The organism is Kitasatospora sp. NPDC087314 (assembly GCF_044744365.1).
In the GTDB taxonomy this organism is placed as follows: domain Bacteria; phylum Actinomycetota; class Actinomycetes; order Streptomycetales; family Streptomycetaceae; genus Kitasatospora.
In genome coordinates, this window is the sequence record NZ_JBIUYE010000021.1 from 1 (window position 1) to 57,671 (window position 57,671).

A 57,671-nucleotide genomic window follows, 5' to 3' on the forward strand; every position below is an offset into this window, starting at 1 on the left:
GATGGTACTGCAGGGGGGACCCTGTGGGAGAGTAGGACGCCGCCGAACAATCATTCCAAAAAGACCCCCTCCCGTCCGGGAGGGGGTCTTTTTGCGTTACCCTCTGCCGACACACGAACCAGAGCTTGTCGGAGAGGCGCGATCCGTTGCAGAACCTGACCCTTACCTGGCAGTCCGCCGGGGGCGCCGCGGTCGCTCTCTACGGTGGCGCGTACGCCGCCTCCAGGGTCCGGAGGACGTCGCTGTCGGCACTGCTGCGGGAGGCCGGCACACTGCTGGCACTGTTCGCGCTCTGGCAGCTGGTGGGACACCTCTCGGTGATGAGCGCGGACCACGCGCTGGACCGGGCGAGCTGGATCCATCGCACCGAGTCGGAGATCGGACTGCCGGACGAGGCGTCCTGGCAGGCGGCGATCACGCCCTACCCGGTGCTGGTGAGGCTGGCGAACTACTACTACGCGGTGATGCACTTCGCGGTGATGCTGGCCGTGTTGCTCTGGGTGTTCCTACGGCACCGGGAGCGGTACGCGTGGGTGCGCAACACGGTGGTGATCACCACGGCGGTCTGCCTGCTGGTGCAGTTCATCCCGGTGGCGCCGCCCCGGATGCTGCCGCAGAACGGGTTCGTCGACGTGGCCGCGGAGTACGGACAGTCGGTGTACGGCGGCGCGGTGGGCGGGGTGGTGGTGGCCGACCAGCTGTCGGCGATGCCGTCGGTGCACGTCGCGTGGTGCGTGCTGGCGGCGGTCGCGGTGGTCAGGCTGTCGTCGAGCCGGCTGCGGTGGGCGATGGTGCTGCACCCGGTGCTGACCGTCGCGGTGGTCGTGGTGACCGCGAACCACTTCTGGTCGGACGGCATCGTGGCCGTCGTGATCCTGCTCCTCGCGTATGCCGTGCAGGCGGTGGTGGCACGCCGCCGGGGCCGGGCCTCCGTCGACACGGAGGTCCGACCCCGGCGCACTGCGACGGATCAGCCGCAGCAGGGGAATCCGGTGGAACAGGCGAATCGGCCGCAGCAGGTCACTTGACCGGGAGGGCGATCCGCCCCCAGGAGCCGTTGCTGAGCGCCGAGGTGGCCCAGTACCAGGCGGCGAGCCCGGAGACGGCCGCGACCCAGCCGGCGAACTTGGCGAGGCCGCTGTAGCCGCCGAAGGCGGCGATGGCGGACAGCAGCAGGGAGAGCGTCAGCAGACCGTAGACGGCGCGGCTGAACAGTCCCGCGCCCCAGCTGGCGGCGGTGAGGGTGAGGGCGAGCAGGGCCCACAGCAGCAGGAACAGGCCGGTCGCGTTCTTGCCCGCTCCGCCGGCCACCGACCAGGTCGCCCAGAAGGCGCCGAGGCTGGTGAAGGCGGTGCCGGTGAAACCCTCGCCGCCGCGGAGCTGCCAGAGGCCCGCGATGAAGAGGGTGACGCCGCCGACCAGATGGGCGAGGTGTGCCGCGTCCCCGACCCCGGTGCCGCTGAAGACGCCGGTGGAGAGCAGGCCGTAGGCGAGCAGTGTGAGGCCGAGTGCGAGGTAGCCGAGGTTACCCGCGTCGGCTCCGGTGGAGCGGGCGTTCGTTGCCCCGGTAGCTTCGTTGCTCACCGGAGGCTCCTTTCACTCTGGGCGCGCGCAGGGCGCAGTGAACGCAGTGGTGTGGTCCGATGAGGTGGATGCGCGCGACCGCGCCGAGGGCGCACGGCTGGAGCGTGCGCGGGCTGCGGTCAGAAGTGATGGGCCAGCGGGAGAGCCGCTGGTCGCGTCCCCGCCGAGGGATTCCCCGGTGAGATCGGTGTACCCGGCCCCACTCGCTTGTACCCTTGTGAATCGCACAATTTGTGACGCCGTCAGCTGTGGACCGCTCAGGGTTGGTCACGGCACGGGCCGTGGCCGATCAGGAACGACCCGGTCCGGTCCGCTCAGGCGTTGCGCTGGGTCGGCACTCGCAGGGTCAGGATGGCCATGTCGTCGGACGGCGGTTCCGGGGCGAAGCGCTCGACGGCCCGCTGCACCCGCAGCGCGACCGCGCCGGCGGTCAGGCCGGTGCAGCCGGTGAGCACCTCGGCGAGGCCGTCGTCGCCCAGCATCCGGCGGCCCTCGCGGCGTTCGGTGACGCCGTCGGTGACGCACAGCAGCACCTCGCCGGGGGAGAGCACCAGGCGCTCGGCGGTGAGGTCGAGGTCGTCCATGACCCCGAGCAGCGGTTGCGGGGTGGCGGCGCGGTCGACCTGGCCGTCGGTGCGCAGCCGCAGCGGCAGCGGGTGGCCGGCGCAGACCAGGGACAGCTCGGTGCTGCCGTCCGGGCGGGGCGTCAGTTCGCCGTAGAGCAGGGTGAGGAAGCGGCTGCGCGAACCCTCGTCCAGGATGGCCGCGTTGAGGCGGCTGAGCACCTGTGGCGCGTCCAGGCCCTCGCGGGCGAGCAGGCGCAGCGAGTGCCGGGCGAGGCCGGTGACCGAGGCGGCCTCGGGGCCGGTGCCGCAGACGTCGCCGATGGCGAAGCCGTAGGTGCCCTCGCGGATGGTGAACAGGTCGTAGAAGTCCCCGCCGACCTCGTTGCCCTCACCGGCGGCCTGGTAGTAGACGTCCACCTCGACGCCCGGGATCTCGGGCAGGTCCGGCGGCAGCAGGCTGCGCTGCAGGGCCTGGCTGGTGGCGGTGCGCTCGGAGTAGAGGCGGGAGTTGTCGAGGGCGAGGGCGGCCCGGCGGGAGAGGTCCTCGGCGAGTTCGAGGATCTCCTGGCGGAACCGGACACCGGCCGGGACGCCGAGCGCCAGCAGGCCGATGACCCGGTTGCGGGCGGTCAGCGGCAGGACGACGGTCTCGCCGAGCAGGCCGGCGAGTTCGGGGCTGTCGGTGAGGCCGCCGGCGGCGGCGGTCTCGGTGGGCGCCGACCAGAAGCGGACGCCGTGGGTCGGACCGGCCTCGGGGGCGGGGGTCTTGTCGAGCAGGTCGCGCAGCGGGTCGATCCGGTCCTCGTCCTCGTGCAGGACGAAGGCGAGGCCGGCCGAGGCGCCGTGGTCGCCCTGGGTGTACACGGCGCACCAGGAGGCGAGGGTGGGGACGGCCATCTGGGCCATCAGGGCGAGGGTCTGCTCGTGTTCGAGGGTGCCGGCGAGCAGGTCGGAGGCCTCGACGAGGAAGGACAGCGAGCCCCGGCGCAGCCGTTCGAGCTCGGTCAGCCGGGTGCTCTCGATCGCGAGGGCGACCCGGTCGGCGGCGAACTGCAGGCGCAGCGCGTCCTCGTTGTCGTAGCGGCCGGGGGCGGCGGTGGCGATGCCGAGCGAGCCGATCAGCCGGCCCTCGACCTTGAGCGGCACGGTGACCAGGGAGCGCATGCCGCTGCCGGTGAGCAGGGGCAGGCCGGTCGGTCGGGCGGCGAGGTCCTCGTGCACGGAGGGCAGCCGGGCGGAGTCGTAGCGGTTGCCGGTATCGACCGGGAAGCGGGTGTGCCGGCGGTGTCCGGAGGTGAGGCCGGTGGCGGCGCGGACCTCGAACTCGGTCTCGTCGTCGGTGGTGAGCAGCAGGTACGCGGCGTCGGCGTCGAGCAGGTCGCGGGCGCGCTCGACGGTGCGCTGGAGCAGGGTGTCGAGGTCGTCGGTGGCGACCGGGCCGGCCAGCAGGTCGAGCCGGGGGCCGACCGGGTCGGTGCGGTCGCCCGGCAGGGCCCGGGCGGGGGAGCGGAGCACCGCGCGGTCGGGTTCGAGGACGAGCAGGCAGAGGGTGGAGGGGACGCCCTCGGTGTCGCGGACGCGGACCTGGACGCCGTACACCTCGACCTCGTGGCCGTCCGCGCGCCGGACGCCGTAGCCGCCCTCCCAGCGGGCCAGCCGCAGGGTGTCGGCCAGTGCGAGGCCGCGGCCGGCCGACGGCGGCCAGACGGCGAGGTCGGCCCAGGGGCGGCCGAGGACGGTGGCGGCGGGGCGCTGGAAGAGCGCCTCGGCGTCCGGGTTCCAGGCCAGGACGTGGCCGTCCTCGTCGAGCTGGACGACGGCGACGTGGACCGGGCCGGGGCTGCTGGGCAGGTCGCTGCCGGGGGTCGCGGGGACGGCGTAGCGGGTGCCGGCCACGGGGGCGGGCAGCGCGAGCCGGAACCAGACGGTCTTGCGGCCGGCCGCGTACTCGACGCCCCAGCGTTCGGCGAGGGCGGAGCACATCAGCAGGCCGCGGCCACCTTCGCCGTCGGGGTCGGCGTAGCGGTCGGAGGCGGTGACGGGGCCGTCGCCGAGGGAGGGGAGGCCGCGCTCCGGGTGGTGGTCGGTGACCTCGATCCGGACGGTGCCCTCCTCACGCAGGCAGCACACCTCGGCGGCGGTGCCGGCGTGCACGACGGCGTTGGTGACCAGTTCGCTGACCAGGACGACGGCGTCGTCGACGACCTCGGGCAGCCCCCAGCCGAGCAGCGCGTCCCGGACGAAGCCCCGGGCGGCGGCTGCGGACCGGCCGTCGGGGTCGAAGGTGGCGGCTGCGCGCGCGGTGACCACGTTGCCACTTCTCCTCTGCTGCTCTTGCCCTGGCTGTCCCGGGGGTGCGGCGCCGACTCCCGGTGCGCGCCGTCGGGTGGCGGCGGCGCTGGGTCGGGTCGTGGCCCGGTGCAGCGCTCCACCCTACTTTCCGCTTGGTTCCCCGTGGGGGCGGGGCGTCGAAACAGGCACCAGAGGGTGATTCTGCCCACCTGTTTCGGACGGCCGGCTACCAACCGAGCGCAACCGGCCGTACACCCGGCGCCAGTGCTGCCAGACTGGGGGGTCCGCGACGGCCGGTCGGAGCAGTACGGTCGGTGCGGGTGCCGGTGTGCCGTGTGGGCGGCCGGTACGCAGCCCGACCGGGCCGGTGTCCCGGTGCGTGCCGTACCGGCACGGACGGTCACCGGACAGTTCACGATGTGGGAGGGGCCCGTTGAGTTCGGCCACCAAGGACGCAACCGGTACGACGCCGCCCGTTCCGCGCGGTGGGCGGTCCGGGACCGCGCCGCGGAACGCGGCCGGCCGACGAACGAGCCACAGCCGGGAGGCGGAGCCGGCCGAGCTGCGGAAGCTGCTGTCCGCGCTGACCGCGATGCGCGACGGCAACTTCCGCCGCCGGCTGACGGTTCCGGGCGACGGGCCGCTGGCGGAGATCGCCGCGGTGTTCAACGAGGTCGCCGAGCGCAACCAGCACCTCACCGGTGAACTGGCCCGGGTGCGGCGGGCGGTGGGCCGCGAGGGCCGGTTGAACGAGCGGCTGGAGACCGGCGCGGGCGAGGGCGCCTGGATGGCGGCCGTCGACAACTGCAACGCGCTGATCGACGATCTGGCCCGCCCGATGGCCGAGGTGGGCCGGGTGCTGACCTCGATCGCCGAGGGCGACCTGGACCAGAAGATGGAACTGCGCTCGCTGCACAGCAACGGGGTGAGCCACCCGCTGCGCGGCGAGTACCTGAAGATCGGCCGGACCGTCAACGGACTGGTGGACCAGCTCTCGGAGTTCACCGACGAGGTGACCCGGGTGGCCCGCGAGGTGGGCACCGAGGGCAAGTTGGGCGGTCAGGCCAAGGTCCGCAGCGTGTCGGGCAGTTGGAAGGACCTGGCGGACTCGGTCAACACCATGGCCGGCCGGCTGACCGCGCAGGTGCGCAACATCGCCCAGGTGACCACGGCGGTGGCCAAGGGCGACCTGTCCCGCAAGGTCACCGTCGAGGTGGCCGGCGAGATGCTGGAGCTGAAGAACACCGTCAACACGATGGTGGACCAGCTGAACGGGTTCGCCGCGCAGGTCACCGGCGTGGCCCGGGACGTGGGCACCGAGGGCCGTCTCGGCGGTCAGGCGCAGGTGCCGGGCGTGGCCGGGGTCTGGCGGGACCTGACCGACTCGGTGAACTTCATGGCCGACAACCTGACCGGCCAGGTCCGCAACATCGCCCAGGTGACCACGGCGGTGGCGCGCGGGGACCTCTCGCAGAAGATCGAGGTGGACGCGCGCGGCGAGATGCTGGAGCTGAAGAACACCATCAACACGATGGTCGACCAGCTCTCCGGCTTCGCCGAGCAGGTGACCAGGGTGGCCCGCCAGGTGGGTACCGAGGGGCGGCTCGGCGGTCAGGCCCAGGTGCCGGGCGCGGCCGGGGTCTGGCGTGATCTGACCGACAACGTCAACTTCATGGCGAACAACCTCACCGATCAGGTGCGCAACATCGCGCAGGTGACGACCGCGGTCGCCAAGGGTGACCTGTCGCAGAAGATCCAGGTGGACGCGCGCGGGGAGATCCTGGAGCTGAAGAACACCATCAACACGATGGTGGACCAGCTGGGCGCCTTCGCCGACGAGGTGACCAGGGTGGCCCGGGACGTCGGCACCGAGGGCATCCTCGGCGGCCAGGCGAGCGTGCCCGGGGTGTCCGGGACGTGGAAGGACCTGACCAACAGCGTCAACCTGATGGCCAACAACCTGACCAGTCAGGTCCGCAACATCGCCGAGGTGACCACCGCGGTGGCGCGCGGCGACGTGTCGAAGAAGATCACCGTCGACGCCCGGGGCGAGATCCTGGAGCTGGTGACGACCGTCAACACCATGGTCGACCAGCTGTCGGCGTTCGCCGACGAGGTCACCCGGGTGGCCCGCGAGGTGGGCACCGAGGGGATCCTGGGGGGCCAGGCGCGGGTGCGCGGCGTGTCGGGGATCTGGAAGGACCTGACCGACAACGTCAACTTCATGGCGTCCAACCTGACCGGACAGGTGCGTAACATCGCCGAGGTCGCCACCGCGGTGGCCCGCGGCGACCTGTCCAAGAAGATCACCATCGAGGCGCAGGGCGAGGTCGCGGCGCTCGCCGGGACCCTGAACACCATGGTCGATCAGCTCTCCTCCTTCGCGGTGGAGGTGACCAGGGTGGCCCGCGAGGTGGGCACCGACGGCACCCTGGGCGGCCAGGCGAGCGTGCCGGGCGTGGCCGGGATCTGGAAGGACCTGACCGACAACGTCAACCTGATGGCCAACAACCTCACCGGACAGGTGCGCAACATCGCGCTGGTGATCACGGCGGTGGCCCGCGGCGACCTGTCACAGAAGATCGACGTCGACGCGCGCGGCGAGATCCTCCAGCTCAAGACCAGCATCAACACCATGGTCGACCAGCTGTCGGCGTTCGCCGACGAGGTCACCCGGGTCGCCCGCGAGGTGGGCACCGACGGGCGGCTCGGCGGCCAGGCCCGGGTGCCCGGTGTGGACGGCACCTGGCAGGACCTGACCGAGTCGGTGAACGAGCTGGCCAACAACCTGACCCGGCAGGTGCGCGCGATCGCCCAGGTCGCCACCGCGGTGACCAGGGGCGACCTGAGCCTGCGGATCGACGTGGACGCCGCTGGGGAGCTCGACGAGCTCAAGGACAACATCAACCAGATGATCGCCAACCTGCGCGAGACCACCCGCACCAACCAGGAGCAGGACTGGCTCAAGACCAACCTGGCCCGGATCTCCGGCCTGCTCCAGGGCCGCCGGGACCTGGAGGCCGTCGCCTCGCTGATCATGACCGAGCTGACCCCGGTGGTCTCCGCCCAGCACGGCGCCTTCTTCCTCGCCCAGCCGGCCGGCCGCACCGCCGAGCTGATCACCGAGGACGACGACGAGAACGACACCGTGCTGCGGCTGATCGGCAGCTACGGCTACCAGCGGCGCGCGATGCCGACCACCTTCCGGCCCGGCGAGTCGCTGATCGGCCAGGCCGCGGTGGAGAAGCGGGCGATCATCCTCAAGGAGGCGCCGCCCGGGTACCTCAAGATCGCCTCCGGTCTCGGAGAGGCCTCGCCGGCCCACATCGTGGTGCTGCCGGTGCTGTTCGAGGGCCGGCTGCTGGGCGTGATCGAGCTGGCCACCTTCAGCTCCTTCACCACCGTCGCGCTGGACTTCCTCAACCAGATCGCCGACCTGATCGGCGTCACCGTCAACACCATCAGCGTCAACACCAAGACCGAGGGCCTGCTGCTGGAGTCCCAGCGGCTCACCGCCGAACTCTCGATGCGATCCGCCGAGTTGGAGGCGCGCCAGGAGGAACTGGAGCGAACCAACGAGGAGTTGCAGGAGAAGGCCGAGCAACTCGCCCAGCAGAACCGCGACATCGAGATCAAGAACAGCGAGATCGAGGAGGCTCGCCAGGTCCTGGAGGAGCGCGCCGAGCAGCTCGCCCTGGCCTCCCGGTACAAGAGCGAGTTCCTCGCCAACATGTCGCACGAGCTGCGCACCCCGCTCAACTCGCTGCTGATCCTGGCCAAGCTGCTCTCCGACAACAACGAGGGCAACCTCTCGCCCAAGCAGGTCGAGTTCGCCGACACCATCCACGGGGCCGGCTCCGACCTGCTCCAGCTGATCAACGACATCCTCGACCTCTCCAAGGTCGAGGCCGGCAAGATGGACGTCCGCCCGGCCCGGATCGCCCTGGTCCAGCTGGTCGACTACGTCGAGGCCACCTTCCAGCCCGTCGCGCTGGACAAGAACCTGGACTTCGCCGTCCGGGTCTCGCCCGCCCTGCCGGTCACCCTGCACACCGACGAGCAGCGGCTCCAGCAGGTGCTGCGCAACCTGATCTCCAACGCGGTCAAGTTCACCGACGCCGGTGCGGTCGACTTCTCGATCTCCCCGGCCGGCGCGGAGGTCCCGCAGCACGTGCGCGAGCGGTTGCTGGAGTCCGGCTCGATCAAGGGCCCGGACGAGGAGCTGATCGCCTTCGCGGTCTCCGACACCGGTATCGGCATCCCCGGCAACAAGCTCAGGGAGATCTTCGAGGCGTTCAAGCAGGCCGACGGCACCACCAGCCGCAAGTACGGCGGCACCGGCCTCGGCCTGTCGATCAGCCGCGAGATCGCCCGGCTGCTCGGCGGCGAGATCCACGCCGAGAGCGAGCTGGGCAAGGGCTCCACGTTCACGCTCTACCTGCCGCTGCGCACCGAGGCCCCGGGCGCGGCTCCGGCCGACCGCGCGGCCGGGTCGAACGCCCAGGCGCTGCGCGCCTCCGTCGGCGTGACCCCGGTCGGGGTGCCCGTGCCGGTCGGCGAGAACCCGGCCGACCACTGGGCCCAGGAGGTCCGCGAGCTGGCCGAGGAGCGCCGCCGGGGGGCGGTGGAGCGCCGCCGCACCGCGGCCCTGGACGTGGCCTCCGCCGGGGCCCGCCCGGTGGAGCCCGCACCGCCCCGTCCCGCCCGCCGTGACGTGCGCTTCGACGGCCAGCAGGTGCTGATCGTGGACGACGACGTCCGCAACGTGTTCGCCCTCACCAGCGTGCTGGAGCAGCACGGCCTGACCGTCCTGTACGCCGAGAACGGCCGCGAGGGCATCGAGATGCTGGAGCAGCACGAGAACGTGGCGCTGGTCCTGATGGACATCATGATGCCGGAGATGGACGGCTACGCGACCACCGAGGCGATCCGCCGGATGCCCCAGTTCGCCGGCCTGCCGATCATCGCGCTGACCGCCAAGGCGATGAAGGGCGACCGGGAGAAGTCCCTGGAGGCGGGTGCCACCGACCACATCACCAAGCCGGTGGAGACCGACCACCTGCTGACGGTGATGCGCGAGTGGCTGCGGGCGGACCGCGCGTAGCCGCCCGGGAGGGCGTGAACTCCGGGGCGGGCCCCGGAGTTCGCGCCCTCCGGTGAGCCGGTTTGCTGGCGGTCGGGCCCGGGAACCGGGTAGGGTCACCGATCGTTGCGAACAGTGACCGGATGGCGACACGCTGCTGAGCGTGCGCCGGAGCGCTGGCCGCGCGCCGCTCCGGATCGGGTCACGACGGAGCGATGTGCCGGGCGAGGGGGTGCGGCTAGCATGACCGGGGTAGCGGTGGGCAGTACGCGAGTGCCATCACCGGGCGGCAGTCAGGCGACAGGAGGGCGAGCCCTGATGCAGAAGGCGAAGATCCTCCTGGTCGACGACCGGCCGGAGAACCTGCTGGCGTTGGAGGCGATCCTCTCCGCGCTGGACCAGACGCTGGTGCGCGCCGCCTCCGGCGAGGAGGCGCTCAAGGCGCTGCTCACCGACGACTTCGCGGTGATCCTGCTGGACGTCCAGATGCCCGGGATGGACGGCTTCGAGACCGCCGCCCACATCAAGCGGCGCGAGCGCACCCGGGACATCCCGATCATCTTCCTGACGGCGATCAACCACGGTCCGCACCACACCTTCCGCGGCTACGCGGCCGGGGCCGTGGACTACATCTCCAAGCCCTTCGACCCGTGGGTGCTGCGCGCCAAGGTCTCGGTCTTCGTCGACCTGTACGTGAAGAACTGCCAGCTGAAGGAGCAGGCCGCGCTGCTGCGGCTGCAACTGGAGGCGGGCGGCGGCGAGCCGGCCCTCGGTGGGGCGCTGCTGGGCGAGCTGTCCGCGCGGCTGGCGGCGGTCGAGGAGCAGGCGGAGGCGCTCGGCAAGCAGCTGGACGGCGTCGAGGACGCCGGGGTGGCCGCCACCGCGGCGCACCTGGAGCGCAAGCTGGCGGGCCTGCGCCGGGCCCTGGACGCGCTCCGCCCGGGCACCGCGTAACCGGTCGGTTCGGTTCACTCCTTCGGGTGGTTTCCGGGGGTAGCCGGGTGAAGCCCGGTCAGCGTGACGGTGTGTCTGCGACACGGCCCGGTGCCCCGGCTCGGGCGCATGTCCACTGGTGGTCCGCCCCGGTAGGCTGCTGACCCATGGCCACTCGTACGCCCGGAAGCGCGGCACGCAACCCGAGTCCGGGACCGTCCAAGAAGGCCGCGGCGAAGGCCCCGGGCAAGCCGCCCGCGAAGAAGACGGCGGTCAAGAAGGCGGCCCCGGCGAAGAAGGCGGCGGCCAAACCGGCTCCGCCGCCCCCGCCGCCGCCCAAACCGATACTCTTCCGCGCCGTCAGGGCCGTCTGGCTCGGCCTGGCGAACAGCCTCGCCGCGATCTTCCGGGGCTTCGGCGACGGGGCCAAGAACCTCCATCCCGCCCACCGCAAGGACGGGGTGGGCCTGCTGCTGTTCGCGCTCGCGCTGGTGACCGCGGCCGGCACCTGGTTCAGCCCGCAGGGCTGGCTCGGTCAGGCGGCCATCGCCGTGGTGTCCGGCCTGTTCGGGCGGCTCGACGTGCTGGTGCCGTTCCTGCTGGCCGGGATAGCGATCCGGCTCTGGCGCCACCCGGAGCTGCCGGAGGCCAACGGCCGGATCGTGATCGGGCTGAGCGCGCTGCTGGTCGGCGTCCTCGGCCTGGTGCACATCGGCTGCGGCGCGCCCATGATGGGCAGCGGCGCCTCCCGGATAAGGGCGGCCGGCGGAATCATCGGCTGGGCCGCGTCCACCCCGATGATGGCCGCCGCCGGGCCGGCACTGGCCGTGCCGCTGCTCCTGCTGCTGGCCTTCTTCGGGCTGCTGGTGGTCACCGCCACCCCGGTCAACCGAATCCCCGAGCGGCTGCGCTCGGCCGGCGTACGACTCGGCGTGGTGGAGCCCGGGCCGGAGGACGAGCTGCGCGAGGGGCGTACGCCGGAGCGGGAGCTGTCCACCGAGCCGCCGGAGGACGCCGACCCGTCCGCGCTGCCGTTCACCGTGGACACCGACGGCGAGGACCCGCGCGACGAGGTGAGTGCCCGTCGGCGCCGCCGCCGGCGCAAGCCGGACCCCGCCGTCGGGCCGGACCAGGACGAGCCGGAGGCCGTCCGGGTGTCCCTGGACAAGGAGCCGCCGGACCCGTACGCCACCCGCAACCTCGCCGCCGGAGCCGCCGCCGACCTGGACGGGGCGCTGGTCTACGGCGTGCCCGCTTCCTCGGCGGTGGCGGACATGATGCACCAGGTGCAGGACCGCACCGCCCCGCCGGAGGAGGCCGCCGTCCCGGCCGCCCGCAGCGGAGGCCCGGAGGCGCCCGAGGAGCACGGCCCGGCGCCGGTGCGGATGGAGCAGCTCCAGCTCGTCGGCGACACCACCTACACGCTGCCCCCGCTCGACCTGCTGGAGCGCGGCGGCCCGGCCAAGGCCCGCAGCGCCCTCAACGACGAGGTGGTGGCCCAGCTCACCGGCACCTTCTCCGAGTTCAAGGTGGACGCCAGGGTCACCGGCTTCACCCGGGGGCCGACGGTCACCCGCTACGAGGTCGAGCTCGGCCCGGCCGTCAAGGTGGAGCGGATCACCGCGCTCGCCAAGAACATCGCGTACGCGGTGGCCAGCCCGGACGTGCGGATCATCAGCCCGATCCCGGGCAAGTCCGCGGTCGGCATCGAGATCCCCAACCGGGACCGCGAGATGGTCAACCTGGGCGACCTGCTGCGCTCGCGCACGGCCGCCGAGGACACCCACCCGATGGTCGTCGGCATGGGCAAGGACGTCGAGGGCCACACCGTGATGGCCAACCTCGCCAAGATGCCGCACATCCTGGTGGCCGGCGCCACCGGCGCGGGCAAGTCGTCCTGCATCAACTGCCTGATCACCTCGGTGCTCGCCCGGTCCACCCCGGACGAGGTGCGGATGGTGCTGGTCGACCCCAAGCGGGTCGAGCTGACCGCGTACGAGGGCATCCCGCACCTGATCACGCCGATCATCACCAACCCCAAGAAGGCCGCCGAGGCCCTCCAGTGGGTGGTGCGCGAGATGGACCTGCGCTACGACGACCTCGCGGCGTTCGGCTTCCGGCACGTGGACGACTTCAACGCGGCGGTGCGGGCCGGCAAGGTCACCCCGCCGCTCGGCAGCGAGCGCGAGCTGAAGCCGTACCCGTACCTGCTGGTGATCGTCGACGAGCTGGCCGACCTGATGATGGTCGCACCGCGCGACGTCGAGGACTCGGTGGTCCGGATCACCCAGCTGGCCCGCGCGGCCGGCATCCACCTGGTGCTGGCCACCCAGCGGCCCTCGGTGGACGTGGTCACCGGTCTGATCAAGGCCAACGTGCCGTCCCGGCTGGCCTTCGCGACCTCCGCGATGGCCGACTCCCGGGTCATCCTGGACCAGCCCGGTGCGGAGAAGCTGATCGGCAAGGGCGACGCGCTCTTCCTGCCGATGGGGGCCAGCAAGCCGATCCGCATGCAGGGCGCGTTCGTCACCGAGGCGGAGATCGCCGCGGTGGTGCAGCACTGCAAGGACCAGCTGGCCGCCGCCTACCGGGACGACGTGATGGTCGGAGGCGGGCCCAAGAAGGAGATCGACGAGGAGATCGGCGACGACCTGGACCTGCTGATCCAGGCGGCCGAGCTGGTGGTCTCCACCCAGTTCGGGTCGACCTCGATGCTCCAGCGCAAGCTCCGGGTCGGCTTCGCCAAGGCAGGGCGGCTGATGGACCTGATGGAGTCGCGCGGGATCGTCGGTCCCAGCGAGGGCTCCAAGGCCCGCGACGTCCTGGTGAAGCCGGATGAGCTGGACGGGGTGCTCGTCACCCTGCGAGGGTGACCGGCCGGGCCTCCGGCGGGTCCGTGTCCCGAACGAGGTGTCACCCGTTCGGTGGAGGGTAGGCGCGATGTCGGGAACCGAACGTCCGTACGCCGCGTCACAGGCCGGAAAGCGAACCCCGGGTTCCCCGTGCGGATCCGCCGACGAACAGTCAGCGGATTGCCGGGCCCCGGTCGGGGCGGGCGCGCGCATTCGGGCCTGTTCCGCTTGAGAAACGACCCGCCCGCGCCCCTAGACTGTTCCCCAGCAGGTGGCCATCCGCTCGAAAGGCGTGCCCCGTGACCATCGGCAAGTCCCGCGACCGCGAGAACGCCCCGTCGTCCGCCGAGACGTCCGACGAGGCGGTGCAGGCGGCCGATACCCCGAGCATCGGCCGGGTGCTGTCCACCGCCCGGATCGAGGCCGGGCTCACCGTGGACCAGGTGAGTACGGCGACCCGCGTCCGGGTGCCGATCGTCCATGCCGTCGAGGAGGACGACTTCGACCGCTGCGGCGGCGACTTCTACGCCCGCGGACACATCCGCGCGATCGCCCGCGCGGTCGGCGTGGACGGCGAGGCGCTGATCACCCGGTACGACGCCGCGCACGGTGGTTCGCCCGCCTCCAAGCGGCCGACCCAGCTGATCGACAGCGGCCCGATCAAGGTGCCCGGCCGGGGCCGGCCGAACTGGGCGGCGGCCATGGTCGCCGCGATCGTCGCGGTGGTCGCCCTGATCGGCTTCAACCTGGTCAGCGGCAAGGGCGACCACACCGGCACCGGCTCCGCCAGCGCGCCGCTGCCCAGCGGCTCCGGCACCGGCTCGGTCGCCCCCGCGCCCTCGCCCGCCGTGCAGCCGCCGGCGCCCGCGCCGAGCGCCGCCGCGATCGCGGCCGTCCCGGCCGACAAGGTCACCGTGAAGCTGGTCGCCGAGGGCACCAGCTGGGTATCCGCGGTGGACGGCGGCGGCAAGTCGCTGTTCCAGAACAACATCAGCGGCGGCCAGGACCAGACCTTCACCGACCCCAAGCAGATCAAACTGGTGATCGGCAACGGCGGGGCCGTGCACGCGTACGTCAACGGCAAGGACCTCGGCCTCCTGGGCAAGGACGGCCAGGTGGTGCACGTCACGTACACCCCCGGCGACCCGCAGGCGGGCTGACCACAGGGCCTCCCGAGGCCCTGGAGGCCGGGGCGGCGGCCTGGCGAAGGTCCGGTAATCCGAGGCGGGTGGCCTCCGGGGCGAACGGCACCGGAGGCCGCGCGTTAATCTTGGGCCTATGCCTGAACGCCGTACTGTCGCCCTTGTCACGCTCGGATGCGCCCGCAACGAGGTGGACTCCGAGGAACTCGCCGGGCGACTGGAAGCCGACGGCTGGTCGCTCGTCGACGACGCCGCCGAAGCGGACGTCGCCGTCGTCAACACCTGCGGCTTCGTCGAGGCCGCCAAGAAGGACTCCGTGGACGCCCTGCTGGAGGCCAACGACCTCAAGGGGCACGGCCGCACCCAGGCCGTCGTCGCGGTCGGCTGCATGGCCGAGCGGTACGGCAAGGAACTCGCCGACGCGCTGCCCGAGGCCGACGGCGTGCTCGGCTTCGACGACTACGCCGACATCTCCGACCGCCTGCAGACCATCCTCTCCGGCGGCCACCACGCCCCGCACCTGCCGCGCGACCGCCGCAAGCTGCTGCCGATCAGCCCGGCCGAGCGGCAGTCCGCCGCCGAGGCCGTCGCGCTGCCCGGCCACGGCGCCGCCGAGACCCCGGCCGAGCCGATCACCGACCTGCCCGAGGGCCTCGCCCCGGCCTCCGGCCCGCGCACCCTGCGCAAGCGGCTCGACGACAACCCGGTCGCCTCGGTCAAGCTCGCGTCCGGCTGCGACCGGCGGTGCTCCTTCTGCGCCATCCCGGCCTTCCGCGGCTCCTTCATCTCCCGCCGTCCCTCCGACGTGCTGCACGAGGCCCAGTGGCTGGCCGGGCAGGGCGTGCGCGAGGTCGTCCTGGTGAGCGAGAACAACACCTCGTACGGCAAGGACCTCGGCGACATCCGGCTGCTGGAGACGCTGCTCGGCGAGATCTCCGCGATCGAGGGCGTCGAGCGGGTCCGGGTCTCCTACCTCCAGCCCGCCGAGATGCGCCCCGGACTGATCGACGCGATGACCGGGACCGCGGACGTGGTGCCCTACTTCGACCTGTCCTTCCAGCACTCGGCGCCCGCGGTACTGCGCCGGATGCGCCGCTTCGGCTCCACCGACCAGTTCCTGGAGCTGCTGAAGACCATCCGGGACAAGGCCCCGCAGGCCGGCGCCCGGTCCAACTTCATCGTCGGCTTCCCCGGTGAGACCGAGGAGGACTTCGCCGAGCTGGAACGCTTCGTCACGCACGCCGGGCTGGACGCGATCGGCGTCTTCGGCTACTCCGACGAGGACGGCACCGAGGCCGCGACCTACGACGGCAAGCTGCCCGAGGACGTGATCGCCGACCGGCTGAGCCGGCTGAGCCGACTGGCCGAGGAGATGACCGCCCAGCGGGCCGAGCAGCGCGTCGGCACCGAGGTCGAGGTGCTGATCGAGTCGATCGAGGACGGCGTGGTCGAGGGCCGGGCGGCCCACCAGGCCCCGGAGACCGACGGCCTGACCACCCTCACCGGCGTCGAGAACCCCGAGATCGGCCAGTTCCACCGGGCCAAGGTGGTCGCCAGCGAGGGCGTCGACCTGATCGCCGAGGCGCTGGAGCAGGTCCGGGTCCGTCAGGCCCCGGGAGCCGGGGAATGACCAAGGGGCCAGGTGCCCCGGCCGCGGCCCACCCGGGCAGACCGGCGGCCGCGGTGCCGCCGGTACCGGCCGTCTGGAACATCGCCAACATGCTCACGATGCTCCGGCTGCTGCTGGTGCCGGTCTTCGTGACGCTGCTGTTCGCCGACGGCGGGCACGACCCCAAGTGGCGCTCGGTCGCCTGGGCCTCGTTCGCCATCGCGATGATCACCGATCTGTTCGACGGCGAGCTGGCCCGCCGCAAGGGTCTGGTCACCGACTTCGGGAAGATCGCCGACCCGATCGCCGACAAGGCGATCATGGGCTCGGCGCTGATCGGCCTCTCGCTGCTCGGCGACCTGCCCTGGTGGGTCACCGCGGTGATCCTGGCCCGCGAACTCGGCATCACCCTGATGCGCTTCTGGGTGATCCGCTACGGGGTCATCCCGGCCAGCCGCGGCGGCAAGATCAAGACGCTGACCCAGGGCATCGCGGTCGGCATGTACGTCCTGGAGCTGACCGGCTGGCTGGCCACCGCGCGGGCCGTGCTGATGGCCCTGGCGGTGCTGCTGACCGTCGGCACCGCGCTGGACTACGTCGGACAGGCGCTGCGACTGCGCCGTGAGGGACTGGCCGCGGAGCGCGCGGACCGGTGAGCGACGGGGGAGACCGGGTGACGGACTACGACCTGGCGGTGCGCACGCACGAGGCGCTGCGCGCCCGGGGCGGCACGCTGGCCGTCGCCGAGTCGCTGACCGGCGGGCTGCTCGCGGCCGCGCTGGTGGACGTCCCCGGGGCGTCCGCGACCTTCCGCGGCTCGGTCACCGCCTACGCCACCGAGCTGAAGGCCTCGGTGCTCGGCGTGGACGAGGGGCTGCTGGCGGTGTACGGGCCGGTCCACCCGCTGGTGGCCGGGCAGATGGCCGAGGGCGTGCGCCGACTGCTGGGGGCCACGTACGGGCTCGCGACGACCGGGGTGGCCGGGCCGGACCCGCAGGACGGACAGCCGGTGGGCACCGTACACCTGGCGGTCGCCGGTCCGGAGGGAACTCTGGTCAGTTCGCCCCGGCTGTCGGGCGGGCGTGCCAGAATCCGTCACGGGGCGGTGACCGCCGCTCTGGAGCTGCTCGTCGGGCGGCTCCCGGCCGGTACGCCCACGACCTGAACCCCGGGGGCCCCGCACCCGGGTGGCTCGTACCCCGTTGGAAGCACCGCGGAGGCGCGGTGGAGCCCCGGCCGCGGAGATCTCCACCGAACCGAGATCTGCCGATCTGGTACGCGGGTATGGCACAGCTGGAGGATCGTGTTACATCCAACGGCTTGGTTGGGCAGAAACCAGGTGGCGAACGAGTTGCGTGACGGTGGCCGGGCGGCCCGCGACGGGTACCACGAGGGGCCCGCGGACCCGGGAACGACACCGGAACGAGGAGGGGGACAGCCTTGCAGCCCAGAGTGAACACGACCAGGGTCCCCGCACGCGAAGCGGGCAAGGCGGTACGGTGGGGTCGTGACATCTCGATCCGCAGTCCGAGGAGGGAGGCACCGATGATCCTGCTCCGTCGCCTACTGGGCGATGTACTGCGTCGGCAGCGCCAGCGCCAGGGCCGCACACTCCGCGAGGTGTCGGCGGCCGCCAGGGTTTCGCTCGGTTACCTCTCCGAGGTCGAGCGGGGACAGAAGGAGGCCTCCTCGGAGCTGCTCTCCGCCATCTGCGACGCGCTGGACGTCCGGATGTCCGAGGTCATGCGCGAGGTCAGCGACGAACTCTCGCTCGCCGAACTTGCGGCGATGGCCACCCTCTCCGAAGGTGATCTGCTGAGGCCGGTACTCGAACCGGTTCCGCTGCCCGCCCCCGGCACCGACCGGGCGAACATGTCGCCCAAGGCCGCCGCGATGGACGTGGTCGCCGCCTGAACCCGGCCTCGACTCCCGGGCTCCTGGTGCCCGGGGCGAGCGAAGGAGGGCGGTCGTGCGAAGAGCCGCGACGGTGTGCACGGAGGCCCGAATACGGCTGCGGCGTTTGGAACCGTGGTCGGCCCGCCGGGTCCTGCTGGTCCTGTCGGCGGGGCTGTTCTGGTGGCTCCTGGTGGTCCGCGGACAGTTCGCGGACGGTGCGGTGCTGGGACTGCTCGTGGCCGGCGGCTGGGGGCTCGGCCTGATCCCGGTCCACGCCGACCGGAACGCGACCGGGCCGCAGCGGCGCCCGCACCCCGAGGCCGTGGTCCCGGTGGAGGCGCAGCCGCCGGTGGGTTGAGCCACCCGAACGGGTGATACGAGCGAACGAACGAAGGCCGTGGGGCGACAGCCGCCCCACGGCCTTCGGCGCTGTCCGGCGGAGTGCCCTCCGGTCGTGCCTCAGGGGCGCAGGCGCAGGCCGCGCGGAGTGGCGTGGAAGCCGGCCGCCTCCAGGGCGGCGCCCAGCTCCGAGCCGAGGGCCGGCTCGCCGTTGGCCCGCTCGACCGTGACGCTGCCGAGCCCGCCCGCGCGGACCGCGCCCGCCAGCGCGCCCGCCGCCAGCGCCCGGGTGGCCTCGTCCTCCGGCCAGGCCAGCAGCGACTTGCCGCCCCGCTCGACGTACAGCGCCAACTCGCCGTCCACCAGCACCACCAGGGCGCCCGCCTTGCGACCCGGGCGGTGCGCCCTGGCCTCCTTGGCGCCGGGGGCCGCCGGCGGCTCCGGCCACGGCAGTGCGGCGCCGTAGGCGTTGGCCGGATCGGCGGCGGCCAGCACCAGCACCTGCGGCGGCTCGGCGGCCGGGGCGGCCGACCACTCGGCGGCCCGGGCCCGCTCCAGCCGGCCGTTGACCGAGCGCAGCCGGTCCGCCGCGCCCTCCATGGCGAACTGGGCGCCGCCCAGGCCCTCGACGAAGTACCCCCGGCGGGCCCGGCCGCGTTCCTCCATCGCGGCGAGCACCCGGTACACCCCGGCGAAGCCGCCCGGCACCCGTTCGGCCGCCACCGCGCCCCGGGTGAGCAGGCCGTGCCGGTCCAGCAGGTTCTGCGCCCGGGTGGTGGCCTGGACCGTCGGGTCGGCGGTGAAGGCGGGCAGCAGCGACCAGCGCCCGGCCACCGTCGGCGGGCCGCTGCGCAGGGCGCCGCCGACCCGGCCGAAGGCGCGGCCGGCGCCGCCGTAGCGGCCGCGCGGGGTGGCCCGGGGCGCGCGGTGGGCGGTGGCGCCCGCCGTTCGGCCGGACCCGAGCAGGGCGCGCAGCGGGGCGAGGGTGTCGTTGGTGACGTACCCGGCCCAGGCGAGGTCCCAGAGTGCCTCGACGATCTCCGGCTCCGGGGTCTCCTCCGGCAGCTGTTGGACCAGTTGGCGGAAGAACAGGCCGTAGCCGCCGGCCAGCGCCGCCATCAGCGCGCTGTGCACGGGGGTGAGCGCGGGCGGGACGGGCTCGGGGCGCAGCAGGTGGGCGCTCTCGGCCAGGTGCAGGCTGAGCCAGCCGTCCTTGCCGGGCAGCGCGCCGGCTCCGCACCAGCCGATCTCGCCGGCTGCCATCAGCTCGTCCAGCAGGCCGGGGGAGTAGTCGGCGAGCCGGGCCGGGAGGATCAGCTTCTCCAGGGCGGAGGCGGGCAGGGCGGTGCCCTGGAGCTGCTCGACCACGCGGAGCAGGCCGTCCGGGCCGCGCAGCCGGTGGCCGGCCAGGTGCTGCCACTGCGGGAGGAAGGCGGCCAGGGCACGCGGCGGGACGGGTTCGACCTCGTGGCGCAGGGCGGCCAGCGAGCGGCGTCGCAGTCGGCGCAGGACCTCGGCGTCGCACCACTCGGCGGTGGCGGTGTGGCTCTCGACCGGCCTGAACTGGCCCTGGACCAGGCGGCCGGCGGCGGTGAGGCGGTGCAGGGTGCCGGTGACGACGGCGGTGCCGAGGCCGAACCGGGTGGCGGCCTCGGCGGCGGTGAACGGGCCGTGGGTGCGGGCGTAACGGGCGAGCAGGTCGCCCAGCGGGTCCTTGACCGGTTCGGTGAAGGCCTCGGGGACACCGACCGGCAGCGGGGTGCCGAGCGCGTCGCGCAGCCGTCCGGCGTCCTCGACGGCGGCCCAGCGCGGTTCGCCGGCGATCCGGACCTGGATCACCCGGCGGGTGGCCTCCAACTCCAGTGCCCAGAGCGGCTCGGCGGCGCGGGTGGCCAGCTCGGCCTCGGTGAGCGGGCCGAGCAGGCGCAGCGCATCGGCGACGCCCTCGGCGTCCTTGATCCGGCGCTCGGGGGTGAGGCGCTGGAGCTCGGCCTCCAACGCGGCGAGCACCTGCGGGTCGAGCAGTTCGCTCAGCTCGGCCTGGCCGAGGAGTTCGGAGAGCAGCCGGGAGTCCAGGGAGAGGGCGGCGGCGCGGCGTTCGGCGAGCGGGGAGTCGCCCTCGTAGAGGAACTGGGCGACGTAGCCGAACAGGAGGGACCGGGCGAAGGGCGAGGGCTCGGGGGTGGTGACCTCGACCAGGCGGACGGCGCGGGATTCGAGGTCGCCCATCAGCTCGACCAGGCCGGGCACGTCGAAGACGTCCTGCAGGCACTCTCGAACGGCCTCCAGGACGATCGGGAACGAGCCGTACTCGGAGGCTACTTCGAGCAGTTGGGCGGCGCGCTGGCGCTGCTGCCAGAGCGGGGTGCGGCGGCCGGGGCTGCGGCGTGGGAGCAGCAGGGCGCGGCCGGCGCACTCGCGGAAGCGGGAGGCGAACAGGGCGGAGCCGCCGACCTGGTCGGTGACCAGCTGCTCGATCTCGGCGGGGTCGAACAGGGCGGCGTCGGCGCCGACCGGGGCCTCGTCCGAACCCGCCTGCGGGGAAAGACCGGTGGGGCTTGCGAAGTCGAAGTCGGGGGCCAGCAGGTCGGCGTCGGGCAGGCGGAGCACGATGCCGTCGTCGGCGTGCATGACCTGGGGGTCGAGGCCGTGCTTCTCGCGCAGCCGGGCGCCGAGGGCGAGTGCCCAGGGGGCGTGCACCTGGGCGCCGAAGGGGGAGTGGATGACGATCCGCCAGTCGCCGAGCTCGTCCCGGAAGCGCTCGACCACGATGGTGCGGTCGTCCGGGAGGTGGCCGCAGGCGGCGCGCTGCTGGGCGAGGTAGTCGAGCAGGTTGGCGGCGGCCCAGTCGTCCAGGCCGGCCTGCCGGAGCCGGGAGGTGGCGTCCTCGGGTGCCAGGGCGCCCAGCTCGCGGGTGAACGCGCCGAGGGCGCGGCCGAGTTCGAGCGGGCGGCCGAGGGTGTCGCCCTTCCAGAACGGGAGCCGGCCGGGGACGCCGGGGGCGGGGGTGACGAGCACCTTGTCGTGGGTGATCTCCTCGATCCGCCAGGAGGAGGTGCCGAGGGTGAACACGTCGCCGACGCGGGACTCGTAGACCATCTCCTCGTCGAGTTCTCCGACCCGGCCGCCGCCCTTCTTCCCCGTCTTCGGATCGGACCCGGTCGCGCCGGCGATGAAGACGCCGAACAGGCCGCGGTCGGGGATGGTGCCGCCGGAGGTGACGGCGAGCCGCTGGGCGCCGGGGCGGCCGGTCACGGTGCCGGCCACCCGGTCCCAGACCACCCGGGGGCGCAGCTCGGCGAAGGCGTCCGAGGGGTAGCGGCCGGCCAGCATGTCGAGCACGGCCTCGAAGGCGGACTGCGGGAGGCTGGCGAAGGGCGCGGCGCGGCGGACCACGGTGAGCAGTTCGTCCACCGGCCAGCTGTCCAGCGCCGTCATCGCGACCAGCTGCTGGGCGAGCACGTCCAGCGGGTTGCGCGGCACGCGCAGCGCCTCGATCCGGCCGGCCCGCATCCGCTCGGTGACCACGGCGGACTGCACCAGGTCGCCGCGGTACTTGGGGAAGAAGACGCCGGTGGAGACGGCGCCGACCTGGTGGCCGGCCCGGCCGACCCGCTGCAGGCCGGAGGCGACCGAGGGCGGGGACTCGACCTGGACGACCAGTTCGACGGCGCCCATGTCGATGCCCAGCTCCAGGCTGGAGGTGGCGACCACGGCGGGCAGCCGGCCGGCCTTCAACTCCTCCTCGACCAGCGCCCGCTGCTCCTTGGAGACGGAGCCGTGGTGGGCCCGGGCGAGCACCGGGGGGACGCCCCTGGCCGCACCGGAGCCGCCCATCAGCTGGGCCGGGGCGTGCGCCTCGGGCGCGGCGGTGCCGGTGGCGCGCTCGTGGGCGATCTCGTTCAGCCGGTTGCACAGGCGCTCGGCGAGGCGGCGGGAGTTGGCGAAGACGATGGTCGAGCGGTGCGCCTGGACCAGGTCGACGATCCGCTCCTCGACGTGCGGCCAGATGGAGGCCTGCCGCTGCGGGTCGTTGTCGGCGGAGCCGCCGGTGGCCGGGGCAGCGGGCAGGTCGTCCAGGTCGGGGACGGGGACGACCACCGACAGGTCGAACTCCTTGGCGGCGGAGGGCTGGACGACGACGGCGCCGCGCTGCGGGCTGAGGTAGCGGGCCACCTCCTCGACCGGGCGAACGGTCGCGGACAGGCCGATCCGGCGGGCCGGGTGCTCCAGCAGTTCGTCCAGGCGCTCCAGGCTCAGCGCGAGGTGGGCGCCGCGCTTGGTGCCGGCGACCGCGTGCACCTCGTCCAGGATCACCGTGTCGACGCCGCGCAGGGCCTCCCGGGAGGCGGAGGTGAGCAACAGGAACAGCGACTCGGGGGTGGTGATCAGGATGTCCGGCGGGTGGGTGGCGAAGCGGCGGCGGTCGGCGGCCGGGGTGTCGCCGGAGCGGATGGCGACCTGGACCTCGGGCTCGGGCAGGCCGAGGCGGACGGCGGCCTGGCGCAGGCCGGTCAGCGGGGCGCGCAGGTTGCGCTCGACGTCCACCGCGAGGGCCTTGAGCGGCGAGACGTAGAGGACCCGGCAGCGGCGCTTGGGGTCGGCCGGGGGCGGGGTGCTGCTCAGCCGGTCGAGGGCGGAGAGGAAGGCGGCGAGCGTCTTGCCGGAGCCGGTGGGGGCGACCACGAGGACGTCGGTGTCCTGCCGGATGGCGTGCCAGGCCTGGGACTGGGCGGTGGTGGGGGCGGAGAAGGCGCCGGTGAACCAGGCCCGGGTGGTCGGGGCGAATCCGGCCAGGGGGTCTCCGGTGGGCGGGGTCGGGTACTGGGGCGCCATGCCCCCCATGGTGCCGGGTGGCACCGACAACCGGGGGCCGGGGGAGCGGTGGTGGCACGGGTGTAGTTGAAGGAGCACAAAGGGCTATCCGCTCATATGGTGATGATTCAGACCCGTGATCCATTCGTGACCCATCGGACCGACGAGCGGAGGCCGTGCGATGGCGCAGGTGAACCCGTCCGGCGGTCCCGCCTGCCCCGCCCGTCGGCGCCGCACCGGCGGGCCAGTCCGGGCGCTGCTCGCGATGCTGCTCACCGCGCTCGTGGCCGGCGGCGCCGTCCCGTACGTGGCCGGATCGAGCCGGTCCTACCTCAGCTACCTGGTCCTGGCCGAGCAGGAGGACACCGCCGGTGCCGCCCGGGCCGGCGCCGAGAGCCGGGCGGCGGGCGGGCAGGTGGTCCAGGAGTACCCGCAGATCGGGGCCGTCCTGGCGTACGCCACCGGCGGCTTCGCGGACAAGCTGCGGGCCCGGCCCGGGATCGCCGCCGTCGGCGCCACCCGGACCGTGCCGGTGGTCGGCCCGCCCCGGCTGCTGGACGGCGCCGGGGACTTCTCCGCCGGCACCGACCGGGCCGGCCGCAGCAGCGCCGACCGGATGGACGGCGGCACCGTCACCGTGCCCGATCCGGCCGAGGGCGACCCGTGGAACCTCGCCATGCTCGGCGCCGCCGGTGCCCGGGCCGACGACGCCTCCGCCGCGCGGCCCGGGCCCGCGGCCGGCGCCGCGCCGACCGCCGACGCGCTGCGCAAGGTGCTGGTCGCGGTGCTCGACTCCGGCGTCGACGACACCCACCCGGACCTGCGGGCCGCCGTCGACCCGAAGGCTTCCGCCTCCTGCGCCGACGGTCGGCCCGATGCCCGCTCCGGCGCCTGGCGGCCCGACCCCGGCGTCGGCGAGAGCGGTCACGGCACCCACGTCGCCGGGATCGTCGGCGCCGCCCGGGACGGCCACGGCGTCACCGGGGTCGCGCCCGGCGTGCGGATCGCCGCCGTCCGGCTGCTCGGGCCGCTCGGCCAGTACTTCGCCGAGAACATCGTCTGCGGCATGCTCTGGGCCGCCGACCACGGTGCCAAGGCGATCAACAACAGCTACTTCGCCGACCCGTGGAAGTACAACTGCCCGGAGGACCCGGACCAGGCCGCGCTGATCGCCGCCGTCGGTCGGGCGTCCGGCTACGCCCAGCGCAAGGGCGCCGTGGTGGTCGCCTCGGCCGGCAACGACGGGCAGGACCTCGGGGCCGCCCGGTCCGACGAGCGCAGTCCCAACGACCGGGTCTCCGGGCCGGCCCGCTCCCGCTACCTGGGCGCCGAGTGCATCCGGCTGCCCGGCGAACTGCCCGGCGTGGTCACGGTCACCGCCGTCAACCGGGACGGCCACCCGTCCGGCTACTCGAACTTCGGGCGCGGCCGGGTCTCGCTGGCCGCCCCCGGCGGAGACCCGGACGGCGGCGCGCAGGGCGCGATCGTCTCCGACTGGCCCGGCGGGCAGTACGCGGCGCTGGCCGGCACCTCGATGGCGGCGGCGCACGTCACCGGCGCGGTCGCGGTGGCCGCCGCGCTGCACCCGGACTACGGCTCCGGCCCGCTCGCCGCCCTGCTCGCCGGTACCGCGGCCGCCGCCTGCCCGCCCGGGCCGTACGCCTGCGGGGACCGGCAGTACTTCGGTGCGGGGCTGCTCGCGCTGCCGCACTGAGGCGGGTGGGGGAGCGGGTGCGGAAAACCGGGTGCGGAGGCCGGTCCGACGGGTGAGGATCGGGGCGTGACCACCTTCCTCACCACCGAGCGGCTGCTCCTGCGCCGCTTCACCGCGGCGGACGCCGACCACCTTGTCGAGCTGGACGGCGACCCCGAGGTGATGCGCTACCTCACCGGCGGGCGGCCGACCGCGCGGGAGACGGTCGAGGGCGAGCTGCTGCCGCGCTACCTCGCGCACTACCGGCAGTACGGCGACCTCGGCTGGTGGGCGGCCGAGGAGCGGGCCGGCGGGGCGTTCCTGGGCTGGTTCGAGTTCCGGCCGACCACGGACGGCGAGCGTTCCGAGGTCGAGCTGGGGTACCGGCTGCGCCGGGCCGCCTGGGGGCTCGGGTACGCGACCGAGGGCGCGCGGGCGCTGGTCCGCCGCGGCTTCACCGAGCTGGGCGTGCGGCGGGTGGTGGCGTACACGATGACGGTGAACGCGGGCTCGCGGCGGGTGATGGAGAAGACCGGGCTGTCCTACGTCCGCACCTTCCACGAGGACTACCCGGAGGCGATCCCCGGCAGCGAGCACGGCGAGGTCGAGTACGCGCTGACGGCCGGGCAGTGGCAGGCCGCGGGCGGCGCGGGGCGGTCCGGGATACTGGAGCCATGAGGCTGACCGAGTTCTGGCGACGGATGCACGCGCACTTCGGGGAGGCGTACGCGGAGTCCTTCGCCGCCGACCACGTGATGAGCGAACTCGGCGGGCGGACGGTGCGGCAGGCGCTGGAGGCCGGCTGGGAGGCCAAGGACGTCTGGCGGGTGGTCTGCGAGACCCAGGGCGTCTCCGGCGTGCTGCGCTGATTCCTGATCCCCGATCTCTCTGGGCCGAACGAGGTGCCCGGTGCTCGGGCGGGCCCGGGCCATGGGTGAGACTGTCCGAGTGACCAGCAGCACAGAAGCACAGAATTCGGACAGGTCGGCGCGGGTTGCCGACGAGGCCGCGGGCGCGCCGCCCGAACCGCGGCTGCCGGAGGGTGAGGGGCCGGGCAGCAGGCTCTGGGGCAGCGGGATGCCGCGCTGGCTGCCCCGGGCGATGGTGTTGGCCCTGGTGCTGGTCGGGCTCTTCCAGCTCGCCGACTGGGCCTTCCACCAGCTGATCGACCTCTTCGTGATGCTGCTGGTGGCCTTCTTCCTCTCGCTGGCGCTGGAGCCGGCCGTCGACCGGATGGCGGCGCGCGGGGTGCGCCGGGGGGTCGGCACCTTCCTGGTGTTCGTCGCGGTGGGGATCGCGGTGATCGGGTTCCTCGCGGCGCTCGGCACGCTGCTGGTCGATCAGGTGGCGAAGATCGCCGGGGACCTGCCGCACCTGGTCGACAATCTGATGAACTGGGTCAATCGGACCTTCCATCAGGACCTGTCGCTGGGTGAGCTGCAGAAGAAGCTGCTCAAGGACTCCGGTGCGATCGAGAACTACGCCCAGCAGGCCGCCGACAACGTCTGGGGCGTTTCCTCCACCGTGATCGGCGGGCTCTTCCAGGCCTTCACGGTCGGGCTGTTCACCTTCTACTTCACCGCCGAGGGCCCGCGGGTGCGCCGGACGGTCTGCTCGCTGCTGCCGCCCGCCAAGCAGGGCGAGGTGCTGCGGGCCTGGGAGATCGCGCTCGCCAAGACCGGCGGCTACCTGTACTCCCGGGCACTGCTCGCGGTGGCCTCGGCGGCCGGGCACTGGGTGATGTTCGCGCTGCTCGACCTGCCGTACTCGGCCGCGCTGGCGGTCTGGGTCGGCGTCATGTCGCAGTTCGTGCCGACCATCGGGACGTACCTGGCCGGCGCGCTGCCGGTGCTGGTGGCGCTCACCGTGCAGCCGGTGGACGCGCTCTGGGTGCTGGTCTTCGTGGTGGTCTACCAGCAGGTCGAGAACTACCTGCTGCACCCGAGGATCACCGCGAAGACGGTGGACGTGCACCCGGCGGTCGCGTTCGGGGCGGTGATCGCGGGCGCGGCGCTGCTCGGCGCGGTCGGCGCGCTGATCGCCATCCCGGCGGCGGCCACCCTGCAGGGCTTCGTCGGGACGTACGTGCGGCGGTACGAGGTGGCCACCGACCCGCGGATCGACCGGGGCGAGCAGCGGCGGGCCCGGCGGGAGCTGCGCCGGGAGGCGGCGCGGCGGCTGCGGCGGATGGTCGGCGGCGACGGGAAGTGACCCCGCCACCGTTCGGACGTGCGAGGCTTGAATCGAACAGATGTTCTTTGTACTCTCCGGCGAGGAGTTTTCCACAGGCGGAGCCGGGTCGGGCTCGTTTGTCAGTGGGACGCGCTAGCGTCGAGGACGATGAAGCGCACAGCACAGAACCCGAGGGTGGAAGCCATGGCAGGTACGGACCGCGAGAAGGCTCTTGAGACCGCGCTCGCCCAGATCGAGCGGCAGTTCGGCAAGGGCTCGGTGATGCGCCTGGGCGAGAAGGCCAACGAGCCGATCGACGTGATCCCCACCGGGTCCACCGCCCTGGACGTGGCGCTCGGGGTCGGCGGCATTCCGCGTGGCCGCGTGGTCGAGATCTACGGGCCGGAGTCCTCCGGCAAGACCACGCTGACCCTGCACCTGGCGGCCAACGCCCAGCGGGCCGGCGGTACGGTCGCCTTCGTCGACGCGGAGCACGCGCTCGACCCGGAGTACGCCAAGAAGCTCGGGGTGGACACCGACGCCCTGCTGGTCAGCCAGCCGGACACCGGTGAGCAGGCCCTGGAGATCACCGACATGCTGATCCGCTCCGGCGCGATCGACCTGGTGATCATCGACTCGGTCGCGGCGCTCGTCCCGCGCGCCGAGATCGAGGGCGAGATGGGCGATTCGCACGTCGGTCTGCAGGCCCGGCTGATGAGCCAGGCGCTGCGCAAGATCGCCGGTGCGCTGAACCAGTCGAACACCACCGCCGTCTTCATCAACCAGCTGCGCGAGAAGATCGGTGTGATGTTCGGCTCGCCGGAGACCACGACCGGTGGCCGGGCGCTGAAGTTCTACGCCTCGGTCCGGCTGGACATCCGCCGGATCGAGACCCTGAAGGACGGCACCGAGGCGGTCGGCAACCGCACCCGCGTCAAGGTGGTCAAGAACAAGGTCGCCGCGCCGTTCAAGCAGGCCGAGTTCGACATCCTCTACGGCGTCGGCATCAGCCGCGAGGGCGGCCTGATCGACATGGGCGTCGAGCACGGCTTCATCCGCAAGTCGGGCGCCTGGTACACCTACGAGGGCGACCAGCTCGGCCAGGGCAAGGAGAACGCCCGCAACTTCCTGCGGGACAACCCGCAGCTCGCCGACGAGATCGAGCGGAAGATCAAGGGCAAGCTCGGCATCGGCCCGAAGACCGACGAGCCGGCTGAGGGCGAGGCGGCGCCCGCCGCCGCCGACGGCGCCGCGAAGCCGATCACCGCGACCGCCGCCAAGACGGCCGCGGCGAAGAAGACGGCGGCGGCTGCCAAGGCCTGAGCCGTTGACGCAGCACGACGCAGTGGGTGGCCCGGCCGGCCCCGAGGACGACGACCACGGCCCGCCGGACTGGTTCGCCGCGGTGGCGGAGGAGCCGGAGCCGTCGGCCGCGAGGGCGCCCCGAGCGCGGTCGCAGTCCCGGAAGGAGCGGCGGCGGGAGCGGTCCTCCGCCGGATCGTGGGCATCCGGTTCGGAGCCGGAGTTCGACCGGGCGCCGGCCCGGGCGGTGCGCGGCGCGGCGCCCGGGCCGGCTCCGGCGGAGCCGACGGTCGATGAGCTCGGGCTGGTCTCCGCCTCGGAGCTGCCCGCAGGCCGCCGCCGGCGCCGCTCGGCGCTGGCGGCCGAGGAGTTCGACGCGACCGCAGCGGCGGTCGACGGTTCGGGCGGGGCCGAGGCGGCCGGTCACGGGGGTGTGGCCGCCCCGGCCCCGCACACCGGCGCCGGCGCGCGACGGGGCCGGCGCGCGGCAGGACGCTCCGGGGGGCGCTTCGCCGAACACACGTCGGGCGAGGCGGGCGAGGAGCAGGACGCCGGAGCCCGTACCTCGCGGAAGCGGGCCGGGGCCGAGGAGTCCGTCGATCCCGAAACCCGCGCCCGCGACATCTGCCTGCGGCTGCTCACCGGCGCCGCCAAGAGCCGCAAACAGCTCGCCGACGCCCTGCACAAGCGGGAGATCCCGGACGACGTCGCCGACGAGGTGCTCACTCGGCTCGAAGAGGTCGGGCTGATCGACGACGCGGCCTTCGCCGCGGCCTGGGTGGAGTCCCGGCACGCCGTCCGGGGCCTGTCCCGGCGGGCGCTGACCCAGGAACTGCGCACCAAGGGGGTGGCCGCCGACCTGGTCGAGCAGGCCGTCGCCCAGCTCGACCACGACGACGAGACCGCGGCCGCCCGGGCGCTGGTCGACCGCAAGCTGCGGGCCACCCGAGGGCTGGACCGGCAGGTCCGGACGCGGCGGCTGGTCGGCATGCTGGCCCGCCGGGGCTACTCCGAGGGGCTGGCGTTCCGGGTGGTGCGCAGCGCGTTGGAGGAGGAAGAGGCGGGCGAACTGTCAGGAACCGAGAGGGACTAGTGGCAGTTTCGTACGCTTCTTGGTCCAGTCCAGGTCGAGCCTTGACCGTTTCGTGACCCACACCTAGCCTCGCACTCAGTGCGGGGGCGCTTCCGGACGGCGGTCCACGCCGGGCGGCGGGCAGCGGTGACGGGGAGTGGGCGGCATGAGGATCTCGGCGGGCACCGAATCGGACGCCTCCCTGCTACCGCTCGCCGGATCGGCCGGCGCCGCCCTGCTGGTCCTCGCGGTACTGGCCGGGCTGCTGGTCAGGCGGCTCCGGGCCGCCCAGCGCAGCGCCGCCGCCGAGGCCGAGCGCGTCCGGGGCCGGGCCGAGCAGCAGACCTCCCGGCAGCGGGCCGAACTCGCCCGGCGCGAGGAACAGTTGACCGAGGAGCTGCGCCGGATCCGGGCCCGGGAGGACGAACTCGCCGTCCGCTCCGCGGAGCTGGAGCGCACCCGGGGCGAGGCCGAGGCGCTGGTGACCCGCCGGGCGGCGGTGCTGGAGCGGGCCGCCGGACTCTCCGCCGAGCAGGCCCGGGCCGAACTCCTGCGCGAGGCCGAGGCCTCGGCCCGGCGGGAGGCCGCCGTCACCGTCCGGGAGATCGAGCGCGAGGCCACGGAGGAGGGGGAGCGCCGGGCCCGGGGCATCCTCGCCGGGGCGATCCAGCGGTTGGCGGCGGTGCAGACCGCCGAGACGGCGGTCACCGTGTTCCGGCTGCCGAGCGAGGACATGAAGGGCCGGATCATCGGCCGCGAGGGCCGCAACATCCGTGCCTTCGAGGCGGTCACCGGCGTCAACCTGATCATCGACGACACTCCCGCGTCGGTGCAGCTCTCCTGCTTCGACCCGGTCCGCCGGGAGACCGCCCGGCTCACCCTGGCCCAGCTGGTCGAGGACGGCCGGATCCACCCGACCCGGATCGAGCACCTCCACGAGCGCAGCCGCGAGGAGGTCGAGCAGTGCTGCGTACGGGCCGGCGAGGACGCCCTGCTGGACGCCCGGGTCGGCGGGATGCACCCCGAACTCGTCCGCACCCTGGGCAGCCTTCGCTACCGGGTCTCGTACGGGCAGAACGTGCTCGGGCACCTGCTGGAGTCCGCGCACCTGGCCGGGATGATGGCCGCCGAACTCGGGGTGGACCCTGAGCAGGTCCGGCGGGCCGCGCTGCTGCACGACATCGGCAAGGCGCTCACCCACGAGGTCGAGGGCAGCCACGCGGCGGTCGGCGCGGACTTCGCCCGTCGGCACGGGGAGCCACCGGAGGTGGTGCACGCGATCGCCGCGCACCACGGCGAGGTGGAGCCGCGCAGCGTGGCGGCCGTGCTCACGCAGGCCGCGGACGCCTGCTCGGGCGGGCGGCCCGGGGCCCGCAAGGAGTCGCTGGAGGTGTACGTGCGGCGGCTGGCCCGGCTGGAGGAGATCGCCCGTGCGCACGAGGGCGTGGCCGAGGTGTACGCGATGCAGGCCGGGCGCGAGGTGCGGGTGATGGTGCGGCCGGAGGAGGTGGACGACCTGGGGGCGCAGTCGATCGCCCGGGAGGTCGCCCGGCAGGTCGCCGAGGAGCTGACCTACCCGGGCCAGATCCGGGTGACGGTGGTCCGGGAGAGCCGGGCGATCGCGGTGGCCGGCTGAGTGAGCGTCACGCGCTGGGCGAGTCCACCTGTTCCGGCGCAGGCGCAGGCGCGGCCGCGGGTTCGGGCTCCGGTTCGGGTCCGCCGGCGAGCGGGGCTGGCCCGCCCCGTGCCCGGTCGGCGAGCGCGAGCAGGTCCTCGGCGGCCGCGCCCTGGGTGACGCCGACCAGGTGCCCGTCCGGCCGGATCAGCAGCACGGTGTGCGGCCCGGCCTCCGGGTACTCCTCGGTGACCAGCACCTCGGCCGGCACCGGCAGCGCGGCGGCGACCTCGGCGAGCCGCGGCATCAGCCCGGCGCCCAGCCAGTGCTCGGCGGACCAGACGGCGGTGCCGGGGGCGACCAGCAGCAGCAGGAAGGTGGCACCGAGCCGGGCGTGCAGGTGGTCCGGGGTGCCGTCGGCGGCGAGCACCGGCAGGTCCGGGACGAGCACGCCGGGGGCGGTGGCGGGCAGCAGTTCGCTGAGCGAGGTGGCGCTGCGGGCGCCGCGCTGGACCGGCACCCGGCCGGGGACGCCCGAGGGCGCCGCCGGGTAGGCGGGCGCGCCGCCGAAGCGGCCGGTGCCGAGCTGGCCGTCGGCGAGCAGCGGCGCGTGCTTGCGGAAGCCCCCGACCAGCAGCGAGCGCCGGGTCTGCTGCCAGCCGCGCAGCGGGCGCAGCAGCGGCATGGCCTGGTCGACGGCGCGCAGCCGGGCGCCGACCGCGCCGCGCCGCTCGGCCTCGTAGCCGTCCAGCAGGGAGCCGCCGGGCTGCGGGCCGCCGGAGTGGAGGTGCCAGGCGAGGGCGAGCCGCCAGGCGAGATTGTCGGCGTCGCGCAGCCCGTCGGCGAGGTTCTGCATGCCGAGGGCGCCGTGCAGGTGGGCGGCGTCGCCGGCGAGGAAGCAGCGGCCGCTGCGGAACCGGGCGGCCAGGCGCTGCTGGGCGGTGTGGTCGGCGGCGGCGAGCAGTTCGAAGCGGGGGAGTTCGCCGCACCAGCCGGTGAGGGCGGTGGTGACCCGGGTGAGCAGGGTGTCGCCGGTGACGATGCCGGGCCAGGTGGCGTGCGGGTCGACCGGTTCGGTGGGGGCGGGCCGCCCGGGGGGCAGCCGCCAGTCGAGCCGCCAGACGCCGTCCGGCAGCGGGCGGGCGGAGGCCTCGCGGTCGCCGCGCCACGGGGGCTCGCGGTGCAGCCGGGCCTCGTGGAACGGCAGGTCGACCCGGACGGTGGCGATGGCGTTGCGGTCGACGGCGGGGCGGCCGGGGAAGCGGATCTTCAGGAGCTTGCGGACGGCGGACCTGGCGCCGTCGCAGCCGACCAGGTGGCTGCCGCGCCACCAGGTGCTGGAACCGTCCTGGGTGCCGTGGGTGCGGACGCTGACGCCGTCGCGGTCCTGTTCGAGCTCGCAGACCCGGCTCAGCGGGACCAGCTTGACCAGCGGGGTGCCGGTCAGGGCGTCCCGCAGGCCGCGCTGGAGGCGGTGCTGGGGGAGGTGGAAGGTGGGGGAGTCGGTGAGGTCGATCCGCAGCATCTCCTGGCGGCGGCGCCAGACGGTGAAGGAGTCCCACAGGGCGGCGTCCGAGACGGCCCGCGGGTAGCCGATCCGGGTGAGGAAGGAGGCGGTGTCGGCGCCGAGGACGACGCTGCGCGGGCCCTCGGGACAGAGCCCGGAGCCCTCGTCCAGGACGATGGTCGGCACCTCGTGCCGGGCCAGGGCGAGGGCCAGGGCCAGACCGACCGGTCCGGCCCCGACCACGATCACCGGGTCCATGCCGTGACCTCCGGGCACGAACCGGCCGATGGGCCGGCGTCAGTTACCGCTGCCGCATATGCCGCGTGGATGCTCCCGGGAGGTGTCACGAAGAGCAATGCAACAGTTCACCTGGGTGTGCGTCAAGCAGCAGATGAAGTGCGCCGGTTCGCGCCGCGACGGCCGCGTGCTTCGATCCACCGGGCGAGCGCGGTGAGGAGCAGGCACATGGCGACGTAGATCGGACCGATCACGAGGACCACGGGGATGTAGGGGAAGCCCGCGGCGTTGATCGGCTGACTGGCGATCGCCTTACCGACGAACAGCAGCTCGTGGTAGGTGATGACGAAGCCGAGCGAGGTGTCCTTCAGGGTGACGACCAGCTGGCCGATCATCGAGGGCAGCATCGAGCGGACCGCCTGCGGCACCAGGATGCCGGCCATCACCTGGGTCTTGCGCATGCCGAGCGCGTAGGCCGCCTCGCCCTGGCCGCGCGGGACGGCGTTGACGCCGCTGCGGATGATCTCGGCCTGCACCGAGCCGTTGTAGAGGGTGAGCCCGAGCACCAGCGCCCACATCGGCTCCTTGGCGAAGAACGCGTAGTAGAGCGCGACGATCAGGATCAGCAGCGGCATCGCCCGGAAGAACTGGACGAAGCCGACGCACGCCCAGCGGATCGGCCTGTGGTCCGAGAGCTGCCCGGCGGCGAGCAGGGCCCCGAGCGTGAGCGAGAACAGCGCCGCCAGCCCGAAGGCCTCCAGGGTGGAGACCAGGCCGTCCAGGATCCGCTGCTGGACGGTGTTGTACTGGAACACGTCCCACAGCTGCGGGTCGAACTGGCCGTTGTCGGAGAGCGCGGCGAAGACGTACCAGAGCAGTCCGGCGACACCGATCAGCGCCAGCACCCCGAACAGCCGGTACCGGGCGCGGGCCCGCGGGCCGGGGGCGTCGTAGAGGACGCTGGCCGTGGAGGTGCGGGTGAAGAGGCTGCTCATCGGGCCACCGCCAGTCGGGATTCCAGGACGCGGAACAGCGTGGCGACCGCGGCGCTGATCACCAGGTAGGCGCAGGCCACCCAGAAGAAGATCGCGAAGATCGCGTAGCCGCGCTCGGAGAAGGTCTGCTGCACGCTGTACAGCTCGCCGACGCTGAACGCGCCGGCGATCGCCGAGTTCCTCGGCAGCGCGATGAACACGCTGCTCAGCGGGGCCAGGACGGTCCGGGCGGCCTGCGGCAGGACGACCAGGGTGAGGGTCTGACCGAAGGTCATGCCGAGGCTGCGGGCCGCCTCGGCCTGGCCGAGCGGCACGGTGTTGATGCCCGAGCGGATCACCTCGCAGACGAACGAGGCGGTGTAGCCGCCGAGCGCCAGCACCCCGAAGACGAGGTGGCTGAAGTGCACGCCGAGCGGCGGCAGGCCGAACTCGACGGCGAAGAACAGCAGGGTCAGCGGGGTGTTGCGGAAGAGCGTCACCCAGGCGGTGCCGAAGGCACGCAGGACCGGCACCGGGGAGACCCGGAAGGCCGCCAGCAGGGTGCCCAGCAGCAGGGCGAGCAGGGCGCTGAGCGCGCTCAGCTCGATCGTCTGCAGGAAGCCGTCGCGGAACAACGAGAAGTTGTCGTCCTCGAACAGGAACCCCATCCGGCGGCCCTCCTCTCAGGGGTCGGGGACTCGGGAGTGGTCGGGAGCGGTCGGCCGGGAGCCGGCCGACCACGGGTGGATCAGTAGCGGTCGAGGGCCGGCGGGGTCGGCGCGGCGGAGCCGGACAGGCCCAGCGTCGCGTCGTAGGCCTTCTTCCAGTCGCCGTTGTCCTCGTGGGCCTTGAGGGCGTCGCTGATGGCGCCGCGCAGGGCCGCGTCGTCCTTGTTGAGGCCGACGCCGTAGTTCTCCTTGGTGAACGGCTTGCCGACGACCTTGAGCTTGCCGGCGAACTTGGAGGCGTAGCCCTTGAGGATCGCGTCATCGGTGGTGACCGCGTCGACCTCGCCGGCCATCAGCTTCTCGACGCAGGCCGAGTAGGTGTCGAACTGGGTGACCTTGGCGTTGTACTGCTGGATGTTCTTGATCGAGGTCGAGCCGGTGGCGGTGCAGACGTTCTTGCCGGTGACGCTCTCCGGGCCGGTGATCGAGGTGTTGTCGTTCTTCACCAGGAAGTCCTGGCCGGCGATGTAGTACGGGCCGGCGAAGGAGACCGACTTCTTGCGCTCGTCGTTGATGCTGTAGGTGCCGACGTAGAAGTCGATCTGGCCCTTGGCGATGGCCGGCTCGCGCTGCGAGGAGACCAGGGTCTGCCACTTGATCTGCTGCGGGGTGAAGCCGAGGTCGGCGGCGATCATCTTGGCGATCTCGATGTCGAAGCCGCTGCGGTCGCCGCTGGCGACGTCCTCGAAGCCCAGGAACGGCTGGTCGGCCTTGGCGCCGATGATCAGCTGGCCGCGCTTCTTGGCCTCGGCGAGGACCGCGGAGTCGATCTTGACGTCGGTCTTGACCGTGTAGGTCGGCAGCGCCGGGGCGTTGCTGCCGCTCGCGGCGGCGCCGGCGGCACCGGGGGAGCCGTCCTTGCCGCAGGCGGCGGTGGCGGTGAGCGCGACGGCACAGAGCGCGACGGCGAGGGTGCGACGAGTCCTCATGAGGGTGTTCTCCTGGGAGCTGGGCCACGGCGTCAACCGGGCTCTGGCGTCTGGAAGGTGCGTGCACGGGCGGGGCCGCCCGGCGCCCTTGCCGGCGGCGGCCCCGGGTCGTCCCGGAGCGTCAGTGGTGGAGGATCTTCGAGAGGAAGTCCTTGGCGCGGTCGGAGCGCGGCGCGGTGAAGAAGGCGTCCGGGGTGTTCTGCTCGACGATCCGGCCGTCGGCCATGAACAGCACGCGGTTGGCGGCGGAGCGCGCGAAGCCCATCTCGTGGGTGACCACGACCATCGTCATGCCGTCGGCGGCCAGCTGGCGCATGACCTCCAGCACCTCGTTGACCATCTCCGGGTCGAGGGCCGAGGTGGGCTCGTCGAAGAGCATCACCTTGGGCTTCATCGCCAGCGCCCGGGCGATCGCCACGCGCTGCTGCTGGCCGCCGGAGAGCTGGGCGGGGTACTTGTCCGCCTGCGCCCCGACACCGACCCGTTCCAGCAGCTCGCGGGCGGTCTTCTCGGCTTCCGGCCGGGCGACCTTGCGCACCTTGACCTGGCCGATGACCACGTTCTCCAGCACGGTCTTGTGCGCGAACAGGTTGAAGCTCTGGAACACCATGCCGACCTCGGCGCGCAGCCGGGCCAGCTCCCTGCCCTCGGCGGGCAGCGGGCGGCCGTCGAGGGTGATCGCGCCGGAGTCGATCGCCTCCAGCCGGTTGATCGTCCGGCAGAGCGTCGACTTGCCCGAGCCGGACGGCCCGATCAGGACCACGACCTCGCCCTGGACGATCTCCAGGTCGATGTCCTGCAGGACGTGCAACGCTCCGTAGTGCTTGTTCACGCCGCTCAGCACGACCAGGGGGGCGGCTGCAGGGGTGGAGTCCTCGACCGGATTCTCGGCCATCGCGCCTGCTCCCTCGTGTCGGCCCGTGAAAGTCTGAACTCCCTTGGGCGGCAATGGTGGTACGAAATCCGGGAGCCGCGACCGGCGGAGCCGCAGCCCCCGGTGGGCCGACCATAGGAGCGATGACGACGTGCCGTCAGCCGATCTGAGCGGAACTTGAGGATCACGAAACGGCCACACGCTGCTCGCGGACTGTTCGCCCGGTCGCCAACGGGGCATGTGACAGCGGGCGCTCGCGCCGGTGCACCCCGTCCCGGGGGAGCCCGCTGGGCGGCCGAGCCTGGCGTCCGGCCGCCCGCTGGCCCATACTGCGCAGGACCGGGACCCGACCGGGTGGGCCCCGGTGATCAGGTGGGGGAAGGAGGAGAACAGGATGCGACTGCTGCTCGTCGAGGACGACGAACGCGTGGCCGCCGCGCTGGTCGCGGTGCTGGGCCGGCACGGCTTCCAGGTCCGGCACGCCCGCAGCGGGCACGAGGCGCTGGACGCCCTGGTGCCGGACGGCAACGACCCGTACCGGGTGGTGCTGCTCGACCTCGGGCTGCCGGACCGCGACGGCTTCGAGGTGTGCAGCCGGATCAGGGCCGGCAGCGGCGTCCCGGTGATCATGGTCACCGCCCGCGCCGACATCCGCTCCCGGATCCACGGCCTCAACCTGGGCGCCGACGACTACGTCACCAAGCCCTACGACATGGGCGAGCTGCTCGCCCGCATCCACGCGGTAGCCCGCCGCGGCCTCGCCCCGGCCTCGGTGGCGGTGCCCGCGCCCGACGCCGTCCCGCAGCAGCGCGGCCCGCTGGAGTCCCGCGGCATCCGAATAGACCGGGAGCGCCGCCGGGTCAGCGTGGACGGCCGGGACGTGCCGCTCACCCGCAAGGAGTTCGACCTGCTCGCCCTGCTCGCGCAGAGCCCCGGGGTGGTCTACCGGCGCGAGCAGATCTTCAGCGAGGTCTGGCGCAGCGGCTGGGAGGGCAACGGGCGCACCCTGGAGGTGCACATCGGCTCGCTGCGCAACAAGCTCGCGCTGCCCGGGCTGGTCGAGGCCGTCCGCGGCGTCGGCTACCGCCTGATCCCCGAGTCCCCGGCGTCCGCCGCGGGCCCGGCCCCGTCCGCCCCCGCGGAGCACTGACCGCTCGTGCGTACCCGTCTGCTCGGGATCCTGATCGCCCTCATGCTCTGCGTCCTGGCCGCCCTCGGGCTGCCGCTCGCGGCGGCGGTCGCGGCGGCCGAGCAGAGCAGGGTGGTCGTCGACCGGCTCGACGACGCCGCCCGCTTCGCCCAGGACCTTCCCACCTCCGGCCCCTCGGTGGTGGAGTCCGCGCTCAAGGGCGACCCGGAGCCCGCCCCCGGCGACGCCAGCCGTCGGCACGCGATCGACGCCGAGGTCCGCCGCTACCACGACCTGTACGGCGTGCGGCTGGGCATCTTCCAGCGCGACGGCCTGCCGATCGCCGCCGCACCCGCCGACTGGCGGGTGCCCTCCGGCGGCTGGGGCGCGCAGGCCTTCCAGGAGGCGCTGGACGGGCGGCGCAGCCACAACCCGCCGCAGGTCTGGCCGTGGACCGGCGACCGCACCCTCACCGTGGCCACCCCGGTGGTGCGCGACGGCGACGTGGTCGCGGTGGTGCTCAGCGAGTCCCCGACCGGGGCGCTGCGCACCCGGATGCTGCACAGCTGGCTGGTGATCGGCGCGGGCGAGGCCGCCGCGATGATCGTCGCGGTGCTGCTGGCCGTCCGGCTCACCGAGTGGGTGCTGCGCCCGGTCCGCACCCTCGACCGGGCCACCCACGACATCGCCACCGGCCGGATGGCCGCCCGGGTCGCGCCCGGCGGCGGGCCGCCCGAGCTGCAGCGGCTGGCCCGCTCGTTCAACGAGATGGCCGACCACGTGGTGCTCGCCATGGACCAGCAGAAGGCCTTCGTCGCGGACGCCTCGCACCAGCTGCGCAACCCGCTGGCGGCCCTGCTGCTGCGGGTCGAGGTGCTCGGCCTGGAGCTGCCCGAGGGGCACGAGGAGGAGCTCGGCGGCGTCCGGGAGGAGGGCGCCCGGCTGGCCCGGGTGCTGGACGACCTGCTCGGCCTGGCCACCGCCGAGCACGCCCGCCCCGAACCCGAGCAGACCGACCTCGCCGCGCTCACCCTGGCCCGGGTGGACGCCTGGCGGCCGGTGGCCGAGCAGCGCGGGATCGAGCTGTGCTGGGAGGGCCCGGCGCTCGCCCTCGGCATGGCCGACCCGATCGGCTTCGGCTCCGCCCTGGACGCCGTGGTGGACAACGCGCTCAAGTTCGGCCCGGCCGGCAGCCGGGTGCGGCTGAAGGTCTCGGTGCGCCGGGACGAGGTCGCGGTGACCGTCACGGACGCCGGGCCCGGCCTGGCCGAGGACGAGCTGCCCCGCGCCGGGGACCGGTTCTGGCGCAGCCCGCGGCACCAGAACGTGGACGGCTCCGGGCTGGGCCTGTCGATCGCCCGCACCCTGCTGGCGGCCGGCGGCGGCTCGCTCGGCTTCGCCCCGGTCAAGCCGACCGGGCTCGCGGTGACGCTGGCGGTGCCGCGGTAGCGCCCTGCGGCGTCACCGGGCGGTGGTGGCCCCTACGGCTTCACCGAGCGGTAGTAGCGCGCCGCGCCCTCGTGCAGCGGGAGCGGGTCGGTGTAGACGGCGGTGCGCAGGTCGACCAGCTGGGCGGCGTGCACCTGGGAGCCGATCTGGTCGCGGCTGTCGATCACCGCCCGGGTCATGCCCTCGACCAGGCCCGGGTCCACGTCGTCCCGGGTGATCAGCAGGTTGGGCACGGCCACGGTGGCGACGGCGTCCTTGGGGTCGGCGTTCGGGTAGGTGCCCTTGGGCATGGTGGCCGCCCGGTAGGCGTCGGTGCCGCCGCCCTCCATCTTGTGGAGGGCCCCGGCCAGGTCCCCCAGCGGCACGATCCGGATCCGCACGTGGTCGGACAGGTCGGTGAGGGCGCTGGTCGGCAGGCCGCCGGACCAGAAGAAGGCGTCGAGCTTCTTCTCGCGCAGCTGGTCCGCGGCGTCGCCGACGCCCGCCGACACCGGGACGATGTCGTGGTCCGGGTCCAGGCCGGCCGCGGCCAGCAGCCGCCTGGTCACCAGGTTCACCCCGGACTGCGGCAGGCCCACGCCGACCCGTAGCCCCCTGAGGTCGGCCGTGCTGTGCACCGGGGAGGAGGCCGGGACGATCAGCTGGAGGTAGTCGTCGTACAGCCGCGCGATCGCCCGCAGCCGGTCCTTGCCGGGTCCCTGGTAGTCGGCGACGGCGTCGGCGGTGGCGATCGCGAAGTCGTCCTGGCCGCTGGTCACCCGGGCCAGGTTGTCGACCGAGCCCTCGGTGTTGTCCAGGGCCAGCCGTACCCCCGGCATCGCCTTGGCGACGTGGCCCTCCAGCAACTGGCCGTACCGGTCGTAGACGCCGCGCTGCACGCCGGTCGCGAAGCGCGTCTCGCCGCGCGGGTACCCGGGCGAGCGGCCCGCCGACAGCCACCAGCCGCCCAGCCCCGCGACCAGCAGCACCAGGACCAGGACCGCCCGCCACAACGGGCTGCGGGCCGCGGTGCGGACGGCGGCGCCGAGACGGGACGGGGTGGTGGGGGCCATGCAGGGATACTGCCAGGCCGCCCGGCGGAACGGGAGGGGTCGGCGGGAGGAACGGGCCGGGGCCCGGGGGTGAGCGCCCGCGCAACGGCGGGGGAAAAGCGCTTCGCGGCTGCCCGTACCCTGGTCTGGTGAGCGGTGAGAGCGGATTGAAGAGCTACAAGGTCGTCACGTACGGCTGCCAGATGAACGTCCACGACTCCGAGCGGCTGTCCGGCCTGCTGGAGGACGCGGGCTACGTCAAGGCCGGGCAGGACGGCGACCCGGACCTGGTCGTGTTCAACACCTGCGCGGTGCGGGAGAACGCCGACAACAAGCTGTACGGCAACCTCGGGCAGCTGGCGCCGGTCAAGACCCGCCACAAGGGCATGCAGATCGCCGTCGGCGGCTGCCTCGCGCAGAAGGACCGCGACACCATCGTCCGCAAGGCCCCCTGGGTCGACGTGGTGTTCGGCACCCACAACATCGGCCACCTGCCGGCGCTGCTGGAGCGGGCCGCGGTCGAGCGCAAGGCCCAGGTCGAGATCCTGGAGTCGCTGGAGACCTTCCCCTCCACGCTGCCGACCCGCCGCGAGTCCGCGTACGCCGCCTGGGTCGCCATCTCGGTCGGCTGCAACAACACCTGCACCTTCTGCATCGTCCCGGCGCTGCGCGGCAAGGAGGAGGACCGCCGCCCCGGCGACGTCCTCGCCGAGATCGAGGCGCTGGTGGACGAGGGCGTCATCGAGGTGACCCTGCTCGGCCAGAACGTCAACGCCTACGGCTCCGACCTGGGCGACCGCGAGGCCTTCTCCAAGCTGCTGCGCGCCGCCGGCCAGATCGAGGGCCTGGAGCGGATCCGCTTCACCTCGCCGCACCCGCGGGACTTCACCGACGACGTGATCGCCGCGATGGCCGAGACGCCGAACGTGATGCACCAGCTGCACATGCCGCTGCAGTCCGGCTCGGACACCGTCCTCAAGGCGATGCGCCGCTCCTACCGCCAGGAGCGCTTCCTCGGGATCATCGGCAAGGTCCGCGCGGCGATGCCGGACGCGGCCATCTCCACCGACATCATCGTGGGCTTCCCCGGCGAGACCGAGGAGGACTTCGAGCAGACGATGCACGTCGTCCGCGAGGCCCGCTTCACCAACGCCTTCACCTTCCAGTACTCCAAGCGCCCCGGCACCCCGGCCGCCGAGATGGCGGACCAGGTGCCGAAGGCCGTCGTGCAGGCCCGCTACGACCGGCTGATCGCCCTCCAGGAGGAGATCTCCTGGGAGGAGAACAAGAAGCAGGTCGGCCGGACCCTGGAGATCCTGGTCGCCGAGGGCGAGGGCAAGAAGGACGACAGGACCGACCGGCTCTCCGGCCGCGCCCCCGACAACCGGCTGGTCCACTTCACCAGGCCGGCCGAGCCGGTGCGCCCGGGCGACATGGTGACCGTGGGGATCACCTACGCCGCCCCGCACCACCTGCTCGCCGAGGGCCCGACGCTCGCGGTGCGCCGCACCCGGGCCGGCGACGCCTGGGAGAAGCGCCAGGCCAAGCCCGCGGCCAAGCCGGCCGGGGTGATGCTCGGCCTGCCGACCATCGGTGCCCCGGCCGCGCTGCCGCTCGTCGCCCCGGCGGGCGGCTGTTGCGGCGACTGACGGCCCGCTTCGAACGGCGGCCCGGCGGGATCTTCGAGTCCCGCCGGGCCGCCGTCGTTCGCGGTTAGAGTGATCCACATGCTGGTAGCCGCCGCCGTGTGCCCCTGTCCGCCGCTGCTCGTACCCGAGGTCGCCGCCGGGGCGGCCGCCGAGCTGGACGCGCTGCGGGCCGCCTGCGACGAGGCGCTGGCGGCGCTGGTCGCGGCCGACCCGCACCTGGTCGTGGTGGTCGGCGCCGGTCCGGCGGCCGAGGTGTGGACCGAGGGAGGGGCGGGCTCCTTCCAGCGCTACGGCGTGCCGCTGGTCGCCAAGCTGCCCGGCGGCCGGATCGAGGGGCCGGAGTTGGCGCCCTCGCTGACGGTCGGCGCCTGGCTGCTGGAGCGCGCCGGGGTGACCCTGCCGACGCACGCCTGCGCGGTGCCCGCCGACGCGCCCGCCGACCGGATGCTCGGGCTCGGCCAGGGCCTGGCCCAGCTGGCCGACCGGGTCGCCCTGCTGGTGGTGGGCGACGGCAGCGCCTGCCGCTCGGTGAAGGCGCCCGGCTACCTGGACGAGCGCGCCGAGGGCTTCGACGCCGTGCTGGCCGCCGCCCTGGGCTCCGCCGACCTGCCCGCCCTCGCCGCCCTGGACCCCGCCCTGGCCGCCGAGCTCAAGGCCGAGGGCCGGGCGCCCTGGCAGGTACTGGCCGGCGCCGCGGAGGGCGCCGGCCTCACCGCGCGGCTCGCCTACCAGGACGCCCCGTACGGGGTCGGGTACCTGGTGGCCTCCTGGAGCTGAGCACCGCGGGGGACGTCAGGACTGCGGCCCCTGGCCGTTGCCGCCGGCCGGCCCGTGGTCGCCCGGCTTCGGCTTGTGGGCGAAGTCGTCCACCGCGCCCTTCGCCTTGCTGGCACCGTGCTCGATCTTGTCGCTGTACTTGCCCTTGGTCGCCTTGTCGATCGCGCCACCGGCCTTGTCCACCACGTGCTCGATCTGCTCGCTGTGCTTGCCCGCGAGCTCACTGGCCTTGTCCTTGAGCTCCCCGGCCTTGCCCTTGAGGTTGTCCATCAGACCCATGGCGATCTCACCCTTTCTTCCCTGTCTCCTGCACAACGCTCGTCGCCGCCGAACCGTTCGCAAACCGGCTCCAACTGCGGAAATGTCCGGAAACAGTCATATCGTCGCGCAGTCGGGGCCGGCGGGCAGCCCGGTCTCCGGTGCGGCGGCGGTTTTGCGAGACTGGAGCGGTGAGCAGCTCCCGCACCGTCCAGCCCCGCGTCGTCTCGATCGTCGGCGCGACCGCCGCCGGCAAGTCCGATCTGGCCGTCGCCCTCGCCCGCAGCCTCGGCGGCGAGGTGATCAACACCGACTCGATGCAGCTGTACCGGGGCATGGACATCGGCACCGCCAAGCTCACCACGGCCGAACGCGGGGGAGTGCCGCACCACCTGCTGGACGTCTGGGACGTCACCGAGGCCGCCAGCGTCGCCGAGTACCAGCGGCTGGCCCGGGCCGAGATCGACCGGCTGCTCGCCGCCGGGCGCACGCCCGTCCTGGTCGGCGGCTCCGGGCTGTACGTCCGGGCGGCGATCGACGAGATGGAGTTCCCCGGTACCGACCCGGCGGTCCGGGCCCGGCTGGAGGCCGAACTGGAGCAGGACGGCCCGTACGCGCTGCACCGGCGGCTGGCCGAGCTGGACCCGGCGGCCGCCGAGGCGATCCTGACCGGCAACGGGCGGCGGATCGTCCGGGCGCTGGAGGTCATCGAGATCACCGGGCAGCCGTTCACCGCCAACCTGCCGAGCAACACCGCCGTCTACGACGCGGTGCAGATCGGCGTCGCGGTGCCGCGCCCCGAGCTGGACGAGCGGATCACGCTGCGGGTCGACCGGATGTGGCAGGCCGGACTGCTGGACGAGGTGCGCGCGCTGGAGCGGACCGGGCTGCGGGAGGGGCGGACGGCCTCCCGGGCGCTCGGCTACCAGCAGGTGCTGGACCACTTCGCCGGCGAGTGCACCGAGGACGAGGCGCGGGCCGAGACCGTCCGGGCCACCAAGCGCTTCGCCCGCCGCCAGGAGTCCTGGTTCCGTCGCGACGGCAGGATCCACTGGCTGTCCCGCCCGGTCGGCACCGACCCCGTCGAGCTGCTGGAACGCTCCCTCGAACTGATCGACCGTCAGGAGGTTCCGGCCGGGTAGACGGGTTCCGGCCAATCCGGCGGTGCACCTGCGCGCGCAGGTGGCCGTGCAGGACGAACCGGCGGTCACGGGCCGATCACGTGATGGCCACGGATCACCCGTCGACGCCGGTCAGGCCCGGAACGCCCGTCTGGACATGCCATCATCGAAGCCGTAGGGGTCGGCCGCGCGGGCCGACCGTGCCCGACCGCGAGTCCGCTCGTGTCGAACTGTCAGGGGAGGCCGCGTGTCGACGGGTACCGGCCCCGAATCGGGTCAGAGCGGGAGTGTCACCGCACCGGCCGACGAGTCGACGAGGGGCGACCTGCCCGTGCTGACCGACCTGGACGCGCCCACCTCGTACGCGGTCGCGCTGCCCGCCCTGGACACCCGCACCCCGGCGGGCGCGGTGCACGAGCGGGAGATCCGACCGCTGCGCCGGCTCCGCTGGTGGCAGACCCTGCCGATCGCCCTGCTGGGCACCCTCGGCTCGCTGATGTTCGCCTTCCCGCTCGCCTTCGGCTCGGCCGGGGCGCGCTCCACCATGGTCGGCATGCTCGGGCTGCTGTTCACCGCCGCCTCGGTCGGCTGGGGCGCGATGGCCGCGCGGCACGCCGGGTACAAGTGGCCGGGCCTGCCGCGCCGCGGCTCCGGGCAGCGGGCCGGCTGGAAGGCGATCGTGGCCTACACCCTGATCGCGCTGGCGGCCTGCGTGCTGGCCGTCTGGCGGGTCGCCTACCTGCGCTGATCCGCCCATCGGACCGGCCCGGTGGCGGGCGCACCGGTTCAGTACCATCGGGAGGGTGAGCGCATCCTCCCCGCAGCCGGTCGGCGTTCCCTTCTTCAAGGGGCACGGCACCCAGAACGACTTCGTCATCGTCCCGGACCCGGACGGCGAGCTGGCGATCGGCCCCGCGGCCGTTGCCGCGCTGTGCGACCGGCGGGCGGGGATCGGCGGGGACGGGCTGCTGCGCGTGGTGCGCTCCGCCGCCGACCCGGCCGCCGCGGACCAGGCCGACCGGGCCGAGTGGTTCATGGACTACCGCAACTCCGACGGCAGCATCGCCGAGATGTGCGGCAACGGCGTGCGGGTCTTCGCCCGCTACCTGGTCGAGGCCGGCCTGGCCGAGCCCGGCGAGCTGGCGATCGCCACCCGCGCCGGGGTGCGGACGGTGCGGGTCGCCGAGGACGCCGCGGACGGCACGCCCGGCGAGGTCACCGTCGACATGGGCCGGGCCCGGCTGCCCGGGCCGGACGGCGTCGAGGTCGCGGTCGGCGCGCGGCGCTGGCCCGCGCTGAACGTCAACATGGGCAACCCGCACGCGGTGGCCTTCGTGGCGAGCCTGGACGACGCCGGGGACCTGTACTCCGCGCCGCTCACCACCCCCGAAGGGGCCTACCCGGAGGGCGTGAACGTCGAGTTCGTGGTGGACCGCGGGCCGCGGCACGTCGCCATGCGGGTGTACGAGCGCGGCTCCGGCGAGACCCGCTCCTGCGGCACCGGCACCTGCGCCGTCGCGGTGGCCGCCATCCGCCGGGACGGCGTCGACCCGGCGGTCACCGGCGAGCCGGCCACCTACACCGTGGACGTGCCGGGCGGCCGACTGGTCATCACCGAGCACCCGGACGGCCGGATCGAGAAGACCGGCCCGGCGGTGATCGTGGCCGCCGGCGAGATCGACGCCCGTTGGTGGGCCGAGCTGACGGGCTGACGGCCCGGTTTGCCCATTTCGTACGGCGGCGAATCCGCCCGTTCGGGTGACGCCTGTCGCGGACGGGAAGCAAGGCAACGCGGAACGTGCTCTGCTCGGTAGCATGGACCACCGGGAAGGCGCCCCTCGGCGGGGTGGCGGCCGGTGATCGCTGCCGGAGGTGCGCCGATGACCATCGAAGCCGGGCAGCCCCTGACGGGGCAGCCGACGTCCGCACGGCAAGCCGGGGCCAGGCGGCCCCTGGGGGAACTCGGCCGGGCCGCGCTCGGCCGGGCCGGGCGGGCCGCCCTGCTGGCCACCGGCCGGCCGCCCGTCCCGGACGCCCTCGAACCGCTGGTCCGGGTCCACCGCGAACACCATCCGCAGGCCGACCTCGGCCTGCTCGCCCGGGCGTACCGGCTCGCCGAGGCCAGCCACCGCGGCCAGAAGCGCAAGAGCGGCGAGCCGTACATCACCCATCCGCTGGCCGTCACCATGATCCTGGCCCAACTCGGCGCCGGGACCACCACCTTGGTCGCCTCACTGCTCCACGACACCGTCGAGGACACCGAGTTGACGCTGGATCAGGTCGGCGCCGGGTTCGGGCCCGAAGTCGCCTATCTGGTCGACGGGGTGACGAAGTTGGAGAAGGTCGACTTCGGCGCCGCCGCCGAGGCCGAGACCTTCCGCAAGATGCTGGTCGCCACCGGGGACGACGTCCGGGTGATGGTGATCAAGCTCGCCGACCGGCTGCACAACATGCGCACCATCCGGCACATGAAGCCGGCCAGCCAGGTGCGGATCGCCAAGGTCACCCGGGACGTGCTGATCCCGCTGGCCGAACGGCTCGGCATCCAGGTCCTCAAGGCGGAGCTGGAGGACATCGTCTTCGCCACCCTGCACCCCGAGGAGTACGCCCGCACCCGGGCCCTGATGTCCGGCCACGAGAGCCGGCCGGACGCCCTGCTGGAACCCTTCGCCCGGCTGCTGGCCCGCCAGCTGGCCGAGACCGGGGTGGCCGCCGAGGTCACCGTCCGGCCCCGGCACTGCGTCTCGCTGCACCGGGTGCTGCTCAAGCGGGCCGCCGCGCCCGGGCGGGACGGGCAGCCGCAGGGGCCGCAGCCGGCCGACTTCGGGCGGCTGCTGGTGGTGGTCGAGGAGAACGCCGACTGCTACGCCGTGCTCGGCGAACTGCACACCTGCTGGACGCCGCTGCCCGGCGAGTTCAAGGACTTCGTCGCCGCTCCCAAGTTCAACCTGTACCAGTCGCTGCACACCGCCGTGGCGTTGACCGGCGGCACGGTCGTCGAGGTGCTGGTGCGCACCCGGCGGATGCACGAGGTCGCCGAGACCGGGGTGGTCGCGCTCGGCGACCCGGAGCCGGCCGGCGCCGTCCAGGACGCCGACGAGCTCGACCGCACCGACCCGGCCCGGCCGGGCTGGCTCAGCCGGCTGCTGGAGTGGCAGCAGGAGACCCCGGACCCGGACGCCTTCTGGTCCGCGCTCACCGCCGACCTGGCCGGCGACCGCGAGATCACCGTCGTGACGGAGTGCGGCGAAACGCTTCAGCTGAGGGCCGGCGCCACCTGCGTGGACGCCGCCTACCTGCTCGGCGAGGAGACCGGCCACCGCTGCATCGGCGCCCGGGTCAACGGCCGGCTCACCGCGCTCTCCACCGTCCTGCAGGACGGCGACCGGCTCGCCGTGCTCACCGAGACGCTGCCCACCGGGAGCGTGCACACCGAGGACGGGCCGCGCGCCGCCGAACCCTCCGGCCCCTCGCCCGAGTGGCTCGCGCACGCCCGGACCCCGGCCGCCCGGCTGGCCATCGAACGCTGGCTCGCCGACCATCCGGCGCGGCTGCCGGTGGTGCGCACCGGCCCCTCCAGCGGCCAGCCCGCCCCGCCCGCGCACCGGGCCGCCGAGCGCCGGTCGGCCCCGGTCGCGGTGGCCGGCCGGCCCGGGGCGCCCGTGCGGCTGGCCCGCTGCTGCACGCCCGTCCCGCCGGACGAGGTGGTCGGCTACCCGATCCGCGGCGGCGCCGTCGCCGTGCACCGCACCGGCTGTCCGGCCGGGGAGCGGATGCGCGCGGCCGGGCGCGCGGAGCTGGACGTCCGCTGGCAGCCGGAGGGCGCCCCGGCGGACGGCCACCGGGCGACCCTGCGGGCCGAGGCGCTCAACCGGCCCCGGCTGCTCGCCGACCTCACGGCGGCCATCTCCGCCGAGGGAGTCGGCATCGTCTCGGCCGAGGTCGAGCCGCCGCAGGAGCTGCGGGTCCGGCACACCTACACCGTCGAACTGCCCGAGCCGGCCGCGCTGCCCACGCTGATGCGGGCGATGCTCAGGGTCTCCGGGGTGTACGACGTGAGCCGGCCGCAGGCCCCCGAGGGCGGCGGTGCCCGGGAACCCGGGGGAAATGGGGATGACCGGCCGGCGCCGGGCGTGCGACCATCATGGGGAATTCACGGCCGGTCCACGGCGTTCTCAGGGCACAGGAGCCCCGGTGGCGCCCAAGGACCTGAGGGGTAGCTCACCTCGCCCGGACGGTAACCGGGGCGGCAGCTGGGCAGACTCCGGGTAGGACCGTACGTGCGGTCCCCACCGGCCACCCGCACCAGCGACCAAAGGACAGAATGACCTCCACGTCCGACACCCGCGACCACGCCGACGCCCCGCGCCGCCTCGACGGTCTGCGGGCGGAAGCCCTCATGGACGAGGATCTCGCGGCCATCGACGAGGACCTCGGCCACCACTACGACGGCGACCAGTACGACCGCAGCGAGCGTGCCGCCCTGCGCCGGGTCGCCGGCCTCTCCACCGAACTCGAGGACGTCACCGAGGTCGAGTACCGCCAGCTCCGCCTGGAGCGCGTGGTGCTCGTCGGCGTCTGGACCGACGGCACGCTGGAGGAGGCGGAGAACTCGATGGCCGAGCTCGCCGCGCTCGCCGAGACGGCCGGCTCCGAGGTGCTGGACGGTGTGATCCAGCGCCGCGACAAGCCCGACGCCGCCACCTACATCGGCTCCGGCAAGGCGAAGGAGCTGCGCGACATCGTCGCCGCGACCGGCGCCGACACCGTGGTCTGCGACGGTGAGCTCACCCCCGGCCAGCTGATCCAGCTGGAGGACGTGGTCAAGGTCAAGGTCGTCGACCGGACGGCCCTGATCCTGGACATCTTCGCCCAGCACGCCAAGTCCCGGGAGGGCAAGGCGCAGGTCTCGCTCGCCCAGATGCAGTACATGCTGCCCCGGCTGCGCGGCTGGGGTCAGTCGCTGTCCCGGCAGATGGGTGGTGGCGGCTCCGGCTCGTCCGGCGGCGGCATGGCCACCCGTGGTCCCGGTGAGACCAAGATCGAGACCGACCGGCGCCGGATCCGCGAGAAGATGGCGAAGCTCCGCAAGGAGATCGTCGAGATGAAGAAGGGCCGCGACACCAAGCGCCAGGAGCGCAAGCGCCACCAGGTGCCGTCGGTGGCCATCGCCGGGTACACCAACGCCGGCAAGTCCTCCCTGCTCAACCGGCTCACCGGTGCCGGCGTGCTGGTGGAGAACGCCCTGTTCGCCACCCTGGACCCGACCGTGCGCCGGGCCCAGACCCCGAGCGGGCGGGTCTACACCCTGGCCGACACCGTCGGCTTCGTCCGGCACCTGCCGCACCACCTGGTCGAGGCGTTCCGCTCGACCATGGAGGAGGTCGCCGACGCGGACCTCATCCTGCACGTGGTCGACGGCTCGCACCCCGAGCCGGAGACGCAGCTGGCCGCCGTCCGCGAGGTCATCGTCTCGGTCGACGCGCAGAACGTGCCGGAGATCGTGGTGATCAACAAGGCGGACGCCGCCGATCCGCACGTGCTGCAGCGCCTGCTGCGCCGCGAGCCGCACGCCATCGTGGTGTCGGCCCGCAGCGGCGCGGGCATCGAGGAGCTGTTGAAGCTCATCGACGACGAGCTGCCGCGCCCGGCGGTCGAGGTGCGGGCCCTGGTGCCCTACACCCAGGGCGGGCTGGTCTCCCGGGTGCACGCCGAGGGCGAGCTGCTCGCCACCGAGCACACCGGCGAGGGCACGCTGGTGCACGCCAAGGTGTCGGCCGAGCTGGCCGCCGAGCTGGAGCGCTACGCGGTGGCGCTGCAGGGCTGAGGCGCCGAGCCGACGAGGGGCCCCCGGACGCGAGTCCGGGGGCCCCTCGCGGGTGCGGCTGTGGGTCTTCGCGGGCCGGGGCTACTTCACGTTCTTGGCGAAGTAGTCGAAGGCCTGCTTCGCCTGGTCCTGCAGCGAGGGGCCGGCCAGGTGCGCGGACGGGTTGCGGTTGCCGATCGCGGTGACGCTGATCAGGTTGGGCTTGCCGTCCTTGGTGATGAACCAGCCGCCGCCGCTGGAGCCGCCGGTCATGCTGCAGCCGAGCACGTACATCGGCGGGCGGGTCCGGTCGAAGGAGATCCTGGCCGGCGGGACCGGGGAGTCGCAGCGGTCGAGCTCCAGGCCGTCGAACGGCCGCTCGGCCGGGTATCCGTAGGAGGCGGCCGAGGTGATCTGGTCGCGCGGGGCGTTGAACCAGACCGGCACCGATCCACCCACCGCCTCCTCCAGCGAGGTGCCGGAGTCGCCCTCGCCGCGCACCCGGATGATCCCGTAGTCGTACTGGTGGTGGGCGCCGACGCCGCTCTCCTTGAGCCAGGTCGGCGACACCAGCGCACGCACCGCCGTCCACCGGCCGTACGGGGCGGCCTGCTGCTCGGTGAACGGCCGGCCGCGGACCGCCTGGCCGTCCCGGTTGAAGCCGGGTACGAAGACGATGTTCTTCAGCCAGTTGCCGCCCTTGCCGTCGTGCAGGCAGTGCGCGGCGGTGTAGACGAGGTTGCTGCGGCCCGGGTTGACCGGGTCGGATACCACCGTGCCGGAACAGGCCGCGTCGCCCTGGGGCGTGGTGACGAAGAGTCGGCCGACCACGGCGCCGGCCGGGCCGTACGGGTGCGGCTGCGGGGTGGCCGCGACGGCGGCCGGCGGGGTGGCCGGCCGGTCGTCGCCCGGCGCGGCGGTGAGCGGGTACTCCGGGGTGGGCCGGCCCTTGGCGGCCGCCATCCGGGCGGTCGACCAGAAGCCCGGGGCCACCTCGTTGGCGAAGCCGCTGTCGGCGACGAACCGGCCCCAGTCCTCCAGCTTCCAGCCCGCCAGGTCGCCCAGGCTGGTGGGGGCCGACCTGGGGAGGGTCGGCGGCGGGGCGGCCGCGGCGGCGCCGGAGTCGTCCGGCCCGCAGGCGGTCGCGGCGAGGGCGAGCACGACGAGCACCGCGGCGCCGACCGGTGCGGGTCGGCGCCGCGGTGCGCGGCCGGTGTGCTTCGGCATGGTGCATCGTCCCCCGGGGGCGGCCTCCGCCGCCCGTACGGCTAGGGCTTTGTCTGACAGGTCTCAGGGCTACGGCTTCTTGGAGATCCAGTCCAGCGCCTGCTTGGCGACCTCCTCCAGGTACGGGCCGCTCAGCGAGGTGTGGTCCTGGGTGCCGATGGAGGTGTTGCTGACCAGGGCGGTCTTCCCGTCCGGCATGGTGGCGAACCAGCCGCCGCCGCTGGCGCCCTGGGTCATGGTGCAGCCGATGGTGAGCATCGACGGGCGCTTCGGGTCGAACGACAGCCGGGTCGGCCTGCCGCCCTCGCACTTGTACAACTCCTGGCCGTCGAACGGCTTGGAGAGCGGGTAGCCGACCGCCGCGACGGACACCTTGTCGCGCGGCGCGTCGAACCAGACCGGGACGGCCGAACCGACCGTCTCCTCCAGCGACTTGCCGGTGTCGTTCTGGTTGTGCACCCGCATGACGGCGAAGTCGTACTGGTTCGCGGCGTCACCGCTGCCGCCGCCCTCGACCATCCACTGCGGCGAGGTGGTGACCAGGTCGGCCCACCAGGTGCCCAGCGGGGCCAGTTCGGACAGCGGGGCCTTCTTGCCACCGCTGGAGGCACCCGAGTTGTTGTAGGCGGGCACGAAGACCAGGTCCTTGTAGAAGTCGCCGCCCTTGCCCGAGTGCACGCAGTGGCCCGCCGTCCAGACCAGGTTGCTCTTGCCCGGGTGCTGCGGGTCGGTGATCACCGTCGCGGAGCAGTTGCCCCGGCCGCCCTGGGCACTGAAGAACACCTTCCCGGACGGCTGCTTGGTGTACGGGCGGGGCACCGGCACCGCCTTGACCGCCGGCGGATCGGGGTCGGTCACGCCGTCGTCGGTGGCCGGTTTGGCGGTGGGCGGGGCCGGCTCGGCGGGCTTGGAATCGCCCATCTTGTCCGGGTTCCAGAAGTCCTTCACCACGGGGTTGTTGAAGACGTGCTTGGACGCCCAGGAGTCCCAGTCCTCGAACTTCCACTTCTTCAGGTCGTCCCAGCTCTTCGGCAGGCCCTCCAGCAGGCTGGTCGGGATGCCCGACGGGAGGGTGATCCCGCCGATCACGCCGCCGCTGCCCGCGGCGGTGCTGGTCGGGTTCGCGGAGGCGGGCGGCGGCGCGGCGGTGCCGCCACCGCCCGCCGGGCCGTCCGGCCCGCAGGCGCTCGCCGCGAGCAGCGTCCCCGTGACGAGGGCGACGGCCATGGCTGACCGGTGGATCGATGGCATCTGTGCGCTTCCCCCTGGGCTCGATCGGGTTGTCGTGCGGCGGCTCGCCGCTGTGGAGTCTTCCACCGGTCACCAGGACGGCGACGGCCGCCCCCCGGGTTCCGGCCCTGACCGGAGGTCACCGATCCGTGACGTGGCCGCAGTCGGCTCGTCGGCCCAGCAGGACGGTCCGCCCCGGTGGAGGACAATCCCCGATCTTCACCTGGACGAGTGAGCCGACCTTGTGATCACCCGTCGGGGATAGGTAACCCTTACCTGACGCGATGGTGCGAGCGCCCGCCGAATCCCCTCCACCACCCGTGCGCGTCCGCACCCCCACGCGCCCCAAGGAGCAGCCTTGAGCACCGCCCTCACCGGAGCCCCGCCCGACCCGCTGCTGCACGCGGACCGGTCGGCCGAGCCCGACCCGCTGCTGCACCCGGACCCCGCCGTCGCCGCCGAACAGGCCGCGCTGGAAGCCCTGCTGCGCTGCTGGACGCGCGAGACCGGCGCCCGTCCCGGCCCCGACGGCCGGCTGCGGATCGCCGTCCTCGGCGGCGCCGCCCGGCTCTCCGCCCCCGTCCGCTACTGGTCGCCCGCCGGCTGGCACCGGTTCGGCCCCGCCGTCCTCTCGGCCGGCGAGGGCACCGCCGACGCCCCCGTGGACGCCGTCACCACGGCCGCGCTGCTCGCCGCCGCGGCCGCCGACCGCCCCGACCCCGGGCAGGTCGCCGACCTCGCCGCCCGGGTCGCCGACTCGGTCGTCCGCACCGCCGACATCCTCGCCCACCGCCGCACCGCCGCCCCCTCCGGCGGCCCGGAGCGCTCGCACTTCCTCGCCGCCGAGCAGTCCCTGCTGCTCGGCCACCCGCTGCACCCCACCCCGAAGAGCCGCGACGGCCTCGGCCCGGCCCAGAGCGCCGCCTACTCGCCCGAACTGCACGGCTCCTTCCAACTCCACTGGTACGCGGTGCACCGTGACCTGCTCGCCGCCGGCTCCGCCCTCACCGAGAGCGCCGACCGGATCACCGCCGGCCTGCTCGGCGGCCACGCGGCCCTGCCGCCCGGCACCGCCGCCCTGCCCCTGCACCCCTGGCAGGCCCGCGAACTCGCCCACCGCCCGGCCGTCGCCGCCCTGCTCGCCGACGGGCTGCTGCACGACCTCGGCCCGGCCGGCGAACCCTGGCACCCCACCTCCTCGGTGCGCACCGTCTACCGGCCCGGCACCCCGTGGATGCTCAAGCTCTCGCTCGGCCTGCGGATCACCAACTCCCGCCGGGAGAACCTGCGCAAGGAACTCCACCGCGGCCTGGAGGTGCACCGGTTGCTGGAGAGCGGCCTGGCCGCCGAGTGGCGGGCCGCCCACCCCGGCTTCGACATCGTGCGCGACCCGGCCTGGATCGGCGTCGACCACCCCGGCCTCGGCGACCCGGGGGGCCTGGACACCGTGCTGCGCGCCCAGCCCTTCGCCCCCGCCGACCGCGCGCTGTGCGTCGCCGGGTTCGTCGCCGAACAGCCGCTCGGCACCGGCGACGCCGTCCCGTCCCGGCTCGGCGACACCCTGCGGGCGCTCGCCGCGCGCTGCGGCCGCCCGCTCCGGACCGTCGCCGCCGAATGGTTCCTGCGCTACCTGGACGCCGTCGTGCTGCCCGTCCTGTGGCTGGACGGCCGGGCCGGCATCGCCCTGGAGGCCCACCAGCAGAACAGCCTCGTCCTGCTCGACGCCGACGGCTGGCCCAGCGGTGGCCGCTACCGCGACAACCAGGGCTACTACTACCGGGAGGGCGCCGCCGACCGGCTCACCGCGCGGCTGCCCGGGCTCGGCGCGCACAGCGACACCTTCCTGCCGGACGAGGTGATCGACCACCACTTCGCGTACTACCTCGGCATCAACCACGTCCTCGGCCTGGTCGGCGCCTTCGGCAGCCAGGGGCTCGCCGACGAGGCCGTCCTGCTGGCCGGGCTGCGCCGGTTCCTGGCCGGCCCGCGGGCCGCCGCCACCGGCTCGGCGCTGCCCGCGCTGCTGCTCGACGCGCCCACCCTGCCCTGCAAGGCCAACCTGCTCACCCGGATCAACGGCCTGGACGAACTGGTCGGCCCGGTCGCCACCCAGTCCGTCTACGTGGACATCCCCAACCCGCTGGCGGGCGCATGAGCATGCTCGACGACCTGCCGGGGTGGGGCGCGATCCCCACCCCGGTCGGCGAGTTCCGGCTCCGCCCGGTCCGGCTGCCCGCCGACCTGGACCTGCTCGCCGGGTGGATGAACGACCCCGAGATCGCCGCGTTCTGGGAGCTCGCCGGTCCGCCCGACGTCACCGAACGGCACCTCCGGGCCCAACTGGACGGCGACGGCCGCAGCGTGCCCTGCCTCGGCCTGCTCGACGGGGCCCCGATGAGCTACTGGGAGGTCTACCGCGCCGACCTCGACCCGCTCGCCCGGCACTACCCGGCCCGCCCGCACGACACCGGCGTCCACCTGCTGCTCGGCCCCGCCGAGAGCCGCGGCCGGGGCCTCGGTGCCGTCCTGCTGGCCGCCCTCGCCGAGCGGATCCTGCGGCGACGCCCGTGCTGCGAGCGGGTCGTCGCCGAACCGGACGTCCGCAACCGGCGCTCCGTCCGGGCCTTCGAACGGGCCGGATTCCGGTCGGACGCCGAACTCGACCTGCCCGACAAGCGCGCCGCCCTGATGATCCGCGCCCGGCTCCCCCTCCCCGCCTAGGACACCCTCGTGGACACCCCCGCACCCCAGCCGCCGTACGACCTGCTCGGCGTCGGCATCGGCCCCTTCAACCTCTCGCTCGCCGCGCTCGCCGACCCCGTCCCCGGCCTGCGCACGCTCTTCTGCGACCAGCGTCCGGAGTTCCGCTGGCACCCCGGCATGCTGGTGGACGGGGCCCGGATGCAGGTGCCGTTCCTGGCCGACCTGGTCTCCCTCGTCGACCCGACCAACCCGTGGTCCTTCCTCAACTACCTGCGCGAGCAGGACCGGCTCTTCCCGTTCTACTTCGCCGAGCGCTTCCACCTGCCCCGCCGCGAGTACGACCACTACTGCCGCTGGGCCGCCGAACGGCTCGACAGCTGCCGCTTCGGCACCGAGGTCACCGCCCTGCACTGGGTCGCCGGCCCGGGAGGGGGCGGCCTGTTCCGGGCCGAGCTGACCGACACCGCGACCGGGCGCCGGACCGAGGTGCACGCCCGCAACCTCGCCCTCGGCGTCGGCACCCGGCCCGTCCTGCCCGAGGCCTTCACCGCCCTCGACGGCCACCCGCACGCCTTCCACTCCGCCGACTACCTGGACCGCCGCGACGACCTCGCCGGCGCCCGCGACATCACCGTGATCGGCAGCGGGCAGTCCGGTGCCGAGGTCTTCCTCGACCTGCTCCGGCGCCACGAGGGCGACGGCGTCCGGCTGCGCTGGCTCACCCGGACCAGGGCGCTCGCACCCATGGAGTACTCCAAGCTCGGCCTGGAGCACTTCACCCCCGACTACACCCGCTACTTCCACAGCCTGCCCGAACCCGTCCGGGACGCCCTGGTCAGCGCCCAGTGGCAGCTGCACAAGGCCGCCAGCGCCGAGACCCTCGCCGAGATCCACGACCACCTCTACGAGCGCACCATCGGCGCCCCGATCGACACCGCCCCGGTCGAGATCACCCCCGGCACCGCCGTCACCGAGGCCCGTCCCGGCCCCTGCGGCGGCCTCGAACTGCGCTGCCGGCACGCCGACTCCGGCTCCGAACGCCTCCTGCGCACCGACGCCGTGGTGCTCGCCACCGGCTACCGGGCCGCCCGCCCGGCCGCGCTCGAACCGCTGGCCCGGCTGATCGACTGGGACCGGGACGGGCGCTACCGGGTCGACCTCGACCACCGGGTCGCCACCCGGCCCGAACTCACCGGCGGCCTCTACGTCCAGAACGCCGAACTGCACACCCACGGCGTCGGCACCCCCGACCTGGGCCTCGGCGCCCACCGGGCCGCCGTGATCCTCAACGCCGTCACCGGCCGGACCGTCCAGCGGCTACCCACCCGCACCGCCTGGACCGGCTTCGCGCCGCCCGGGGCCGTCCCCGTCGTCGGGCGCACGCCCGCCGCCGAGCGTCCCCCCACGGAGCACGCCCCCACCGAGAGCACCCCCGTCGTCCCCCGCCCCCAGGAGCTGACCCGTGCCGCAACCGCCGGCCGCTGAACCGCCGTTGTACCTGCCCCCGCACCTGACCGCCGGGCACTGGCGGCGGGCCGGCCGAGCCCTGCTGGCCAAGATGCTCGGCGAGTTCGCCTACGAGGAACTGCTCACCCCCGTCCGCGGTGCCGCCGACGGCGAGTACCTGCTCTGGCTGCCCGAGGCCGAATACCGCTTCACCGCCCGCCGCGGCGCCTACGGAAGCTGGCAGGTCGACCCGGCGTCGGTCCGCTGCTCCGACCCGGACGGCCTCGACCCGCTGCGCTTCCTCCCGCACGCCCGGCACGCCCTCGGACTGCGCGGCGAGACCACCGGCCACCTGATCCGCGAACTCACCGCCACCCTGACCGCCGACGCGCACCAGCTCGCCACCGCGCTCACCGCCGCCGAACTCGCCGACCTCGACCACCCCGCCCTGGAGGGCCGCCAGAACGGCCACCCCTGGATCGTCCCCAACAAGGGCCGGATCGGCTTCTCCGCCGCCGACGCCGCCCGCTGGACCCCGGAGGCCCGCACCCCGCGCCCGCTGCCCTGGATCGCCGTCCACCGCCGGCTCGCCGAGTACCGCGGCGTACCCGGCCTGGAGCGGCCCGAGCAGCTGTACGCCCGCGAACTCGACGACCCGGACGCGCTGCGCGCCGCCCTCGGCCCGGCCGCCGACGACTACCTGCTGCTGCCCGTCCACCCCTGGCAGTGGGACGAGACGGTCGTCCCGCTGTTCGCGCCCTGGATCGCCTCCGGCGAGATCGTCCCGCTGCCCTCCGACGGCGACCCACGGCTGCCCCAGCAGTCCATCCGCTCCTTCTTCAACACCGCCCACCCCGAGCGCTGCACCGTCAAACTGCCGCTGTCCATCCTCAACACCCTGGTCTGGCGCGGCCTGCCCACCGAACGCACCCTCGCCGCGCCCGCCGTCACCGCCTGGATCCACGGCCTGCGCGACGCCGACCCGTACCTGCGCGAGGAGTGTCGGGTGATCCTGCTCGGCGAGATCGCCTCCGTCACCGTCGACCACCCGCTCTACCGCGAGCTGCCCGAGGCGCCGTACCAGTACAAGGAACTCCTCGGCGCGATCTGGCGCGAACCGCTCGGCCCCTTCCTGACCGGCGGCGAACGCGCCCGCACGCTGGCCGCCCTGCTGCAGACCGGCTCCGACGGCCGGGCCCTCGCCGCCGAACTGATCGCCCGCTCCGGCCTCACCGCCGCCGCGTGGACCGGCCGGCTGTTCGGCGCCATGCTGCCGCCGCTGCTGCACTTCCTCTACCGGTACGGGCTGGTCTTCTCCCCGCACGGCGAGAACGCCATCGTCGTCTTCGACGAGCACGACGTCCCCGCCCGGCTCGCGGTCAAGGACTTCGTCGACGACGTCAACCTCAGCGACCAGGACCTGCCCGAACTGCGCGGCCTGCCCGCCGAGGTCGACGACGTGCTGCTGCGGGACGGCCCGCAGGAGCTCTGCCAGTTCATCCACTCCGGGCTGTTCATCGGCGTCTTCCGCTTCCTCGCCCCGCTGCTGGAGGCGCAGACCGGGCTGCCCGAGGCCGAGTTCTGGGCCCTGCTGCGCGCCGAGGTCCGCCGTTACCAGGACCGCTTCCCCG

The 57,671-nt window shown here is 73.7% G+C and carries 42 protein-coding genes (1 of these 42 running past the window's edge); 30 read left to right on the plus strand and 12 right to left on the minus strand.

Annotated features, from left to right (window positions below; genetic code table 11):
• Positions 1-146: 146 nt before the first annotated feature.
• A complete protein-coding gene (locus ACIO5E_RS35315) occupies positions 147-1,028 on the plus strand; it encodes a phosphatase PAP2 family protein (protein WP_400675963.1) in 882 nt (293 codons plus the stop codon).
• Here the strand turns inward: ACIO5E_RS35315 and ACIO5E_RS35320 are convergent.
• Both ACIO5E_RS35320 and ACIO5E_RS35325 read right to left on the minus strand, forming a co-directional pair.
• Entirely contained in the window at positions 1,021-1,584 is a 564-nt protein-coding gene (locus tag ACIO5E_RS35320) for an acetate uptake transporter (RefSeq protein ID WP_400675965.1), read from the minus strand. The two genes, ACIO5E_RS35315 and ACIO5E_RS35320, sit on opposite strands and share 8 nt — an antisense overlap.
• 314 nt (positions 1,585-1,898) lie before the next feature.
• Entirely contained in the window at positions 1,899-4,460 is a 2,562-nt protein-coding gene (locus ACIO5E_RS35325; RefSeq protein ID WP_400675967.1) for a SpoIIE family protein phosphatase, read from the minus strand.
• Positions 4,461-5,034: 574 nt separating this feature from the next.
• Here ACIO5E_RS35325 and ACIO5E_RS35330 point away from each other — a divergent pair.
• The 9 genes from ACIO5E_RS35330 (at position 5,035) to ACIO5E_RS35370 (ending at position 18,315) form a co-directional block, all read left to right on the plus strand.
• Complete coding sequence (locus tag ACIO5E_RS35330) at positions 5,035-9,546, plus strand: HAMP domain-containing protein (RefSeq protein WP_400676124.1); 4,512 nt, start codon at positions 5,035-5,037, stop codon at positions 9,544-9,546.
• A 294-nt stretch (positions 9,547-9,840) separates the two neighbouring features.
• A complete protein-coding gene (locus tag ACIO5E_RS35335; protein WP_400676126.1) occupies positions 9,841-10,479 on the plus strand; it encodes a response regulator in 639 nt (212 codons plus the stop codon).
• Positions 10,480-10,625: 146 nt separating this feature from the next.
• Positions 10,626-13,331: a DNA translocase FtsK gene (locus ACIO5E_RS35340; protein ID WP_400675969.1), complete on the plus strand. Its 2,706-nt coding sequence runs from the start codon at positions 10,626-10,628 to the stop codon at positions 13,329-13,331.
• A gap of 278 nt (positions 13,332-13,609) precedes the next feature.
• Positions 13,610-14,470, plus strand: a complete 861-nt coding sequence (locus tag ACIO5E_RS35345; RefSeq protein WP_400675971.1) for a helix-turn-helix domain-containing protein — start codon at positions 13,610-13,612, stop codon at positions 14,468-14,470.
• 118 nt (positions 14,471-14,588) lie between these two features.
• Positions 14,589-16,082, plus strand: coding sequence for a 30S ribosomal protein S12 methylthiotransferase RimO (rimO, locus tag ACIO5E_RS35350; protein WP_400675973.1), 1,494 nt, complete (start codon positions 14,589-14,591; stop codon positions 16,080-16,082).
• On the plus strand, positions 16,079-16,717 hold the full coding sequence (pgsA, locus tag ACIO5E_RS35355; RefSeq protein WP_400675975.1) for a CDP-diacylglycerol--glycerol-3-phosphate 3-phosphatidyltransferase: 639 nt from the start codon (positions 16,079-16,081) through the stop codon (positions 16,715-16,717). The genes rimO and pgsA overlap by 4 nt, the downstream gene beginning before the upstream one ends.
• Positions 16,718-16,749: 32 nt before the next feature.
• Entirely contained in the window at positions 16,750-17,226 is a 477-nt protein-coding gene (locus tag ACIO5E_RS35360) for a CinA family protein (protein WP_400676128.1), read from the plus strand.
• A gap of 380 nt (positions 17,227-17,606) precedes the next feature.
• Complete coding sequence (locus tag ACIO5E_RS35365) at positions 17,607-17,975, plus strand: helix-turn-helix domain-containing protein (RefSeq protein ID WP_049660741.1); 369 nt, start codon at positions 17,607-17,609, stop codon at positions 17,973-17,975.
• A gap of 55 nt (positions 17,976-18,030) precedes the next feature.
• Complete coding sequence (locus ACIO5E_RS35370; protein ID WP_280685723.1) at positions 18,031-18,315, plus strand: hypothetical protein; 285 nt, start codon at positions 18,031-18,033, stop codon at positions 18,313-18,315.
• A 101-nt stretch (positions 18,316-18,416) separates the two neighbouring features.
• Here the strand turns inward: ACIO5E_RS35370 and ACIO5E_RS35375 are convergent, their stop codons facing one another.
• Positions 18,417-23,132: an ATP-dependent helicase gene (locus ACIO5E_RS35375; protein ID WP_400675979.1), complete on the minus strand. Its 4,716-nt coding sequence runs from the start codon at positions 23,130-23,132 to the stop codon at positions 18,417-18,419.
• A 160-nt stretch (positions 23,133-23,292) separates the two neighbouring features.
• On the opposite strand from ACIO5E_RS35375, the gene ACIO5E_RS35380 reads away from it, so the two are divergent.
• From ACIO5E_RS35380 to rny, 7 genes are all read left to right on the plus strand, one after another.
• Entirely contained in the window at positions 23,293-24,825 is a 1,533-nt protein-coding gene (locus tag ACIO5E_RS35380; RefSeq protein WP_400675981.1) for a S8 family serine peptidase, read from the plus strand.
• A 66-nt stretch (positions 24,826-24,891) separates the two neighbouring features.
• Positions 24,892-25,482, plus strand: a complete 591-nt coding sequence (locus ACIO5E_RS35385; RefSeq protein ID WP_400675983.1) for a GNAT family N-acetyltransferase — start codon at positions 24,892-24,894, stop codon at positions 25,480-25,482.
• Positions 25,479-25,673, plus strand: a complete 195-nt coding sequence (locus ACIO5E_RS35390) for a DUF3046 domain-containing protein (protein WP_280685727.1) — start codon at positions 25,479-25,481, stop codon at positions 25,671-25,673. Before ACIO5E_RS35385 ends, ACIO5E_RS35390 begins: the two co-directional genes overlap by 4 nt.
• A 79-nt stretch (positions 25,674-25,752) precedes the next feature.
• Positions 25,753-27,015: an AI-2E family transporter gene (locus ACIO5E_RS35395; RefSeq protein ID WP_400675985.1), complete on the plus strand. Its 1,263-nt coding sequence runs from the start codon at positions 25,753-25,755 to the stop codon at positions 27,013-27,015.
• A 165-nt stretch (positions 27,016-27,180) separates the two neighbouring features.
• On the plus strand, positions 27,181-28,299 hold the full coding sequence (recA, locus tag ACIO5E_RS35400) for a recombinase RecA (RefSeq protein WP_280685728.1): 1,119 nt from the start codon (positions 27,181-27,183) through the stop codon (positions 28,297-28,299).
• Positions 28,300-28,303: 4 nt separating this feature from the next.
• The gene (recX, locus tag ACIO5E_RS35405; RefSeq protein ID WP_400675987.1) at positions 28,304-29,371 is read left to right on the plus strand and encodes a recombination regulator RecX; all 1,068 of its coding nucleotides are present in this window, start codon (positions 28,304-28,306) and stop codon (positions 29,369-29,371) included.
• Between the two features lie 145 nt (positions 29,372-29,516).
• Entirely contained in the window at positions 29,517-30,986 is a 1,470-nt protein-coding gene (rny, locus tag ACIO5E_RS35410; RefSeq protein ID WP_400675989.1) for a ribonuclease Y, read from the plus strand.
• 7 nt (positions 30,987-30,993) lie between these two features.
• On the opposite strand, the gene ACIO5E_RS35415 is transcribed toward rny, so the two are convergent.
• From ACIO5E_RS35415 to ACIO5E_RS35435, 5 genes are all read right to left on the minus strand, one after another.
• Complete coding sequence (locus tag ACIO5E_RS35415; RefSeq protein WP_400675991.1) at positions 30,994-32,730, minus strand: FAD-dependent monooxygenase; 1,737 nt, start codon at positions 32,728-32,730, stop codon at positions 30,994-30,996.
• 122 nt (positions 32,731-32,852) lie between these two features.
• A complete protein-coding gene (locus ACIO5E_RS35420; protein ID WP_400675993.1) occupies positions 32,853-33,704 on the minus strand; it encodes an amino acid ABC transporter permease in 852 nt (283 codons plus the stop codon).
• Positions 33,701-34,351, minus strand: coding sequence for an amino acid ABC transporter permease (locus tag ACIO5E_RS35425; protein WP_280685732.1), 651 nt, complete (start codon positions 34,349-34,351; stop codon positions 33,701-33,703). Before ACIO5E_RS35425 ends, ACIO5E_RS35420 begins: the two co-directional genes overlap by 4 nt.
• Positions 34,352-34,431: 80 nt before the next feature.
• The gene (locus tag ACIO5E_RS35430) at positions 34,432-35,340 is read right to left on the minus strand and encodes a glutamate ABC transporter substrate-binding protein (protein WP_400675996.1); all 909 of its coding nucleotides are present in this window, start codon (positions 35,338-35,340) and stop codon (positions 34,432-34,434) included.
• Between the two features lie 121 nt (positions 35,341-35,461).
• Complete coding sequence (locus ACIO5E_RS35435) at positions 35,462-36,235, minus strand: amino acid ABC transporter ATP-binding protein (protein WP_400675998.1); 774 nt, start codon at positions 36,233-36,235, stop codon at positions 35,462-35,464.
• Between the two features lie 373 nt (positions 36,236-36,608).
• On the opposite strand from ACIO5E_RS35435, the gene ACIO5E_RS35440 reads away from it, so the two are divergent.
• On the plus strand, positions 36,609-37,364 hold the full coding sequence (locus ACIO5E_RS35440) for a response regulator transcription factor (RefSeq protein ID WP_400676000.1): 756 nt from the start codon (positions 36,609-36,611) through the stop codon (positions 37,362-37,364).
• A 6-nt stretch (positions 37,365-37,370) separates the two neighbouring features.
• Positions 37,371-38,792 (plus strand): sensor histidine kinase, encoded by a 1,422-nt coding sequence (locus ACIO5E_RS35445; protein WP_400676002.1) that lies wholly within the window; start codon positions 37,371-37,373, stop codon positions 38,790-38,792.
• A 32-nt stretch (positions 38,793-38,824) separates the two neighbouring features.
• On the opposite strand, the gene ACIO5E_RS35450 is transcribed toward ACIO5E_RS35445, so the two are convergent.
• On the minus strand, positions 38,825-39,844 hold the full coding sequence (locus tag ACIO5E_RS35450; RefSeq protein ID WP_400676004.1) for a TAXI family TRAP transporter solute-binding subunit: 1,020 nt from the start codon (positions 39,842-39,844) through the stop codon (positions 38,825-38,827).
• 128 nt (positions 39,845-39,972) lie between these two features.
• On the opposite strand from ACIO5E_RS35450, the gene miaB reads away from it, so the two are divergent.
• The gene (gene miaB, locus ACIO5E_RS35455) at positions 39,973-41,472 is read left to right on the plus strand and encodes a tRNA (N6-isopentenyl adenosine(37)-C2)-methylthiotransferase MiaB (protein ID WP_400676006.1); all 1,500 of its coding nucleotides are present in this window, start codon (positions 39,973-39,975) and stop codon (positions 41,470-41,472) included.
• Between the two features lie 78 nt (positions 41,473-41,550).
• Positions 41,551-42,249, plus strand: a complete 699-nt coding sequence (locus ACIO5E_RS35460; protein WP_400676008.1) for a class III extradiol dioxygenase subunit B-like domain-containing protein — start codon at positions 41,551-41,553, stop codon at positions 42,247-42,249.
• A 15-nt stretch (positions 42,250-42,264) separates the two neighbouring features.
• Here ACIO5E_RS35460 and ACIO5E_RS35465 read toward each other — a convergent pair whose 3' ends face one another.
• The gene (locus ACIO5E_RS35465) at positions 42,265-42,528 is read right to left on the minus strand and encodes an antitoxin (RefSeq protein WP_400676010.1); all 264 of its coding nucleotides are present in this window, start codon (positions 42,526-42,528) and stop codon (positions 42,265-42,267) included.
• Between the two features lie 170 nt (positions 42,529-42,698).
• Between ACIO5E_RS35465 and miaA the strand changes: the two genes are divergently transcribed.
• The 5 genes from miaA to hflX all read left to right on the plus strand — a co-directional run bounded on the left by miaA (position 42,699) and on the right by hflX (position 49,455).
• Positions 42,699-43,649: a tRNA (adenosine(37)-N6)-dimethylallyltransferase MiaA gene (gene miaA / locus ACIO5E_RS35470; RefSeq protein WP_400676012.1), complete on the plus strand. Its 951-nt coding sequence runs from the start codon at positions 42,699-42,701 to the stop codon at positions 43,647-43,649.
• A gap of 226 nt (positions 43,650-43,875) precedes the next feature.
• Positions 43,876-44,376, plus strand: coding sequence for a hypothetical protein (locus ACIO5E_RS35475; protein WP_400676014.1), 501 nt, complete (start codon positions 43,876-43,878; stop codon positions 44,374-44,376).
• 55 nt (positions 44,377-44,431) lie between these two features.
• Complete coding sequence (gene dapF, locus ACIO5E_RS35480) at positions 44,432-45,340, plus strand: diaminopimelate epimerase (protein ID WP_400676016.1); 909 nt, start codon at positions 44,432-44,434, stop codon at positions 45,338-45,340.
• A 168-nt stretch (positions 45,341-45,508) separates the two neighbouring features.
• A complete protein-coding gene (locus tag ACIO5E_RS35485) occupies positions 45,509-47,848 on the plus strand; it encodes a RelA/SpoT family protein (RefSeq protein WP_400676017.1) in 2,340 nt (779 codons plus the stop codon).
• Between the two features lie 104 nt (positions 47,849-47,952).
• The gene (hflX, locus tag ACIO5E_RS35490) at positions 47,953-49,455 is read left to right on the plus strand and encodes a GTPase HflX (protein WP_280685745.1); all 1,503 of its coding nucleotides are present in this window, start codon (positions 47,953-47,955) and stop codon (positions 49,453-49,455) included.
• A gap of 81 nt (positions 49,456-49,536) precedes the next feature.
• On the opposite strand, the gene ACIO5E_RS35495 is transcribed toward hflX, so the two are convergent.
• Positions 49,537-50,661, minus strand: coding sequence for a trypsin-like serine peptidase (locus ACIO5E_RS35495; protein WP_400676020.1), 1,125 nt, complete (start codon positions 50,659-50,661; stop codon positions 49,537-49,539).
• A gap of 69 nt (positions 50,662-50,730) precedes the next feature.
• The gene (locus ACIO5E_RS35500) at positions 50,731-51,912 is read right to left on the minus strand and encodes a trypsin-like serine peptidase (RefSeq protein WP_400676021.1); all 1,182 of its coding nucleotides are present in this window, start codon (positions 51,910-51,912) and stop codon (positions 50,731-50,733) included.
• Between the two features lie 283 nt (positions 51,913-52,195).
• Here ACIO5E_RS35500 and ACIO5E_RS35505 point away from each other — a divergent pair, with 283 nt between their 5' ends.
• The 4 genes in view from ACIO5E_RS35505 to ACIO5E_RS35520 are tightly spaced (at most 9 nt apart) and all read left to right on the plus strand, a layout consistent with a single transcriptional unit that may run on beyond the window.
• Positions 52,196-54,046, plus strand: a complete 1,851-nt coding sequence (locus tag ACIO5E_RS35505; protein ID WP_400676130.1) for an IucA/IucC family protein — start codon at positions 52,196-52,198, stop codon at positions 54,044-54,046.
• A complete protein-coding gene (locus ACIO5E_RS35510; protein ID WP_400676023.1) occupies positions 54,043-54,612 on the plus strand; it encodes a GNAT family N-acetyltransferase in 570 nt (189 codons plus the stop codon). The genes ACIO5E_RS35505 and ACIO5E_RS35510 overlap by 4 nt, the downstream gene beginning before the upstream one ends.
• A 9-nt stretch (positions 54,613-54,621) precedes the next feature.
• Positions 54,622-56,079 carry a lysine N(6)-hydroxylase/L-ornithine N(5)-oxygenase family protein gene (locus ACIO5E_RS35515; protein ID WP_400676025.1) on the plus strand — a complete coding sequence of 486 codons (1,458 nt, stop codon included), beginning with the start codon at positions 54,622-54,624 and terminating at the stop codon, positions 56,077-56,079.
• Positions 56,057-57,671: the 5' portion of an IucA/IucC family protein gene (locus tag ACIO5E_RS35520; RefSeq protein ID WP_400676027.1), read on the plus strand. Its footprint extends 209 nt past the window's final position; 1,615 of the gene's 1,824 nt are visible here — the first part of the coding sequence; it begins with the start codon at positions 56,057-56,059; its stop codon lies beyond the right edge, outside the window. The genes ACIO5E_RS35515 and ACIO5E_RS35520 overlap by 23 nt, the downstream gene beginning before the upstream one ends.

Excerpts from the sequence above, each read along its gene's own strand:
- ACIO5E_RS35460 (WP_400676008.1), top strand. The coding sequence starts at position 41,551 with ATGCTGGTAGCCGCCGCCGTGTGCCCCTGTCCGCCGCTGCTCGTACCC.
- ACIO5E_RS35500 (WP_400676021.1), bottom strand. The coding sequence starts at position 51,912 with ATGCCATCGATCCACCGGTCAGCCATGGCCGTCGCCCTCGTCACGGGG.
- ACIO5E_RS35330 (WP_400676124.1), top strand. The coding sequence starts at position 5,035 with ATGCGCGACGGCAACTTCCGCCGCCGGCTGACGGTTCCGGGCGACGGG.
- ACIO5E_RS35450 (WP_400676004.1), bottom strand. The coding sequence starts at position 39,844 with ATGGCCCCCACCACCCCGTCCCGTCTCGGCGCCGCCGTCCGCACCGCG.
- pgsA (WP_400675975.1), top strand. The coding sequence starts at position 16,079 with ATGACCAAGGGGCCAGGTGCCCCGGCCGCGGCCCACCCGGGCAGACCG.
- ACIO5E_RS35420 (WP_400675993.1), bottom strand. The coding sequence starts at position 33,704 with ATGAGCAGCCTCTTCACCCGCACCTCCACGGCCAGCGTCCTCTACGAC.
- rimO (WP_400675973.1), top strand. The coding sequence starts at position 14,589 with ATGCCTGAACGCCGTACTGTCGCCCTTGTCACGCTCGGATGCGCCCGC.
- ACIO5E_RS35365 (WP_049660741.1), top strand. The coding sequence starts at position 17,607 with ATGATCCTGCTCCGTCGCCTACTGGGCGATGTACTGCGTCGGCAGCGC.
- ACIO5E_RS35465 (WP_400676010.1), bottom strand. The coding sequence starts at position 42,528 with ATGGGTCTGATGGACAACCTCAAGGGCAAGGCCGGGGAGCTCAAGGAC.
- recA (WP_280685728.1), top strand. The coding sequence starts at position 27,181 with ATGGCAGGTACGGACCGCGAGAAGGCTCTTGAGACCGCGCTCGCCCAG.
- ACIO5E_RS35510 (WP_400676023.1), top strand. The coding sequence starts at position 54,043 with ATGAGCATGCTCGACGACCTGCCGGGGTGGGGCGCGATCCCCACCCCG.
- ACIO5E_RS35495 (WP_400676020.1), bottom strand. The coding sequence starts at position 50,661 with ATGCCGAAGCACACCGGCCGCGCACCGCGGCGCCGACCCGCACCGGTC.
- ACIO5E_RS35415 (WP_400675991.1), bottom strand. The coding sequence starts at position 32,730 with ATGGACCCGGTGATCGTGGTCGGGGCCGGACCGGTCGGTCTGGCCCTG.
- ACIO5E_RS35430 (WP_400675996.1), bottom strand. The coding sequence starts at position 35,340 with ATGAGGACTCGTCGCACCCTCGCCGTCGCGCTCTGTGCCGTCGCGCTC.
- ACIO5E_RS35440 (WP_400676000.1), top strand. The coding sequence starts at position 36,609 with ATGCGACTGCTGCTCGTCGAGGACGACGAACGCGTGGCCGCCGCGCTG.
- hflX (WP_280685745.1), top strand. The coding sequence starts at position 47,953 with ATGACCTCCACGTCCGACACCCGCGACCACGCCGACGCCCCGCGCCGC.
- ACIO5E_RS35435 (WP_400675998.1), bottom strand. The coding sequence starts at position 36,235 with ATGGCCGAGAATCCGGTCGAGGACTCCACCCCTGCAGCCGCCCCCCTG.
- ACIO5E_RS35425 (WP_280685732.1), bottom strand. The coding sequence starts at position 34,351 with ATGGGGTTCCTGTTCGAGGACGACAACTTCTCGTTGTTCCGCGACGGC.
- rny (WP_400675989.1), top strand. The coding sequence starts at position 29,517 with ATGAGGATCTCGGCGGGCACCGAATCGGACGCCTCCCTGCTACCGCTC.
- ACIO5E_RS35485 (WP_400676017.1), top strand. The coding sequence starts at position 45,509 with ATGACCATCGAAGCCGGGCAGCCCCTGACGGGGCAGCCGACGTCCGCA.
- ACIO5E_RS35390 (WP_280685727.1), top strand. The coding sequence starts at position 25,479 with ATGAGGCTGACCGAGTTCTGGCGACGGATGCACGCGCACTTCGGGGAG.
- ACIO5E_RS35380 (WP_400675981.1), top strand. The coding sequence starts at position 23,293 with ATGGCGCAGGTGAACCCGTCCGGCGGTCCCGCCTGCCCCGCCCGTCGG.
- ACIO5E_RS35340 (WP_400675969.1), top strand. The coding sequence starts at position 10,626 with ATGGCCACTCGTACGCCCGGAAGCGCGGCACGCAACCCGAGTCCGGGA.
- ACIO5E_RS35375 (WP_400675979.1), bottom strand. The coding sequence starts at position 23,132 with ATGGCGCCCCAGTACCCGACCCCGCCCACCGGAGACCCCCTGGCCGGA.